Annotated in this window: 49 protein-coding genes and 13 pseudogenes (1 of these 62 only partly in view); 30 read left to right on the forward strand and 32 right to left on the reverse strand. The window is 70.5% G+C overall.

Annotation, left to right across the window (positions count from 1 at the left end; all coding sequences use genetic code 11):
- Positions 1 to 71: 71 nt before the first annotated feature.
- The gene (locus ACMTAK_RS03595) at positions 72 to 341 is read right to left on the reverse strand and encodes a hypothetical protein (protein WP_413804781.1); all 270 of its coding nucleotides are present in this window, start codon (positions 339 to 341) and stop codon (positions 72 to 74) included.
- Positions 342 to 504: 163 nt separating this feature from the next.
- Between ACMTAK_RS03595 and ACMTAK_RS03600 the strand changes: the two genes are divergently transcribed.
- On the forward strand, positions 505 to 1401 hold the full coding sequence (locus ACMTAK_RS03600) for an aminoglycoside phosphotransferase family protein (protein ID WP_413804782.1): 897 nt from the start codon (positions 505 to 507) through the stop codon (positions 1399 to 1401).
- A gap of 286 nt (positions 1402 to 1687) precedes the next feature.
- Positions 1688 to 5044: a molybdopterin-dependent oxidoreductase gene (locus tag ACMTAK_RS03605; RefSeq protein WP_413804783.1), complete on the forward strand. Its 3357-nt coding sequence runs from the start codon at positions 1688 to 1690 to the stop codon at positions 5042 to 5044.
- Between the two features lie 149 nt (positions 5045 to 5193).
- Here ACMTAK_RS03605 and ACMTAK_RS03610 read toward each other — a convergent pair.
- Positions 5194 to 7262 (reverse strand): annotated as a pseudogene (locus ACMTAK_RS03610) (MMPL family transporter).
- Between the two features lie 65 nt (positions 7263 to 7327).
- Between ACMTAK_RS03610 and ACMTAK_RS03615 the strand changes: the two are divergent.
- Positions 7328 to 8017 (forward strand): annotated as a pseudogene (locus tag ACMTAK_RS03615) (TetR/AcrR family transcriptional regulator); the annotation flags it as partial.
- Positions 8018 to 8641: 624 nt separating this feature from the next.
- Here ACMTAK_RS03615 and ACMTAK_RS03620 read toward each other — a convergent pair.
- Entirely contained in the window at positions 8642 to 9478 is an 837-nt protein-coding gene (locus ACMTAK_RS03620; RefSeq protein WP_413804784.1) for a helix-turn-helix transcriptional regulator, read from the reverse strand.
- 129 nt (positions 9479 to 9607) lie between these two features.
- Between ACMTAK_RS03620 and ACMTAK_RS03625 the strand changes: the two genes are divergently transcribed.
- The 6 genes and pseudogenes from ACMTAK_RS03625 (at position 9608) to ACMTAK_RS03650 (ending at position 14425) form a co-directional block, all read left to right on the forward strand.
- Positions 9608 to 10051 carry a nuclear transport factor 2 family protein gene (locus ACMTAK_RS03625; protein ID WP_413804785.1) on the forward strand — a complete coding sequence of 148 codons (444 nt, stop codon included), beginning with the start codon at positions 9608 to 9610 and terminating at the stop codon, positions 10049 to 10051.
- Positions 10048 to 10914, forward strand: coding sequence for an NAD(P)H-binding protein (locus tag ACMTAK_RS03630; RefSeq protein WP_413804786.1), 867 nt, complete (start codon positions 10048 to 10050; stop codon positions 10912 to 10914). Before ACMTAK_RS03625 ends, ACMTAK_RS03630 begins: the two co-directional genes overlap by 4 nt.
- A gap of 163 nt (positions 10915 to 11077) precedes the next feature.
- Positions 11078 to 12913 carry a hydroxysqualene dehydroxylase gene (locus ACMTAK_RS03635; protein ID WP_413804787.1) on the forward strand — a complete coding sequence of 612 codons (1836 nt, stop codon included), beginning with the start codon at positions 11078 to 11080 and terminating at the stop codon, positions 12911 to 12913.
- 227 nt (positions 12914 to 13140) lie between these two features.
- Positions 13141 to 13185 (forward strand): annotated as a pseudogene (locus tag ACMTAK_RS03640) (hypothetical protein); the annotation flags it as partial.
- Between the two features lie 52 nt (positions 13186 to 13237).
- A complete protein-coding gene (locus ACMTAK_RS03645) occupies positions 13238 to 13801 on the forward strand; it encodes a glutamine amidotransferase (RefSeq protein WP_413804788.1) in 564 nt (187 codons plus the stop codon).
- A 279-nt stretch (positions 13802 to 14080) separates the two neighbouring features.
- Entirely contained in the window at positions 14081 to 14425 is a 345-nt protein-coding gene (locus ACMTAK_RS03650) for a hypothetical protein (protein ID WP_413804789.1), read from the forward strand.
- 38 nt (positions 14426 to 14463) lie between these two features.
- On the opposite strand, the pseudogene ACMTAK_RS03655 reads toward ACMTAK_RS03650, so the two are convergent.
- The 4 genes and pseudogenes from ACMTAK_RS03655 to ACMTAK_RS03670 form a co-directional block, all read right to left on the reverse strand.
- Positions 14464 to 15130, reverse strand: a pseudogene (locus ACMTAK_RS03655) (nucleotidyl transferase AbiEii/AbiGii toxin family protein).
- Positions 15127 to 15486, reverse strand: a complete 360-nt coding sequence (locus ACMTAK_RS03660; protein WP_171072531.1) for a hypothetical protein — start codon at positions 15484 to 15486, stop codon at positions 15127 to 15129. The pseudogene ACMTAK_RS03655 and the gene ACMTAK_RS03660 overlap by 4 nt, the downstream one beginning before the upstream one ends.
- A 213-nt stretch (positions 15487 to 15699) precedes the next feature.
- Positions 15700 to 16188 carry a hypothetical protein gene (locus ACMTAK_RS03665; RefSeq protein ID WP_413804790.1) on the reverse strand — a complete coding sequence of 163 codons (489 nt, stop codon included), beginning with the start codon at positions 16186 to 16188 and terminating at the stop codon, positions 15700 to 15702.
- A gap of 76 nt (positions 16189 to 16264) precedes the next feature.
- Positions 16265 to 17255 (reverse strand): annotated as a pseudogene (locus tag ACMTAK_RS03670) (glycerate kinase); the annotation flags it as partial.
- Between ACMTAK_RS03670 and ACMTAK_RS03675 the strand changes: the two are divergent.
- Positions 17206 to 18267: a sodium:solute symporter family protein gene (locus ACMTAK_RS03675; protein ID WP_413804791.1), complete on the forward strand. Its 1062-nt coding sequence runs from the start codon at positions 17206 to 17208 to the stop codon at positions 18265 to 18267. The pseudogene ACMTAK_RS03670 and the gene ACMTAK_RS03675 sit on opposite strands and share 50 nt — an antisense overlap.
- A gap of 107 nt (positions 18268 to 18374) precedes the next feature.
- Positions 18375 to 18467, forward strand: a pseudogene (locus tag ACMTAK_RS03680) (IS5/IS1182 family transposase); the annotation flags it as partial.
- 51 nt (positions 18468 to 18518) lie between these two features.
- Here ACMTAK_RS03680 and ACMTAK_RS03685 read toward each other — a convergent pair.
- Positions 18519 to 19364 carry an oxidoreductase gene (locus ACMTAK_RS03685; protein ID WP_413804792.1) on the reverse strand — a complete coding sequence of 282 codons (846 nt, stop codon included), beginning with the start codon at positions 19362 to 19364 and terminating at the stop codon, positions 18519 to 18521.
- 127 nt (positions 19365 to 19491) lie between these two features.
- Between ACMTAK_RS03685 and ACMTAK_RS03690 the strand changes: the two genes are divergently transcribed.
- Together ACMTAK_RS03690 and ACMTAK_RS03695 are read left to right on the forward strand one after the other, a co-directional pair.
- Entirely contained in the window at positions 19492 to 20454 is a 963-nt protein-coding gene (locus tag ACMTAK_RS03690; RefSeq protein WP_413804793.1) for an AraC family transcriptional regulator, read from the forward strand.
- Between the two features lie 127 nt (positions 20455 to 20581).
- Positions 20582 to 20939 (forward strand): annotated as a pseudogene (locus ACMTAK_RS03695) (hypothetical protein); the annotation flags it as partial.
- A 148-nt stretch (positions 20940 to 21087) separates the two neighbouring features.
- On the opposite strand, the gene ACMTAK_RS03700 reads toward ACMTAK_RS03695, so the two are convergent.
- Both ACMTAK_RS03700 and ACMTAK_RS03705 read right to left on the reverse strand, forming a co-directional pair.
- A complete protein-coding gene (locus ACMTAK_RS03700) occupies positions 21088 to 21429 on the reverse strand; it encodes a hypothetical protein (RefSeq protein WP_413804794.1) in 342 nt (113 codons plus the stop codon).
- A complete protein-coding gene (locus ACMTAK_RS03705) occupies positions 21426 to 21920 on the reverse strand; it encodes a DUF6232 family protein (RefSeq protein ID WP_413804795.1) in 495 nt (164 codons plus the stop codon). Before ACMTAK_RS03705 ends, ACMTAK_RS03700 begins: the two co-directional genes overlap by 4 nt.
- Positions 21921 to 22407: 487 nt before the next feature.
- On the opposite strand from ACMTAK_RS03705, the gene ACMTAK_RS03710 reads away from it, so the two are divergent.
- A complete protein-coding gene (locus ACMTAK_RS03710) occupies positions 22408 to 22863 on the forward strand; it encodes a hypothetical protein (protein ID WP_413804796.1) in 456 nt (151 codons plus the stop codon).
- Positions 22864 to 22958: 95 nt separating this feature from the next.
- Here ACMTAK_RS03710 and ACMTAK_RS03715 read toward each other — a convergent pair whose 3' ends face one another.
- On the reverse strand, positions 22959 to 23573 hold the full coding sequence (locus ACMTAK_RS03715) for an NADPH-dependent FMN reductase (protein WP_413804797.1): 615 nt from the start codon (positions 23571 to 23573) through the stop codon (positions 22959 to 22961).
- 142 nt (positions 23574 to 23715) lie between these two features.
- On the opposite strand from ACMTAK_RS03715, the gene ACMTAK_RS03720 reads away from it, so the two are divergent.
- Positions 23716 to 24585, forward strand: a complete 870-nt coding sequence (locus ACMTAK_RS03720) for a helix-turn-helix domain-containing protein (protein ID WP_413804798.1) — start codon at positions 23716 to 23718, stop codon at positions 24583 to 24585.
- Between the two features lie 57 nt (positions 24586 to 24642).
- Here the strand turns inward: ACMTAK_RS03720 and ACMTAK_RS03725 are convergent, their stop codons facing one another.
- Entirely contained in the window at positions 24643 to 25578 is a 936-nt protein-coding gene (locus tag ACMTAK_RS03725) for a LysR family transcriptional regulator (protein ID WP_413804799.1), read from the reverse strand.
- 134 nt (positions 25579 to 25712) lie between these two features.
- Between ACMTAK_RS03725 and ACMTAK_RS03730 the strand changes: the two genes are divergently transcribed.
- Positions 25713 to 27026: an MFS transporter gene (locus tag ACMTAK_RS03730; protein ID WP_413804800.1), complete on the forward strand. Its 1314-nt coding sequence runs from the start codon at positions 25713 to 25715 to the stop codon at positions 27024 to 27026.
- A gap of 156 nt (positions 27027 to 27182) precedes the next feature.
- Here the strand turns inward: ACMTAK_RS03730 and ACMTAK_RS03735 are convergent, their stop codons facing one another.
- Both ACMTAK_RS03735 and ACMTAK_RS03740 read right to left on the reverse strand, forming a co-directional pair.
- Positions 27183 to 28790, reverse strand: coding sequence for an amidase (locus ACMTAK_RS03735; protein WP_413804801.1), 1608 nt, complete (start codon positions 28788 to 28790; stop codon positions 27183 to 27185).
- Positions 28791 to 28921: 131 nt separating this feature from the next.
- Positions 28922 to 29302: a DUF4345 domain-containing protein gene (locus tag ACMTAK_RS03740; RefSeq protein ID WP_413804802.1), complete on the reverse strand. Its 381-nt coding sequence runs from the start codon at positions 29300 to 29302 to the stop codon at positions 28922 to 28924.
- A 26-nt stretch (positions 29303 to 29328) separates the two neighbouring features.
- Here ACMTAK_RS03740 and ACMTAK_RS03745 point away from each other — a divergent pair.
- A pseudogene (locus ACMTAK_RS03745) lies at positions 29329 to 29439 on the forward strand (TetR/AcrR family transcriptional regulator); the annotation flags it as partial.
- 2 nt (positions 29440 to 29441) lie between these two features.
- Here ACMTAK_RS03745 and ACMTAK_RS03750 read toward each other — a convergent pair.
- From ACMTAK_RS03750 to ACMTAK_RS03805, 12 genes and pseudogenes are all read right to left on the reverse strand, one after another.
- A complete protein-coding gene (locus tag ACMTAK_RS03750) occupies positions 29442 to 30470 on the reverse strand; it encodes a glycosyltransferase family 9 protein (RefSeq protein ID WP_413804803.1) in 1029 nt (342 codons plus the stop codon).
- Positions 30467 to 31927: a PfkB family carbohydrate kinase gene (locus ACMTAK_RS03755; RefSeq protein ID WP_413804804.1), complete on the reverse strand. Its 1461-nt coding sequence runs from the start codon at positions 31925 to 31927 to the stop codon at positions 30467 to 30469. The genes ACMTAK_RS03750 and ACMTAK_RS03755 overlap by 4 nt, the downstream gene beginning before the upstream one ends.
- A gap of 3 nt (positions 31928 to 31930) precedes the next feature.
- On the reverse strand, positions 31931 to 32602 hold the full coding sequence (locus tag ACMTAK_RS03760) for a D-sedoheptulose-7-phosphate isomerase (protein WP_413804805.1): 672 nt from the start codon (positions 32600 to 32602) through the stop codon (positions 31931 to 31933).
- 102 nt (positions 32603 to 32704) lie between these two features.
- Complete coding sequence (locus ACMTAK_RS03765; protein ID WP_413812787.1) at positions 32705 to 33946, reverse strand: glycosyltransferase; 1242 nt, start codon at positions 33944 to 33946, stop codon at positions 32705 to 32707.
- Positions 33947 to 33961: 15 nt separating this feature from the next.
- Positions 33962 to 34322: pseudogene (locus ACMTAK_RS03770) on the reverse strand (NAD-dependent epimerase/dehydratase family protein); the annotation flags it as partial.
- Positions 34323 to 34742: 420 nt separating this feature from the next.
- Positions 34743 to 35183 (reverse strand): annotated as a pseudogene (locus ACMTAK_RS03775) (glycosyltransferase family 2 protein); the annotation flags it as partial.
- Positions 35180 to 36166: a polysaccharide pyruvyl transferase family protein gene (locus tag ACMTAK_RS03780; RefSeq protein WP_413804806.1), complete on the reverse strand. Its 987-nt coding sequence runs from the start codon at positions 36164 to 36166 to the stop codon at positions 35180 to 35182. The pseudogene ACMTAK_RS03775 and the gene ACMTAK_RS03780, both read right to left, overlap by 4 nt.
- A gap of 102 nt (positions 36167 to 36268) precedes the next feature.
- Positions 36269 to 36463 (reverse strand): DUF2795 domain-containing protein, encoded by a 195-nt coding sequence (locus ACMTAK_RS03785; RefSeq protein ID WP_211122428.1) that lies wholly within the window; start codon positions 36461 to 36463, stop codon positions 36269 to 36271.
- 240 nt (positions 36464 to 36703) lie between these two features.
- The gene (locus ACMTAK_RS03790; RefSeq protein ID WP_413804807.1) at positions 36704 to 36943 is read right to left on the reverse strand and encodes a hypothetical protein; all 240 of its coding nucleotides are present in this window, start codon (positions 36941 to 36943) and stop codon (positions 36704 to 36706) included.
- Positions 36944 to 38083, reverse strand: coding sequence for a sensor histidine kinase (locus tag ACMTAK_RS03795; RefSeq protein ID WP_413804808.1), 1140 nt, complete (start codon positions 38081 to 38083; stop codon positions 36944 to 36946).
- Positions 38076 to 38771 (reverse strand): response regulator transcription factor, encoded by a 696-nt coding sequence (locus tag ACMTAK_RS03800; RefSeq protein WP_413804809.1) that lies wholly within the window; start codon positions 38769 to 38771, stop codon positions 38076 to 38078. Before ACMTAK_RS03800 ends, ACMTAK_RS03795 begins: the two co-directional genes overlap by 8 nt.
- 69 nt (positions 38772 to 38840) lie before the next feature.
- A complete protein-coding gene (locus tag ACMTAK_RS03805) occupies positions 38841 to 39545 on the reverse strand; it encodes a VanZ family protein (RefSeq protein ID WP_413804810.1) in 705 nt (234 codons plus the stop codon).
- Positions 39546 to 40404: 859 nt separating this feature from the next.
- On the opposite strand from ACMTAK_RS03805, the gene ACMTAK_RS03810 reads away from it, so the two are divergent.
- Positions 40405 to 40938: an EF-hand domain-containing protein gene (locus tag ACMTAK_RS03810; protein ID WP_413804811.1), complete on the forward strand. Its 534-nt coding sequence runs from the start codon at positions 40405 to 40407 to the stop codon at positions 40936 to 40938.
- Between the two features lie 110 nt (positions 40939 to 41048).
- On the opposite strand, the gene rox is transcribed toward ACMTAK_RS03810, so the two are convergent.
- Positions 41049 to 42479, reverse strand: a complete 1431-nt coding sequence (gene rox / locus ACMTAK_RS03815) for a rifampin monooxygenase (RefSeq protein WP_413804812.1) — start codon at positions 42477 to 42479, stop codon at positions 41049 to 41051.
- Positions 42480 to 43060: 581 nt separating this feature from the next.
- On the opposite strand from rox, the pseudogene ACMTAK_RS03820 reads away from it, so the two are divergent.
- The 5 genes and pseudogenes from ACMTAK_RS03820 to ACMTAK_RS03840 all read left to right on the forward strand — a co-directional run.
- A pseudogene (locus ACMTAK_RS03820) lies at positions 43061 to 43414 on the forward strand (substrate-binding domain-containing protein); the annotation flags it as partial.
- Between the two features lie 37 nt (positions 43415 to 43451).
- Positions 43452 to 43742, forward strand: coding sequence for a LacI family DNA-binding transcriptional regulator (locus tag ACMTAK_RS03825; RefSeq protein ID WP_413804813.1), 291 nt, complete (start codon positions 43452 to 43454; stop codon positions 43740 to 43742).
- A 78-nt stretch (positions 43743 to 43820) separates the two neighbouring features.
- On the forward strand, positions 43821 to 44009 hold the full coding sequence (locus ACMTAK_RS03830) for a hypothetical protein (protein WP_413804814.1): 189 nt from the start codon (positions 43821 to 43823) through the stop codon (positions 44007 to 44009).
- Positions 44010 to 44050: 41 nt separating this feature from the next.
- Positions 44051 to 44695, forward strand: coding sequence for a SagB/ThcOx family dehydrogenase (locus ACMTAK_RS03835; RefSeq protein WP_413804815.1), 645 nt, complete (start codon positions 44051 to 44053; stop codon positions 44693 to 44695).
- Between the two features lie 114 nt (positions 44696 to 44809).
- Positions 44810 to 45850 (forward strand): vWA domain-containing protein, encoded by a 1041-nt coding sequence (locus ACMTAK_RS03840; protein ID WP_413804816.1) that lies wholly within the window; start codon positions 44810 to 44812, stop codon positions 45848 to 45850.
- Positions 45851 to 46169: 319 nt separating this feature from the next.
- On the opposite strand, the gene ACMTAK_RS03845 is transcribed toward ACMTAK_RS03840, so the two are convergent.
- From ACMTAK_RS03845 to ACMTAK_RS03855, 3 genes are all read right to left on the reverse strand, one after another.
- Positions 46170 to 47054, reverse strand: a complete 885-nt coding sequence (locus ACMTAK_RS03845; protein WP_413804817.1) for an oxidoreductase — start codon at positions 47052 to 47054, stop codon at positions 46170 to 46172.
- Positions 47055 to 47162: 108 nt separating this feature from the next.
- Complete coding sequence (locus ACMTAK_RS03850; protein WP_413804818.1) at positions 47163 to 47636, reverse strand: nuclear transport factor 2 family protein; 474 nt, start codon at positions 47634 to 47636, stop codon at positions 47163 to 47165.
- Positions 47637 to 47789: 153 nt separating this feature from the next.
- On the reverse strand, positions 47790 to 48767 hold the full coding sequence (locus tag ACMTAK_RS03855) for an EamA family transporter (protein ID WP_413804819.1): 978 nt from the start codon (positions 48765 to 48767) through the stop codon (positions 47790 to 47792).
- 84 nt (positions 48768 to 48851) lie between these two features.
- Here ACMTAK_RS03855 and ACMTAK_RS03860 point away from each other — a divergent pair, with 84 nt between their 5' ends.
- The 6 genes and pseudogenes from ACMTAK_RS03860 to ACMTAK_RS03885 form a co-directional block, all read left to right on the forward strand.
- A complete protein-coding gene (locus ACMTAK_RS03860; protein ID WP_413804820.1) occupies positions 48852 to 49751 on the forward strand; it encodes a LysR family transcriptional regulator in 900 nt (299 codons plus the stop codon).
- Between the two features lie 174 nt (positions 49752 to 49925).
- Entirely contained in the window at positions 49926 to 50702 is a 777-nt protein-coding gene (locus ACMTAK_RS03865) for a (5-formylfuran-3-yl)methyl phosphate synthase (RefSeq protein WP_413804821.1), read from the forward strand.
- Between the two features lie 8 nt (positions 50703 to 50710).
- A pseudogene (locus ACMTAK_RS03870) lies at positions 50711 to 51022 on the forward strand (aldehyde dehydrogenase family protein); the annotation flags it as partial.
- A gap of 47 nt (positions 51023 to 51069) precedes the next feature.
- Positions 51070 to 52197, forward strand: a complete 1128-nt coding sequence (locus tag ACMTAK_RS03875; protein WP_413804822.1) for an NAD(P)-dependent alcohol dehydrogenase — start codon at positions 51070 to 51072, stop codon at positions 52195 to 52197.
- On the forward strand, positions 52194 to 53102 hold the full coding sequence (locus tag ACMTAK_RS03880; protein ID WP_413804823.1) for a class I SAM-dependent methyltransferase: 909 nt from the start codon (positions 52194 to 52196) through the stop codon (positions 53100 to 53102). Before ACMTAK_RS03875 ends, ACMTAK_RS03880 begins: the two co-directional genes overlap by 4 nt.
- Positions 53103 to 53151: 49 nt before the next feature.
- Positions 53152 to 53397, forward strand: a pseudogene (locus ACMTAK_RS03885) (AI-2E family transporter); the annotation flags it as partial.
- A 157-nt stretch (positions 53398 to 53554) separates the two neighbouring features.
- Here ACMTAK_RS03885 and ACMTAK_RS03890 read toward each other — a convergent pair.
- Together ACMTAK_RS03890 and ACMTAK_RS03895 are read right to left on the reverse strand one after the other, a co-directional pair.
- Positions 53555 to 54097 carry an NADPH-dependent F420 reductase gene (locus ACMTAK_RS03890; RefSeq protein ID WP_413804824.1) on the reverse strand — a complete coding sequence of 181 codons (543 nt, stop codon included), beginning with the start codon at positions 54095 to 54097 and terminating at the stop codon, positions 53555 to 53557.
- 55 nt (positions 54098 to 54152) lie between these two features.
- On the reverse strand, positions 54153 to 55085 hold the full coding sequence (locus ACMTAK_RS03895) for an NAD-dependent epimerase/dehydratase family protein (RefSeq protein WP_413804825.1): 933 nt from the start codon (positions 55083 to 55085) through the stop codon (positions 54153 to 54155).
- Between the two features lie 138 nt (positions 55086 to 55223).
- On the opposite strand from ACMTAK_RS03895, the gene ACMTAK_RS03900 reads away from it, so the two are divergent.
- Positions 55224 to 55260: the start of a LysR family transcriptional regulator gene (locus tag ACMTAK_RS03900; protein ID WP_413804826.1), read on the forward strand. Its footprint extends 887 nt past the window's final position; only the first 37 of its 924 coding nucleotides appear in the window; the start codon lies at positions 55224 to 55226; the stop codon falls past the right edge of the window.

Below are 55260 nucleotides of genomic sequence, written 5' to 3' on the forward strand. Positions count from 1 at the left end.
AGCGTGGGGTGAGACCGACCGCTTGCCTGTCCCGCTCAGGCGGGACACGTTGTTGTGTCGGCGCGGAGGAGTCAGGCCCAGGGTCCGGGTCTTCCCGTCTCCGGTTGGGGCAGCGATGCGGGGTCTGTGAATACCGGCATGCCGAGATCGACCGGCTGCGGTCGGCCGTCGGTGGAGGTCCGGTTGAGGCTGGTGAGCTTGGCCATGGCGGCGTTGAGACTGACCTGGAGTCCTTCGACCTCGCCGAGCCAGCCGCTGGCACGGGCCTCGGTGATGCGGTCCCGGAGGTTGGGGATGATCTCGATGAGGCGAGGTCGCTGCTGCGGATCAAGCTGGAGCACAGGACAACGGATGCAGGCTTCTCTGAACTTTGGGGGCCGTTTCGTCTGAAAGCCTCTGATCTGCAGCTCTCTGAAACCGAATTAGTGATGGCAGAGGAATCACAGCGAGACGTTCCGGAGAGCAAGAGCCGCTCCGCCTGCCACCTCAGTACTGTGACTTCGCATGACCGACACCGAGATCGAGATCACCGCAGACCTGGTCCGTGACCTGCTGCAGGAACAACATCCAGACCTCGCAGGGCTGGCCATCCGCGAGGTGGCGGGCGGCTGGGGCAACCAGATGTGGCGCCTCGGGGATGAGTTGGTCGTGCGCATGCAGCGCATGGACGTCACCCCGGAGCTCCAGCTCAAGGAGCGGCGGTGGCTGCCCGTGCTGGCCCCGCGCCTGCCGCTCCCGGTGCCGGCCCCGGTGCGGTTCGGTGAACCGTCCGAGCGCTTCCCCAAGCACTGGACCGTGATGACGTGGGTTCCCGGCGAGCCGCTGGACCACGGCTCGATCAGTCGCAGCGCCCACGCGGCCGACACGCTGGCGGGCTTCCTCCGGGCGCTCCATGTGGAGGCGCCCGCCGAGGCGCCGATCGCTACGGACCGCGGTGCCCATCCCAGGAACTGCACGGACGGCTTCGAGAACTTCTTCCAGGCCGTCGCCCCCCACGGTATTGCCGACGACGTCCGGGCCGTCTGGGACGAGGCTGTAGCGGCCCCCGCGTGGGAGGGCCCGCCGGTGTGGGTGCACGGCGACCTCCATCCCGCGAACGTCGTCGTCTCGGACGGCACGCTCACGGGCGTCGTCGACTTCGGTGCCCTGTTCGCCGGCGATCCGGCGTGGGATCTCGCCGCCGCATGGGTCCTGCTACCTGCGGGCATGACCGCGCGGTTCTTCGACATGTACGCGCATGCAGACGAGGCGGCGATCCGGCGCGCCCGCGGGCTGGCCGCTATGAAGAGCCTCTTCCTAATGCTCATGGGGCAGAACGGAGATCGGGGCCTTCCCGGCGGCAAGCCGAACTGGGGACCTGTAGGCCAGGCGGCACTTGATCGTGTTCTGAAGGGCGTTTGATGCACGCTTCTTTGAACTTGTTCTCGATCTTAGCGCGGGAGCGACGGCTCCCTTCGGCCGCAGTCGCACCAGCGCTGTTCGGTCGGGTAGAAGCGGTACCGATACGCCGGCTACTTCACGTGAGTGATCATAAATCACAAACTAGCAGATCAACTTGTGACCACCTGACTGGTTGTCGGCAGTCGACGCCGAATCGCCCCGGCGGCGGCTCGGCTCTCCCTGCCCCGCTGCGCAGGAGTCCGATACCTCCCCCGCCTGAAGGCGGGGGTTTCCACGGAGGATCCCGATGACCGAGGCACGTGGCTACTGCACCCTCTGCAAGTCACGCTGCGGCGCGATCTACACCATCGAATCGGGGGCGATGGTCAGTGTGCGTCCGGACCCGGACCACCCCACGGGTACGGCGCTGTGCCCGAAGGGCCGGGCGGCGCCCGAGCTCGTGCACAGCCCGGCTCGGCTGACCCGGCCACTCCGCCGCACCACACCGCGAGCCGACCCCGATCCGGGGTGGAAGGAGATCAGCTGGGAGGAGGCGATGGCGGAAATCACCGACCGGCTGGCGGAGTTGCGGGACACCACCGGGCCGGAGTCCGTCGCCTTTTCGGTGACCTCACCCAGCGGTACCCCGATGAGCGACGCCATCGACTGGGTGGAGCGGTTCATCCACCTCTACGGCAGTCCGAACGTCTGCTACGCGACTGAGATTTGCAACTGGCACAAGGACTTCGCGCACGCCTTCACCTTCGGCAGCGCGCAGCCGGCCCCGGACTTCGCCGACACCGACCTGACGGTGCTGTGGGGGCACAACCCGGCCAAGACCTGGCTGGCCCGGTCGGCTGCCCTGGCCGAGGCACGAGCGCGGGGAGCCCGCCTGGCCGTCATCGACCCGCGCCGCTCGGCCGACGCGACGCAGGCGGACCACTGGCTGCGGGTACGGCCGGGCACCGACGGCGCCCTGGCGCTCGGACTGGCCGACCTCGTTCTCCGCCGCCACGGCGGCGACCAGGAGTTCCTGCGGGCATGGACCAACGGGCCGCTGTTGGTGCGTGAGGGCGACGGCCGCTTCCTGCGGGCGGACGAGCTGGGCCCCGGCGGCGTCGGCTACGTGGTGTGGGACGAGCACGGCCGTGGGCCCGAGCCGTACGACACCGCCTGGGCCGCCGTCGCTCCGCGGCGATTCGCTCTGCGCGGCACCTACCGGGTCCGCACTCGCTCCGGCACGATCACCTGCCGACCGGCGTTCCAGCACTACCTCGACGCCGTGGCGGCCTGGCCGCTCCAGCGCACGTCATCGGTGACAGGGGTGGACCCCGACACGCTCATCGCGTTCGCCGACGACCTGGCCACCGCACGCTCGGTCAGCTACGGAACCTGGACCGGAGTCGGCCAGCACGCCGACGCGACACAGACCGAACGCGCAATCGCCACCCTGTACGCGCTCACCGGCTGCTACGACGCACCCGGTGGGAACGTCGTTCTGCCGCAGCAATCACTCGCCAGGATGGCCCTGCCGCCGACACCCGAGCAGGCGGTGAAGGCACTGGGCCTCGACGAGCACCCCCTCGGCCCCCCTGCGTCCGGCTGGGTCACCGCGCGGGCCCTGTGCAGGTCGATCATCGACGGGAATCCGTACCGGGTGCGGGCCCTGGTCTCCTTCGGCGGGAACCTGCTGCTGTCCCAGCCCGATCCGGTGCGCATGGCCGAGGCCCTGCGGCGGCTCGAATTCGGCGTGCACATCGACCTGTTCGAGAACCCCACGGCGCAGTTCGCCGACATCCTCCTGCCCGCCAACACTCCCTGGGAGCGAGAAGGGCTGCGGGCCGGCTTCGAGGTCTCGCACCGTGCCCAGCAGCGCGTACAGCTACGCCCCCGCATGCTCGACCCGTTCGGCGAGTCCCGTTCCGACCTCGACATCGTCTTCGACCTCGCCAACCGCCTGGGTCTCGGAGACGAATTCTTCGGCGGTGACATCCAGGCGGCGTGGAACCATCAGCTCGAACCCCTCGGCCTCACCGTGGGCAAGCTCCGCGCGGCCCCCGGCGGCATGGACGTGCCGCTGCCGATGCGGTACCGGAAGTACGCCGAGACCGCACCCGACGGGCAGGTCACCGGATTCGCCACACCAACCGGGCGGGTGGAGCTGTACTCACAGCGGCTGCTCGACCATGGCTACTCCCCGCTGCCCGAATCCGCCGGACCACCCACTGACCCCGACTTGCCACTCACCTTGAGCTGCGCCAAGAACGGCTACTTCTGCCACAGCCAGCATCGCGGGCTGTCGTCACTGCGCAAGCGCTCGCCCGAACCCCTCGTCGACATCGGCGAGCGGGCCGCCGCGGACCGGGACATCACCGACGGTGACCTGGTGGAGATCACGACGCGCAAAGCCGCCGTGCGGATGCGTGCCCGGGTCGACCCCGGCCTGCACCCCGACACGGTGGTCGCCGAATACGGATGGTGGCAGAGCGCTCCCGACCTCGCACTCCCCGGGTCGGACCCGCTGGCCAACGGCGGACAGAACTACAACCTGCTCATCGACGACACCTCACACGACCCGATCAGCGGCTCGGTGCCGCTGCGCTCGACCCCCTGTGACATCCGCCGGATACCGACCGAAACATGGTCCGGGCCGCGCGAGTTCATCGTGGAGTCGGCCGACGACATGACCGAAGACATCCGGGAGCTGCTGCTCCGCCCGGCCGACGGCCGTCCGCTGCCGGAGTTCCGGCCCGGCCAGCACATCACCCTCGCCGAGGCCGGTGCCCCTGGCACCACCCGGGCTTACTCGCTGACCGGCGCGGCATGGAGCGACGAACTCGGAACGTATCGGCTTGCGGTCCGACGGATCGACGGCGGCGCGTTCTCCCCGATCTTGCACCGCGACTTCACGGCCGGAGCCCGGGTGTTGGTGACCGCGCCGTCCGGCCTGTTCGCGATCCCGGTCGACCACGACCAACCGGTGGTGCTGCTCGCGGCCGGTGTCGGCATCACCCCCTTCCTCGGCTACCTCGAGACACTGGCGTCCACCGGCGGCTCGGTCCCCGAGGTGGTCCTGCACTACGGCAACCGCAATCGCAGGACCCACCCATTCGCGGACCGGTTGCGGAAGCTCGACAAGGCCATCCCGCGGCTGACCGTGATCGACTACTACAGCCGCCCGGATGCCGAGGACGTGATCGGCGTGCACTACTCGGCCTCCGGCCGAGTCACCGCCGAGCACATCGACGAGGAGCTGATCCGCCGACGCGCCCGCTTCTACATCTGCGGTCCCCAGGCGATGATCGACGCCGTGACCGCCGGGCTGACGGCTCGCGGAGTCCCGAAGTTCGACATCTTCGCTGAGCGATTCCAGCCCGCTACGCGCAACGTCGATTTCCCGGCGGGCGCCGCCGCGACCGTACGTTTCGTCCGCTCGGACCGCGAACTGACCTGGACCCGGGCAGACGGCACGCTGCTCGAATTCGGCGAGAAGGCAGGCCTGACGATGCCAAGTGGATGCCGCCTCGGCCAGTGCGAGAGCTGCGCCGTCACCGTCCTGAACGGCAAGGTCGCCCACCTGGTGGCGCCGGCCGACGACCTGCCCGGCGATCAAGTCCTGACCTGCCAAGCGATGCCGGTCACGGACATCGTGCTCGACATCTAGGGTTACTCGGCCAAGACGGCAAACTTCGTGGGGCTGCTGGTTGGGGTGTCGGCGAACTCCGGCAGCACTGCCGCGGCGCTCCCCACGCGCGACCGTGCCCGCCTCCGGTGCCGGGGGGAGGCGGGCAGTCCGTGGGGGGTCTCGCGTGGTCAGACGTGCGTTGAGTTCTTCCCGTACGGCGACTCGGTCACGAGCTCCGGCGCAGCCGCGGGCTCGGGCGCGGGGCCACCTTCACTGAGGCCGAACCGCCCGTGGAGCTTTCGCAGGAAGCCGGGCGCGTACCATGCCGAGTGGCCGAGCAAGCGCATCGCGGCGGGAACGAGGATGGCGCGTACGGCGACGGCGTCGATGAGAATGGCCAGTCCGCTGCCCAGGCCGAACAGCTGCATGAAGCTGAGCTTGGCCGTCCCGAACGCGAAGAAGCTCACCGCGAGCAGGCAGGCCGCCGCGGTGACGATGCGTCCGGTGTGGCCGAGGCCGTTGGTCACCGCGGACTCGTTGTCCTCGCCGAGATCGTGGAGTTCTTTGATCCGGCTGGTGACGAACACCTCGTAGTCCATCGAGAGGCCGAAGGCGATGCAGAACATCAGCACGGTCATGGACACATCCATCGGCTGGGCCGTGAAGCCCAGCAGGGAGGAGAGGTGGCCGTACTGGAAGATCCAGGTCATGACGCAGAGGGTCGCTCCCAGGCTGATCAGGTTGAGGAGCAGCGCACGCAGCGGCTGCACGACGCTCCCGGTGAACAGGAAGAGCAGGAGGAAGGTGGTGACGGTGACCAGGGCCACGGCGATCGGCAGCCGACTGCCGACGGAGTCCTTGGAGTCGACCAGTACGGCGTCGACTCCGCCCACCTGGGGGTGTGATCCGGCGGGCGGGGCGACCGCCCGCACCGTCTGGACCAGGCTCTGGGCCTCGTCGGACTTCGGTGACAGGGTGCTCACCACGTTGATCTGCTGCGCATCGGGGCGGCCGAGGGCGGTGTTGCCGGGGGCGGTCGCCGTGGACCGTCCGGCGACGTAGGTTCCCGTGCTGGTCTCGACGCGGACGACGCCGTCGAGCCCGGACAGTTCGACCGCGTACGACTCCAGTGGGGCCTTTCTCACGGATTTGTCGATGACGACATGGAGGGCCGCGTCGTCGTTGCCGTTGAACTTCTCCCGCAGTACGGACGAGACCTGGCGGCTCTCGGCGTCATCGGGCAGCACGCGTTCGTCCGGTGTGCCGAAGGTGATGCCAAGGAGCGGGCTTGCCGCGAGCAGCAGGATCGCGAGTACGGGCAGCGCGGTGAGCGCGGGCCGCCGCATGACGGTGCCGGCCAGCCGTCCCCACATGGGTGCCCGGGTGTTGGAGCGTTCACGGTTCACCCTCGCCCACGGCAGCCGTCCGCTGTTGACCCGGTGCCCCAGGACGACGAACAGGGCCAGCATGACGAACAGGGTGCTGACGGCTGCGATGACGACGACACCGACCCCGGCATAGCCGAACGAGCGCAGGAAATACTGCGGGAACACCAGGAGTGCCGCGAAGACGGAGACATCGGTGACGCTGCCGAGGACGAAAAGCTCCGCGAACGTGCCCGCGATGGCGATGATTCCGATCGCCAGTGGCAGCAGGGCTGCGACCATGCTGCCGAAGACGAGCAGGAGCAGGAGCAGGGTGAGCGGCACGGCGATGGACTCGGCCAGGACGAGATCCTCGCCTGACTGCATGCCCATCTCGCTGGTCACTGCGGAGCCGCCGCCCACCTGGACCGTGAGTGCGTCCTCGTACGGTCCGGTGTAGGCGTCGATGACGCTCTTGGCGTTCTCATCCCGCTTGGTGTCGTCACCCTGCACATGGGCGAGCACCATGGCTTCGCGGCCGTCCTCGGAGCGAAGGTCGGGGCTGGCCGTGTCCCAGAACGAGATCACGTTCACAAGGTTCTGTTCCTTCTTGAGGTCGGCCACCAGGGCCCGGCCACTGCGCTGGGCGGCCGGGGCGTCGATGCGGCCTTCGGAGGCACGGGCCAGCAGGACCAGGTTCGTCTCCCCGCCGAACTTCTCGTCGATGACCTTCCCGGCCCGGGAGGACTGGGAGGCCGGGTCATCGTAGCCACCTCTCAGCAACTTGCCGAACGCGCCGGCGCCCAGGCACCCATGAGGGCCACAGCCACGACGGCGACGACGAGTACCAGCCGGGACCGGCGAATCGCCAGTTCGGCTATGCGTTCAAACACGCACGATCTCCTTTGGTGTCCATACGTGAAAGCGACGCGAATCGGCCGGAGTTGCCCCGCCCTCCCTGCGCCAGCGACGCCTGACCGCGGCCACACAAGAGATCCTGGACGCCGCCGAGCGCCACATCACCGAGCACGGACCCGCGGCCCTGTCCCTGCGAGCGGTCGCCCGCAGCCTCGGAATGACCGTGCAGGCGCTCTACCACTACTTTCCGAGCCGGGACGCCCTCGTCACGGCGCTCGTCACCAAGGCGTACGACGACTTGGCCGATGCCGTGCAGGCCGCTGTCGACACCGCGGCGGACCACCCGGTCCCGCCGCGTCTGGTGGTCGCGGCCGAGGGGTACCGCCGATGGGCCATCGCCCATCCCGAGCGCTTCCAGCTCCTGTACGGAACACCGCTGCGGGACTACGCGGCACCCGCCGAGGGCCCGACCACCCAGGCGACGCGCCGGATGAGCTCGATCTTCGAGCGCGAGATGTTCGATGGGTTCACCACGGAGCAACTTGCCGCAGCCGACACTCCCGCGCTCTCGTCCTCGCTCCGGACACATCTGGAACAGCTGCCACATTACGGTCTGGGGTACCTGCCGCCCCCCGCGACCGCTCTCCTGCTGAGCGCTTGGGGACACCTGCACGGCCTCGTCGTTCTGGAGGTGTTCGGGCACACCTCTTTCGTCGGTGACCACCAGGCCGAGATCTTCCGCATGGCGATGCGGAACCTGCTCGCGGGCATCCACCGCCGGATCCCCGCACCCGTGGCCCCGCCGCATGCCGCTGACCAAACCGGCCATGCCGGAGCCACGTCGTCGAACCGGGCCGTGACACGGTCCACCAGCGGACGCCGCCGCCCGCGCCGCCTTCGCCCGCAGCTCGCCGAGGCGACTGCGCTCTGTCCTAGCGACCGCGCGGTGACCTTCAGCGGCGAGCTGACCACCACCGTGCCGGCGGGCGCACCGATCCTCAGCGACCCCGGCGATCTGCCAACCCCCGCTGTCTCGGCTGACGATCAGCCTCCACCTGCCTGAGCGAGTCGACACCTGCACCTGCCACGGGACCTTCCATGCGCTCGGCTGGACCCTCCCCGGCGACGCGACCGCCTCGCGTCCGTACCCACGGACGCGGCCCCCTCGCCGGCGCAAGCCCTGATCACGGCGGTGGAAGTGCTGCCGACACACCGACGAAGGCCATCGCCGTCATCGGTGACTCCCGCGTCGACGGATTCGGCTCCACTCCCGGTGCGGACCGGCGCTGGACCGACCTGCTCGCCGAGCGCCTGGCCGCCCGCGGGCCCTCGCCGAATCCATCTTGTGCTCCGCTTATGGCTCATGTCTGCCCTCGCCCTCCCCGATTTCCGCGGCTACAGGTTGGGGAAGGGCTCACTGCGGGGTCCTGGCCCGGGCGAGCGCGATGGCGGTGGGGCTGCCGGGTTCCGCCGTGTACATCACCAACTGCACGTTGCTGCCGGGCAGCAGCAGGGTGTGGCGCTCCACCTCCAGTTCGCCCAGGTCCGGGTGGTGCAGATGCTTGCGCAGCGTCGGTACGGGGCGTACGTCGTGGTCGCGCCAGCCGGCGGCGAAGTCCGGGCTGTGCGCGGCGAACTCGTTGACCAATTCGCCGAGGACCCGGTCGGCCGGATAGCGGGCGCTGGCCGTGCGCAGTTGGGCGGCGGACTGCCGAGTGAACTCGCCCTCCGCGCCGGCCGGTGCCGAACAGAGGGAGTCGCCCAGCCGGAGGGACAGCCGCACGGTGTTGCGCTCTTCGGGGGGCAGCAGCCCGAAGTCGATGATCAACTCGGCTGCCGCTCTGTTCCAGGCCACGATGTCCTGCCGCTCGTCCACGAGGTAGGCGGGTATCGGACCGAGCCGGTTCAGTAGCCGGTGGGCGTCGGCGGGCACCGGCCTGCGATCGGCGTTGGTGCCGGGCGGGATCTGGCCGGCCAGCCGCGCCAGGTGTTCGCGTTCGGCGTCGGTGAGCCGCAGTGCCGTCCCCAGCGCGGCCAGCACCTGCGGGGACGGGCGCGGTGCGCGGGCCTGCTCCAGCCGCTCGTAGTAGTTGACCGACACCCCGGCCAGTGCGGCCACCTCTTCGCGGCGCAGTCCGGGAGTGCGCCGGGCACGGCGGCCCGGCGGGTGGATGGCCGTGGCCGGCACCTGGTCAGGGGGCAGTGCCTCCCGCCGGCGGCGCAGGAAGTCGGCCAGTTCGCTTCTGCTCACCCCATTCATGGTGGCAGGAGGTGCCCGGCTTAGCCACGGACTGGCGGTCCCGGGCTCAGCCGTCAGTTCCCCGGCGGCAGGTCCGCGTCCAGCCTGGACTTCACACGCCGTTGGATATTGGAGGACACCATGCCGCGCGCCCCTGAGGAAACGATGCGCCGACTGCTGGATCTGATGCTGGCCAAGGACATGGACGCCGTCGCCGACTTGTGGGCGGAAGACGGCACCGCCGAGTTCCCGTTCGCCGCCGGGGCCTCGCCGCGGCGGCTGGTCGGGCGGGAAGCGGTCCGTGGCTACCTGGCCGGCTTCCCCGAGGTGTATGACGTGCGAGAGATCCCCGCGATCACCGTGCACCATACGGAACGGCCGGACACCGTTGTGGTGGAGTACCACGCGACTGGGCGCTCGGTGCGCACCGGAGAGCCCTATCGGATGAACTACATCGTGGTGATCACCGTCCAGGACGGTCTGATCACCCGCTTCCGGGACTACTGGAACCCGCTGGCCAATGCCACAGCGGCCGGGACGCTGCCCGAACTGCTCGATTCGCTGCGTTCGGAGACGGTCCGATGACCGGCGTGCTGGTGACCGGCGGCACCGGGAAGACCGGGAGCGCACTGGTGGAACTGCTGCGCGGCAGCGGTGTGCCGGTCAGGGTGGCCAGCCGCCACCCGTCTGCCGGTGATCCCGACGCGGTCCGGTTCGACTGGGCGGACCCGGCCACCCACCCGGCCGCGTTGCGCGGGGTGGACCGGGTCTTCCTGGTGCCTCCGGTGAACACTGTGGACCCGATGCCGCTGGTCGGCCCGTTCCTGGCCGAGGCGCAACGCCTCGGCGTGCGCCGGGTAGTACTCCTCGGCTCCGCCATCGTATTGCCGAACGCTCCCAGTGCGCTGGAGCTGGCCGCGCGGGTGCGGGCCCGGCCAGGGTGGGTGGTGCTGCGCGCGTCCGGGTTCATGCAGAACTTCCTGAGCCCGCACCCGGTGGGCGAGCGGATCCGGCGGTACGGCGAGATCCGCACCGCGGCCGGTGACGGCCGAGTGGGCTGGATCGACGCACGGGACATCGCCGCGGCCGCCTCCGCCCTGCTGGCCGACCCCGGCGTCGAGCCGAGCGACCAGCGTGACCACCTGCTCACCGGGCCGAAGGCCATGAGCCTCCAGGAGGTGGCGGCGATCATCACCAGCCACACCGGACGGCCGGTCCGAGTGGTGGCGATCGGGACCGGCGAGCAGGCGGCCAACTACCGCGCCGCGGGCGCGTCTGCCGAGTTCGCCGCCGCCATCGCCGCCGTGGAAGACGGCATCAGGGCTGGTCGGGAGGACCAGGTCAGTACCGCGGTGCTGGACCTGACCGGCCGTCCGCCCCGCACCTTCGCCGAATTCGTCCAGGAGCACGCAACCCAGTGGGCGGGCACGGGGATGCCCGAGCGCTGACCGCTGGTGGTCGGCGGCACGACGAAGGCCGCCCGGCCGCGATGCCGGCCCCGCGTCTCGGCATCACGCTCGGCTCGCTGTCTCCTTGCGTTTGTGAGGATGCTGTGGGTGACAGGAAATAGGGCTTCCGGCTTCCGGAACCCCTCCTTACTCTCCGGTGTTCATGACAACGGACAACGCGCAGCAGTCCCCACGGCACAACGGACACAGCCGCAGACGCTTCCTGACGGCGACCGGGAGAGCCGTCGCCGGAGTCGTCGGCGGGGGAACGGTCGGCGCCTTGGGGACTGCCGGCAGCGCCGCCGCGGCCTCCTCCGGCAAGCGCGTCGCCGTCCTCGGCGGCGGAGTCTCCGGCCTCAGCGCCGCCCATGAACTCACCGAACGCGGCTACGAGGTCACGGTCTACGAGTACTACGACGCCCTCGGTGGCAAGGCCCGCTCAATGGACGTCCCCGGGACCGGAACGGGCGGCCGCAAGCCGCTTCCCGCCGAGCACGGCTTCCGCTTCTTCCCCGGCTTCTACCGGAATCTGCCCGACACCATGCGCCGTATCCCCTTCCCCGGCAACGCGAGCGGCGTTCACGGCAACCTCCGCAGCGGTACGGAGGCGTTGTTCGCGCACAGCTCCGGCCGACCGGACCTGCACTTCCCACTCCGCCGGGCCACCACCCCGCCCGCCCCCGGTGACCTCACCCCGTCCTGGATCCGCGACCAGCTCCTGTCGGTGCTGGACCTCGCCACTCACCTGCCCGCCGACGAGGCCGCCTACTTCGCCGACCGCCTCCTGGTCCACCTCACCAGTTGCGACGCCCGCCGCGAGGACCAGTGGGAGAAGGTCGCATGGTGGGACTTCATCCGGGCCGGCGAGATGAGCCGCGAGTACCAGGTGCTCCTCGGCATCGGCCAGACCCGCAACCTCGTCGCCACCCGCGCCGAGATCGCCTCCACCCGCACCGTCGGCCGTGTCATCATCGAGGCCCTCCTCCTGTGGGGCCTGCTCGGCCGCGGCATGGACGGTGACGCGGACATCGACCGGGTACTGAACGCCCCGACCAGCGAGGCGTGGATCGATCCCTGGGAGAGGTATCTGCGCTCCCTGGGCGTCGAGTTCGTGCTCGGCACCGAGGTCCGGGAGGTGGTGTACGACGGCGGCCGGGTGACCGGCGTACGGGTGGCGGCGCGCGACGGCAGCCGGCAGCGCACCATCACCGCCGACCACTACATCTCCGCCCTCCCGGTCGAGCACGCGCGCGTGACCTGGGGCCCGGCCCTGCGCGCCGCCGACCCGCAGCTCGGGCGGTGCGACGCGCTGAAGACGGACTGGATGACCGGCGTGATGTTCTACCTGCGCACGCCCACCCCCGTCGTGCACGGCCACATCAACTGCCTCGACTCCCCGTGGGCGGTCACCGGGATCGGCCAGGCGCAGTTCTGGGATGTGCGGGACTTTTCGCGCGACTACGGAGACGGGCAGGCCCACGAGTGCCTGTCCGCGATCATCTCCGAGTGGGACAAGCCCGGCATCCTGTACGGCAAGACGGCCCGTGAGTGCACCAAGGACGAGATCGTCGCCGAACTGTGGGCCCAGCTGAAGGACGGGCTGAACGACTCCGGCAAGACGACGCTCCGGGACGAGGACCGTCTCGGGTGGTTCATGGACCCGGCGGTGACGGGCCTCGGCGGCCCCGATCCGCAGAACCGCGAACAGCTCCTCATCCACCCCACCGGCACCCTCTACCACCGCCCGTCGGCGAGGACGGCGGTGCCGAACTTCTTCCTCGCGGGCGACTACGTCCGTACGGATGTGGACCTGGCGACCATGGAGGGCGCCAACGAGTCCGCGCGACGCGCCGTCAACGCACTCCTGGACGCGGAGAATTCGGGCGCCGAACGGTGTCACATCTGGGAGTTGTTCCGGCCGCCGGAGATGGAGCCCCTGAAGCGGGTCGACGAGGTGCGCTATCGCCTGGGGCTGCCCAACACCTTCGACCTCGGATAGCACCCGGCACCCGGCACCGAGTTGAGCCAGAAGGGCGGCCGCCCCGAGCGGCGGCCCACCTCGGCCTGCGGATCGCGACCAGGCAGCCCCCTCGGCCCGCTCCTGTTGCCCGACGCCAGGCTCGGTGCCGGCGACGCGGCGACGCGGCCCAGTTCCTCACCCCAGACGGCCTCTGGCAGCAGTCCACACACATCAAGGGCGTCGACTCGTTCACCACCAGTACCTATGTGACCGGAGTCGAGCCGTTGCGCCGGGCGCTGGAGAGCCGCGGGCACGAGGTCACCCACCTGCCCGCGCATCTGGTACCCGGGCAGTTCCCGGGCGATGCCCGAGGCGCCCGCCGGCTACGACGTCGTCATCCTCTCCGACATCGGGGCGAACTCCTTCCAGCTCTCCCCCGAGGTATTCGAGCGGGGCACACCGGGGGCCGACCGGATCGACGCACTGCGCGGATGGGTCGGCGACGGCGGCGGGCTGCTGATGGTCGGCGGCTATCTCTCCTTCACCGGTTTCGAGGGCAAGGCCGCCTACCGCAACGCCGCGCTGCACGAGGTGCTGCCGGTCGAGCTGCTGCCCGAGGACGACCGCGTCGAACTCCCCGCCGGTGGCCGCCCGTCGGCCGTCGGTACCGGCCATCCCGCCCTCGGCGGGGTGATCGGCGAATGGCCGCCGCTGCTCGGCTACAACCGCGTCCGGACACGTCCGGGCGCCGACGTCCTGGCCACCCTGGGCGGCGACCCCCTGGTGGCGGTGGCCGAATACGGCGCGGGACGCTCGGCGGTCTTCACCTCCGACTGCTCCCCGCACTGGGCGCCCGCGGCGTTCTGCGAGGAGTGGGACGGCTGCGCCCGGGTCTTCGGCGGCCTCGTCGAATGGCTCTCCCGTTGAGCCGGTCCGAGCGGCTTCTGAAGGCCGCCTCACCGGTCATGGAACAGGCGCTGCGCATGCGCTTCGTCACCGAGGTCACGGGCGGCACGATCAGCGACGCCGACTACGCCGACTACCTGGAGATCGAGGCCGCGTCCGTGGAGACGGGCCACCCGGCTGCACGGACTGGCCGTATGGGGCGCCCCCGACCGGACGGCGCTGGAGCGCAACGCACATGCGGTCCACGCGCTGACCACCACCCAGGCGGACTACTTCCGCGACGCCCGCGCCGCCTGGCCCGTGCCCGCCCGGCCGGACGCCGCCCGGCGCGCCGAGGTGCTGTCGCGGTACGCACTCGACGTGGCGCGGGAAGGCGGCTACCCGGCGGTGATGACCATGTTATTCGCCGCGGAGACCCTCTACCTCACCTGGTGCTCCCGGGCACACGAGCGCGGCGCCGTCCCCGACGGCGCGATCAGCGCCTGGGTGGCGCTCCACGCCGACCAGGCGTTCCGGGACGGGGTACGGGCTCTCGCGGCGGAGGTCGACGCCCTGCCGGACGACATCCCCCAGGAGCGGCTGACCCGCTGGTTCACCGGCATGCTGGAGGCGGAAATCGCCTTCCATGACGCGGTGTTCGGGTGACCGGGCCCTGGCGGGCCCGAGTCCCCGGTCAAGGCCGATCAGTCGTCCGTGGTCTCCTCGTGCAGCCGCCGGGTGAGGTCGTCGGCCCAGTCCCGAGCCCAGTCCCGCAAGGTGGCCGTGTCCGTCTCGGTGAGGCCGTAAGCGATGACTCCTCGTCCTCGTACCACTCCGCACCCGCCAGACGAGCCTGGAGATCCTCGAGACAGAACTCGTCGCGGGCGTGGCGGCGGCCGAGCCGCTCCAGGTCCGCGGTGGTGTGGAGGCGGGAAGCGGCGTGGACGTCGATGAGGTCACGCACGGCGCCACGGTCGGCCAGCGCGCGCACCTTCGTGCCGATGACGTCGTCCAGGGCGAGGACGGGGCCGCACTCGTTTCTCTGTGGGTGGGCGCCAGAACGCCTCCTTGAGGATGTCGACCTCGCACTGCTCACCGCTGGCGGGATCCGTGACCACGAGGAGGCCGGAGAGCGGGTCCACGCCCACCTCTCTGACCTGCCAGCCGCGCTCGGTCAGCCCGGCGACGAGGGAGCGGGTGATCTCCGCCATGGGTGCGGGGTTCTCCGTGGCCACGTCGAGATCCCGGCTGAGCCGGTCGGCCAGGCCGTGCGCCTGGACGGCGTACCCGCCGGTGATGACCAAGGGGGTAGGGGGTGCCGATGGCCAGGACGTCGGAGAGGAGCCTGCGGTGGAGATCGCTGAGATTCACGCCGCGGCTCCCGGGCGGGCCGAAGCCAGTTCGGGGAAGGCCTCCTCCCACACATCACGGATGGCCCGGCTGATCAGCGTGCGCAGGACGGGCCACTGGTCGATGAGAAGATCCCGGTTCAGCAGGGCGATCAGGTCATCGTGCTGCCCTTCGGCTAGCACCGTGCGGTACATGCTCATCCTCGACCGTGGTCGGTCCAGATCGAACCGCGTCAGTCCCGACCACGCCACATGCAGCGGCAGCTGGACGGATCCGTGGGCCGGCCCGGCCAGCCGGCCGAGCGCGTCGGGAAGCCTTCGCGCGTAGCGTTGCCGCAGCACCTGGGCGGCGGGAGGTGACGGCTCGGCGGCAGGCATGGCGGACATGCAACCAGTATGGATGACGCGGGCCGTCCCGGGCCTCACACCCGGCGCGGACGCCGATCGGTTCTGCTTCCGCCCGGGAGGGGCTTGTCCCCCTCCGAGACTTTCGAGCTCGCCGCAGGTCAGCTTGAACGGTGGGGTGCGGCCGTTCCACTCCTTCGCGGGCGGCGTGCGCGGTGCGCAACACCGTCGAGAGGGCGATCGACTCTAGGGAATCGCCAATCCCCCCTCATCGAGCAGCACCGGCTTGAGGGCGGGACCGTCCTCGTAGAAGCGGGTGTGGCAGCTGAAGCAGACCGGTCCTCCTGCGTGCCCAACCGCTCGCCTTCGCAACCATTGCAGCAACTGTTCCAGCAGGGTGAAATCGTCGCTGTGGAGGATCTGCCGCGAGGACAGGGCCCAGCCGCTGTCAGTTGGTCCATCGCGACGCGCCAGCTCCGAGAAGACAACTCCGCCAATCCTCGGATCGGCAGGTCCACGCTCTGCCAGCAGCGGGTACCGGTCGATTTCCCACTCGCCTTCAGGCAGGGGCTCGCCCTCCTCGTCGATAGTCACCATCGGCCAGCAATCCACCACGATGGTGAACCGCTCCGGGCGCGAGCCATGCCCAAGGTGCCAGCGAAGCTCGGCCATCTCGACTTCTGTCAGGTCAGCTGGAAGTTCGGCCGTAAGGAGAACCTCGTGGATATCTGCCACGCTGCGGCATGCTACTCAGATCGCACAGACACCTCCGTGCCGGGCCCGGATAAGCCTCGAGGTGGCCGCGTCGGCTTCACACGGGCAGGAAGTCCCTCGCTATGCGCGCCGCCACCCGCTCCAGCAGGGGCCCCGCCTGTGCGAGGCAGCGGGGGACGTCGGGCTCCAGTTCGGTCAGGGCGTAGGCCCGTGCATGCCGATGGCCTTCAAGGGGGCCGGGTCCAGGGACAACCGGCCGCAGACGGCGATCACGGGCAGGCCGCGGGCGCGGGCCCGGGAGGCGACACCCGCCGGTGCCTTGCCGTGGAGGGTCTGGTGGTCCAGGGAGCCCTCACCGGTGATCACCAAATCCGCTCCGGCCAGGGCCTCGCCGAATCCGAGCAGGTCCAGCATCACCTCCACTCCGGGGCGAAACCGCGCCCGCAGTGCGGTGAGGGCGCCGAAGCCCAGGCCCCCAGCGGCCCCGGGTTCCTCGGCCGTGCCGAGCGCTCCGCACGTTCGCGCGTAGTGGCGCAGGGCGCTCTCGAGGATGTCCACCTCCTTCGGGGAGGCGCCCTTTGGGGGCCCGTAGACCGCGGCCGCGCCCTTCGGTCCGAGCAGCGGGTTGTCGACGTCGCTCGCCAGCACGAGGTCCACCTCCGCGAGCCGGGGGTCAAGACCGGACAGGTCGGCCTTCGCGAGCCGGGCCAGCGCCGCCCCGCCGGGGCCGATCGGGGCGCCGGAGGCGTCCAGGAACCGCGCGCCGAGCGCCGCCAGCATCCCCGTGCCGCCGTCCGTCGTCGCGCTGCCGCCGACGCCCAGGGCGATCGAACGGGCCCTGGTGTCCAGCGCGGCGCGCAGCACTTCGCCGGTGCCGTACGACGTGGCGGTGAGCGGCACGAAGCCGCCCGCCGGGAGGTGTCGCAGCCCGGACGCCTCGGCCATTTCGACGACCGCGGCGCCGTTCCGCAGGGGGCGGCGGTCACCGGCTCGCCCACGGGTCCGGTCACACATACCTCGCGCCGGCCGAACCCGGCCATGACCGCGGCGTCCACCGTCCCGTCACCGCCATCGGCGACCGGTACGGTGGCGCTGACCCTCTATGGGACGATCTCGGGCATCCACGGCTCGGCCTGGACCTCGGTGCTCAAGGACGTCGCCATCCTCGCGGTCGTCCTCATCCTCGGCATCTACCTGCCGATGCACTACTACGGCGGCGTCGGGGAGATGTTCCACGCGGTGGACAAGGCCCACCCTCAGCTCCTCACCCTCCCCTCCAGCGGCATGAGCACCTCGTGGTTCGCCTCCACCGTGCCGCTCTCGGCGGTGGGCTTCTACATGTGGCCGCACACCTTCAGCGCCTCCTACAGCGCCCAGAACGAACGCGTCTTCCGCCGCAACGCCATCTTCATGCCGCTCTACCAGCTCATCCTGCTCTTCGTCTTCTTCGCCGGCTTCACCGCCATCCTGGTCGTGCCCGGCCTCAAGGGCGCCGACGCGGATCTGTCCCTGCTGCGCATCACCACCGCCACCTTCCCCTCCTGGTTCCTCGGCATCGTCGGTGGCGCCGGGCTGCTCACCACGCTGGTCCCCGGCTCCCTGCTGCTCATGACCTCCGCGACCTGCCTGGCGAAGAACGTCTACCGCCTGGCCCGTCCCCACACCAGCGAGAAGCACATCGGCCGCCTCGCACAGCTGCTCGTCCCCGCCCTCGCCCTGGTCTCCCTCTACTTCACCTTCAACGGCGGCAGTTCGATCGTCTCGCTGCTGCTCATGGGCTACGCACTGGTCACCCAGCTCTTCCCCGCACTGCTGGCGAGCCTCGCGCCACGGCAGTTCATCACCAAGGAGGGAGCGGCGGCGGGCATCGTCGTCGGAGTCACCACGGTCGCCGTCGCCACGCTCTCCGGAGTCACGGTGGGCAGTCTTCTGCCGGGACTCCCCCAGGCGGTGAAGGACCTCAACGTCGGCGTCGTCGCCCTCGTCCTCAACACCGTGGTCATGGTGGCCACTTCCGCCATCACCCGCACCGTGAGCCCCGACCCCGTAACCACCGCCGCCCTGCGCCCCGAACCCGAAGCCACGGCCGGCACCGGCTGACCCGCTCCCCCCGATCACGCGCCAGGCTGCTCTTGGTCACCGACTTCGCCGGTTACCAGGAGCAGCCTGTGTGGAGTGGGCGAGCTTGCCGGTCCCCTCCGCTCCCTGGGCTCAGGATCAGTCCCGCAACTGACGGCTACGCCATTCCACTCGGTCGTGTCCTGGCCGGCGCCAACCATCACGGCTCCCCTCTGCTCGCCTCGGCCTCCTATCCCCGCGGCCTCCAAGACTCAGGACGCTAGGAGCGTGTCTCAGTAACAGGCAGTGTCCTGATAAGTAGTCGAGACCGCGAGCTCGCGCCACGCGTTCAGCTCTTCGGTGATTTGCTGGAGCTTGGCCTCGACGGCTGCGACGCTGTCTGCGCCCAATTGCAGCCGAGCGGGCGGGCTGTCGGCCGTAGCGATCACCACGATCGCTGCCGCGCCCTTAACCGGGTCGTTCACCTGGGTGTGGTTGCGATGGACTGCCTGGCTCCTGACGTGTCCGGCGGTGGCGGCGTAGTCTTCGATGACCCGGCGGGTGGTGTGCAGGGAGTTGCCGTCGAGGAAGTCTGTGCGGAAGCTGCCCGGCTCGATGATGACGACCTGAATGCCGAGCGGTGCTGCCTCGGCGCGCAGCGCCTCGGACAGTCCCTCGACGGCGAACTTGGTGGCTCCGTAGATTCCCCAGCCGGGCGCCTGGGCGAATCCGCCGACTGAGCTGATGTTGAGGATGCGGCCGGCCTTCTGGGCCCGCATGACCGGCAGCACGGAGCGGGTGACTGCGAGCAGCCCGAAGACGTTGGCCTGGAACACGGCCTGGACTTCCTCGGAGCTGGCTTCCTCGACGCCGCCGAGGAGCCCGCGTCCGGCGTTGTTGACCAGGATGTCGATGCGGCCGAACTGTTCAACCGCTGCTTGCACGGCGGCGGCCGGTTGGTCCGGGTCGGTGACGTCGAGCGGGACGGCGAGGAGGCGATCGTCGTAACCTCGCAGGGCCTGGGCCACCTGCTGCGGCTGCCGGGCGGTTGCCACGACCGCGTCGCCGCGGTCGAGGGCCTGCCTGGCGATCTCCCGGCCGAGGCCGCGGGACGCACCGGTAATGAGCCACACGTTCATGACCGTTCCCTTTCTCCTCATTCGACCGGCCGCTGCCGACTGGCCACTGCGAACTCCGCCGTCTTCTGACTGCCTTCCAGCATGCCGCGACGCCTCCGTACTTTGGATGCTTGATAGTCCGAATAAAATGCGCGAGAGTATGAAGGTGATCTCTGATCCGCTGTCTGACGCGCTCACCCTCGTCCGCGCCCGCTGCCGGATCGCGGGCGGCTTCCGCGCCGGCGGGCAGTGGTCGGTACGATTCCGGCCGGGAGCCGCGCTCAAGATCGATGCCGTGGTGGAAGGGCGCTGCTGGCTCCTCGCCGACGACCGGCAGCCGGAACTGCTCGAGGCAGGAGACGCGGTCGTACTTGGCCGGGCCGGTGCCTTCGTATTGTGCAGCGACCCCGCCATCCCGCCTGCCGAAGCGCACGGAGCCCTCGTGTCGTCCGGCGGAGCGCTGAAGCAGGTCGGCTCCGGCGGTGAGGTCGTCGTCATCGGCGGCCACGTCGAGGCGGACAGCGGCGGCGAGGAACTGCTGCTGTCCGTACTGCCCCGCGTCACCCGCATCATGGGCCGCGCCCCGGAGGCAGCCGAACTGCGGGGCCTGCTGCACCGGCTACTCGAGGAGAGCACCGCGGGCCGGCCAGGGGCCGCGTTCGCCGCCGCGCAGTACGCGCAACTGCTGCTTGTCCAGGTGTTGCGGCTGGCCCTGGAACAGCAGGCCGCGCCCCAACCCGGCTGGCTGAATCTGCTCGGCGACCCGGCGCTGCGCCCGGCTCTTACCCTCATGCACAGCAAACCCGGGCAGCCTTGGAGCCTGGAAGAACTCGCCCGCGCCGCCGCGATGTCCCGCTCCACCTTCGCGGCAAGGTTCCGCGCCGCCGCCGGCCAGCCCCCACTCACCTACCTGACCCGCTGGCGGATGCGCCTGGCCGAACGGGCGCTACATGACGGGGACGCGACGATCGCAACACTCGCCGCCCAGCTCGGCTACGCCTCGGAAAGCTCGTTCAGCCACGCGTTCCAGCGCATCACAGGCACCACGCCCGGCCGCTACCGCCGCACCGTCGGCGCCGACCGTGACGGCCCACACGTGGCGCCGCCCTGAAACCGGGAGCGCAGGGAAATGAAAATGTGGCGGACGGGCGTTCACGCAACCAGCCCGAAGCGCCGCGCGTTCGACCCGCAGCAGGTCCTGCTGCTGCCGTCGCTGGACGACTGGCTGTCCGAGGAGCACCTGGCCCAACGAAAGATTCGGCCCCGATGGCAAGGCGGCCGATCTGCCCGCCGAACTGGACCGCCACGAGAAGCGCCTGGCCAAGCTGAAGGCCGCCCGCGCCCAGATCGAGGCCGAGGCCGCCGACAAGGCCCGCCGCCACGCCGAGGACAAGGAACGCCGCCGCCAGGAACGCGCCGTCAGCAGCGACGAGCAAGGCGTCGTCGACGAGCAGGTCCCGCCCGCACCCCGCGGACGCATCCCCAAGGACGCCACACTCAAGGAGCGCATGGCCCGCAAGCCGCGGACCAAGGCCGGCAAAGACCTACACCCGCCGAAAAGCCATCGTCGAGCCCGTATTCGGTCAGATCATGACCTGGCCCCGGCCCGGTCCCCAAGCCCCGCCAGGCCGACCTCCTGACCCGACAGGACCCCCGACTGCCGCCCCGCACGCGCCAGCACAGCGACCGCGACCGACCCCATCGATGACGGACCACCATGCCTGCCCATTACCGGGACACGCTCCTAGCCCAGCAGCGTGAGCAGCCGCCCTACCGCCTCCGCGGCGGGCTGGCCCACCGCGCCGACAGCGGCCGCAATCTGCGCGACAGATGCCAGGACGATGCCGCGCTCACGCAGGGCGCCCCGGTCAGGAGTGAGCTCAGGCAGTGCATCCTCGACGGCCCGGGCCTGATCCGCGGTGAGGTGTGGGCGCAGCTCCTGGAGGAAGCGGGTGAGATCCTCGACAGCGACGCGGAGCTCTACGTCCTGGGCGGCACCGCCGACGGTACCGTAGTTGATGCCAATGTTGTCGCGGCCGCCGTTCATGTTGACCACGGGTCCGTAGTAATTCGACGCATCACTCACAGCTTGAACCCCGTGTTTCCTCGACCGCCGTTCATGTTGACGACAGGACCGTAGTTATTCGTGCTGTTGTTGAACTGCCGCACGATGGCGGTGAACTCGGCTTCCGGGTTGTCGATCGCGTATACGATCCGTCCGGCGATCTGCCGCAGCTCGTCCATGCTCGGCAGGGTCACGATCACCCTGGAGCCGCTGGTCATCTCGACGACCAGCACCGGCTTCGCCGACGCGAACAAGCCCATGAGGACGGCGACCAGGCCGATCACGACGATGACGGACATGAGGTTGCCGTTCTCCTCGATGCGCGCCTCGTCCCCGCTCGCGTAGTTGATCGCGGCATAGACCAGGAAGCCGCCGATCAGCCACTTCAGGAAGCGGGTGGCGGCCTCGCCCCAGTCGGGCTTGAGTCTGAAGGCATCGACCCAGGTGATGTTGCGCAGCGGGATGGCCGCCGACCCCACCCACAGCATTCGGCGACTGACCCGGAGGACCAAGGGGTCTCCCCTGCGGGGAGTTGGTGGTAGCGGGGGAGGTTGAGGCGGCGACCCGGGCGGTGACGCGCCGACGTTTCCTGTGTGATCCATGGGCTCCCCCGTGCAGTCATCACTCCCACCCGCACATCGCGGGAGCACCATTAAGCGCCTGCTGGTGGCTGTTCGGCAGATAAAAAGCAGCCAATTCACCATATGATGGCCGGTAGTTGACCTCATGACGGATGGTCCGGGTGGTATACAGGCCGCTCGGGCAGCAGGGCCGCGAATTGGTCCCAGAGCGGTTCGAGCCAGCGCAGGCCAAAGATTCGCTTCACCACCGGGCTGCCGACGCCGGTCGTGCGCTCGGCGAACCCCCGGTCGTTCCAGCGCCCGGCCACTCCGGCGGCGACGGCCCCGGCCGCCCCGGCGAGCCCGAACGCTCCGGGCCGCGAACACCAGCAGGGCGAGCGCGCCCCGGATCCGTAGCAGCGGACGGCGGACGAACAGGGTGACGGTCGAGGCCACCAGTCGTCCGTACGACGCCTCGCGCACCTCCGCGGACTGCCAGCCCGGCGGCCAGCAGCGCCAGTGCCAGCAGCCCGAGCTGACCGGTGACCAGCCGCCGGCGGTCGACCAGGTAGCCGAGCGGTACCAACGTCAACAGGACAGCCGCATAGCCGAGTTGAGTCACGGCGACGATCACACCGAGCAGCCCCGAGCCGAGCGCGAACCGCTCACCGAGGGTCACCAGCAGGGGCTGGGCGAAGGCGAGGAGCAGTGCTTCACCCCCGGCGAGGACCACTCCCGCCTGCTGGACCGCCGGACCGGCCGCCCGTTGCGCCCCTTGCGGATTCAGGCGGCGGACGGACGGCCGGTGGAGCCGGAGGACACGGTCGTGGAGAGGGTGCGGGAGATGGAAACGGTTGAGAAGGAGACCTCGGCGGAGACGGGCAGGGACCACTGAACGATGCCGGTTCGCGACCTGGCCGGCACGGTTCACGAACGAAGGCGTGATCGATGACATGGTCAAGCTGCTGGACTGAGGTCCCGGGCGGCCGCTCAGGCGGTCTCGGCCCGGGTGCGACGTGCCGCGTGGAGGAGTTCGCCCCACCACAGCAGCTCGTCGAGCATCGCCTTCGCGGCGCCGTTCGGGCCCTCCGGGTCCCGCAGCTCGCCCTCCGGGCCGAAGAGCTCGTAGTAGCGGGGGAACGTCACGACGTTGCGCACCGTGTGGGCCTGGAGTTCGGCGAAGACCTGGCGGAGTTGCTCGATGGCGAGCAGGCCGCCGCTGGCTCCGCTGTAGCCGACGAAGCCGATCGGCTTGGCCTCCCACTCCGTGTAGTGCCAGTCGATCGCGGCCTTCAGGGAGGCGGGGAAGCTGCGGTTGTAGTCGGGCGTCACCACGACCACCGCGTCGGCCCGCTCAAGCCGCCGGGTGAGGTCCGCCATCCCGGCGGGGCGGGCCATACGGGGTTCGAGGGCGGGCGGCACCGCCGGGAGGGCGAGTGGCAGGGCGGTGTCGGCGAGATCGACGAGGTTCACCGTGAAGCGGCCGTACTCCTCGGCCCGTTCCGCGAACCACTTCGCGACCACCGGGCCGAAGCGGCCCTCCCGGACGCTGCCGATGATCACCGCGAGGTTGAGCAGTCCGGCGGGGCGGGGCTCCATGGGCATGGTTTTTCAGCACCTTTCCTTGTGCTGGGATCCGTTGGATCGCCTTCGAATCTGCCGGGTCCACCGGGTGCCAGGAAGGCCGGGCCGAGACTGGTAGTGGCACGGCCACGATCCGCACCTGCGCGGCTGTTACGTTCACCATGTGAGCGACAACGAGCTGGGGCTCTTCCTCCGCAGCCGCCGCGAGGCCGTGGCCCCCGCCGACGTGGGCCTGCCCACCGGGCCGCGCCGCCGGACGCCGGGGCTGCGCCGGGCCGAGCTGGCCACGCTCGCCGGGGTCAGCGTGGAGTATGTGACCCGGCTGGAGCAGGGGCGCGACCGCAGGCCGTCCGCGCCCGTGCTCTCCGCGCTCGCCGACGCGCTGCGGCTGACCACGAGCGAGCGGGTCCGTCTGCACCGGCTCTCCAAGGGCGCCGAGGGCGGGTTCACCTGCCGGGGCGGGGCGGTGCCCGGCCGTACGGTGCGGCCCACTGTGCGGGCGCTGCTGGACCGTCTCGAGCCAGCCCCGGCCGTTCTGCGCAACGGGCTGGGCGAGCTCCTGGCCTGGACGGAGGCGTACGAACGGCTCACCCGGCCGCTGGGGCTCCTCGATGCCCACGGCGCGGACGGCGGCCCGCCCAGCCTCGTCCGCTACGTCTTCACCGACGCGCGGGCACGCACCGCCTACCCCGACTGGGACCGGGTCGCCGATGACCAGGTGGCCGCGCTCAAGCAGGGGCCGTTCCGCGCGGACCCCCATATCGCGGCGGTCGCCGACGAGCTGACCGTGACCGCCGGTCCGGACTTCGCCGAGCGGGTGACGACCCTGCCCGGACTGCCGCGGGCGAACGGCGTCCTGCGTCTCGTCCATCCCGAGGAGGGAGAACTCCGCCTGGCGTACGAGACGCTGGGGCTGCCCGCCGACGACGATCAGCGACTGGTGGTGCACATCCCCGCCGACGACGCCTCCGCCGCCGCGCTGAACCGGCTGACGGGCCGCCGGTCCGGGGCGCTGCGCGCGGTGTCCGGCTGAGACCGCTGGGGACTGCCGTCGGCCCGGAGGCCACGGCGGTCGAAGCCGTGGCGGCGTTCAGCGCGGAATCACCCAGCCCGGCGCCCAGGTCCCGGCGGCGTCGTGGCCGGCCGCCGCGGTGGCGAGGTGTGCGCGGAGGGTGGCCAGCGCCGGGTGGGGGTTGTCGCGGTGCCAGAGGAGTGAGTGCGGGTAGACGGGTGTCGGGTCGGTCACCGGGATGCGGCGCAGGCCGTGGCCGACGGGCCAGATGAGGCGGGTTTGCTCACTCATGAAGGTGGCCAGGGCCGGGGTGTCGGCGACGGTGTCCAGGAGCGCGTCGGAGCCGAAGTTGGGGCCGGTCGCCTCGATGGTGAGGCCGAACTCGGCGACGAGGTCGTCGTAGTAGGCGGCCCATTCGGTACCGGGGACGATGCCGGGCATCCAGATCCGGTGCCCGGTGAGCTGTGCGACGGTCACCGACCGTGCGCCCGCCAGCGCGTGAGCGGGGCCGGTGAGGAGCTGGAGCGGCTCGTCGAGCACCCGAACGGACTCGATGTCCTCGGGAAGGGGCCGACCGGGCATGGCGACGGCTCGGAAGGAGGCGTCGATCGTACCGGACCGGATGGCGGCGACGGCCGTCTCGATGTCGAACAGCATCACCACGTCGAGGTCGATCTCGGGATACGCACGGTGGAAGCCGCGCATCAGGCTCGACTGCGCGCTGCGCGAGGCGATCACGTCGACGCGCAGCGGACGGCGGCCGGTGCGCACGGACGAGACCGCGCGCTCGGCGACGCGCAGCAGCTCGCGCGCATGGGGCAGGAACGCCTGCCCGTCGATGGTGAGCTCGGCGCCGCGCGGAGTGCGGGTGAAGAGCCGCACGCCGAGGTCGCGCTCCAGCGCGGCGATGCGCTTGGAGACGGCCTGCTGGGTGACCGCGAGCTCGGCGGCGGCCTCCTGGAACTGCCCCGCGTCGGCGGCGACGACGAAGGTCCGGACGGTGTCGAGGTCCATGCCGGAACCCTAGAGCCACAACCGTTGGTTGTGGCAGACGGCCCCGCGGTTGTTTGATCCCTGGGTCTGGCGCTCGCTTTGATGCTTCCGATCGCGGATCGGTTGTGCGGATGAGTAGCGAGGGGGCGTCGGGTATGTCGGGGTTGAGGAGCGGGCAACGACTGGGACATCTGCTCGGGCATCGGCTGGGGCGCCGGTTCGGGTGGCTCTGGGGGGCGTACGGGACCAGCGCGCTCGGCACCTGGCTCGCCTTCGGCGCGTTCCCGCTGATCGCCATCCAGGTGCTGCACGCGGGACCTGCCGAGGTCGCCGCGCTCTCCTCCGTCGGGGCCGCGGTGGGCGCGGCCGTGGCGGTGCCGCTCGGCCCGTGGGTGGAGTTCCGCCGCAAGCGGCCGGTGCTGATCACGATGGACCTGGTGCGGTGCGCGGCACTGCTGACGATCCCCGTCGCGTTCGCGCTCGGCGCGCTCACCTTCCTCCAGCTCCTGCTGGTCTCGGTCGTCGTCGCGGCGGCCGACATCACCTTCCGCGCCGCCTCCGGCGCGTATCTGAAGACGCTGCTGCCGGCCGATGACCTGCTCGTCGCCAACGCCCGGTTCGAGTCCACGGCCTGGACGACCACCATCATCGGACCGCCGCTGGGCGGGGCGGCGATCGGGCTCCTCGGTCCGGTGGCGACGGTGGTGGCCGACGCGGTCAGCTACCTGCTCTCGGCCCTGGGCATCCGGGCGATGGGCGGGCACGAGCCGCGCCCGGAGCGCCGGGAGGCCGCGCGCATGCGGACCAGGGATCTGCTCGACGGTTGGCGGTACATCCTCGCCGACGTGTCGCTGCGTCCGCTGTTCTTCAACACCGCCTTGTTCAACGGCCTGGTGATGGCCGCCCAGCCGCTGCTCGCCGTCCTGATGCTGGGCCGACTCGGATTCGCGCCGTGGCAGTACGGCCTCGCCTTCGCCGCGCCCTCGATCGGCGGGCTGCTCGGTTCATGGCTCGCCCGGCCGCTCGTCACCCGGTTCGGGCAGCACCAGGTCCTGGTCGCGGTCGGGGCGCTGCGCGCGATCTGGCCCGTCGGCCTGGCCTTCCTGGGACCGGGGACCGGCGGGCTGCTGCTGGTGATGGGCGTCGAGCTCGGGCTCATCTTCTGCTGCGGGGTCTTCAACCCCGTCTACGCCACCTACCGCCTTGAGCGCACCGCACCCGATCGGGTCGCCCGAACGCTGTCCGCCTGGGCGGTGACGACCAAGGCCTCGACCGCGCTCCTGACGGCCGTCTGGGGCGTGCTGGGCGGCCTGCTCGGCCCGCGTACGGCCATCGCCCTGGCCGGTGTGCTCCTGCTGGCGACCCCACTGCTGCTCCCCCGCCGCGCGGCAGCGCCTCTCTCGGAGCCGGAGCCGACCACACGTCCGAGGCCGGAACCGTACTCGAGCCAGTCGAGCGGCAGCGCATGAGGGGTCGGCGGAAGGCCCAGATCGCCGACACCTATCAGGGCCAGGAGCTACGGCCGATGCGCGACCAGCCGGCCTTGTCCGTGGTCCGGAGACCGGATCCGGCATGGTGGACAGCGTCGAGGTGGCGTTCGAGGTGCACCGGGTCAGAAGTCCACGTCAGCCCACGTCGGCGGGGCGGTATGTCGGCGCTCTGCGGACCCGGCCGGTCTGCTCGTAGGCGTAGGCCAGACGGAGCAGGGTCGGCTCGCTCCACGCCGTACCCATGAACGTCAGTCCGACCGGCAGGCCGGAAGCGAAACCTGCCGGGACGCTGATCGCGGGGTATCCGGCGAGTGCGGCGGGCGTGGACGCGCCGCCGCCGTAGCTGTCCCCGCGGATCAGGTCGATCTTGGCCGGCGGTCCGGTGGTCGGCATCACCAACGCGTCGAGGCGGTGGCGCCGCAGCACCGCGTCGATGCCTTCGGCACGCGACAGCCGGTGGTTGGTGGCCAGCGCCTCGCGGTACTCGCTCTCGGTGAAGTCCAGCCGGTGCACGGCCTCCAGACCGTCCTGCCGCACATAGCGGAGCTCGCGGTCGGCGTGTGCGCGATTGAACGCGATCAGCTCCGCCAGGCCGCGCGGGTGGTCGCCGGGGGCTCCGGCCAGATAGGCGTTCAGCGCCCGCTTGATCTCGTACACCTGAACGATCTTCGAGCTGGGGAGGTCCTCGAGCCGCTCGGCCGTCGGGATGTCGGCCGGGTCGACCACGGTCGCGCCGGCGGCGCGCAGCGTGGCGATCGCCCGCTCCGCGATCTCGTCGGCGTGGTCGCTGTAGCCGAAGTACACGGTTCGCGGTACGCCGATCCGCGCACCCCGCAGTCCGTCGGCATCCAGGAAACGGGTGTAGTCACGGTGGAAGTGGCCACGGCTGGCCTCGGTCGCCGGATCGCGGTCGTCGATGCCGACGAGGACGCCCAGCAGGATCGCGGCGTCGCGGACCGTGCGCGCGATCGGGCCGACACTGTCCTGGCTGGGTACCCCGGGGATCACTCCGCCGCGCCCGACCAGTCCGACGGTCGGCTTCACCCCGACGACGCAGTTCGCCGAGGCCGGGTCGATGATCGAACCGTTGGTCTCGGTACCGATCCCGGCGACACACAGGTTGGCCGCGGTGGCGACCGCGGTACCGGAGCTGGACTCGTTCGGAGACCGATCCAGCTTGTAGGGGTTCCGGGTCTGCCCACCGCGGGCGCTCCAGCCGGCGTGGTGGGTGAGCGACATCCCACCGGCCCACTCGCTCAGGTTGGTCTTGCCGAGGATGACGGCACCGGCCGCGCGCAACCTGGCCGCGACCGTGGCGTCCCTTGCCGGTCGCAGGCCCTCCAGGGCGAGTGATCCGGCCGTTGTGTGCATGCGGTCCGCGGTTTCCACCAGATCCTTCAGCAGTACGGGCATGCCGTGGAGGGGTCCACGGGGATGTTGCCCGGCGTCCAGACGCCGGGCCTCTCGCAGCGCGTCGGGATTGACCTCGATCACCGCGTACAGGAGCGGGTCGATGCGTTCGATCCGGTCCAGGTAGTAGCGGGTCAGCCGTTCCGCGTCGAGCCGCCCTTCGTCCATCCGCCCGCGAAGCTCGGTCATGCCGAGTTCGTCCAGGCCTCCGGTGGCGGGGCGGGCTTGGGCGGGGGCCGCGCCAAGCCAGGGCGTGGCTGCCGCGGCGGTGCCGAGCGTGAGCATGCTCCGGCGCGTGGTGTTGGTCCGGTCGATTCGGTACGGGGTGCTCATAGGTCGGCACGCTAGAGGTGCCATCGATGTACCGCGCTCCGACTGTCCCCCGGCTCTTCACTGGTGATATCCCCCCGCCGCACCGGGGGAACGCCGGAGGCCGGGATCGGTCTGGGCGGGCTCAGGCGCTTTCACCGGCCGACGGGCGCGGCCTCCACGTCGCCGCGCGGGGTCCGCTCCTCCGCGTCGGCCGGCCAGAAGAAGACCGGCGGCAGGCCGAGCTCGATCACCGCCAGTGCGATCTGGAACCACTGCGGCCAGCCGTGCGCGGCGAGTGAGAGCAGCCGGCCCATGCCGCCCAGCAGGAAGACGCCGGCCGACCACCGCACCGCCCGAGCCGGGATCGGACTCTGCCGCGCGGCCCACAGCCAGGCCGGCCCGTAGCCGACGAAGCCGGCCCCCATGAACCGGGCCCAGCTGTCGACCGTCGTGCCGACGGAATCGGCGCCGGGGATCGCGGCGTTGCCAAGTGCCACGTGGTACAGCCCGATCGTCGCGCAGGCCCAGCCCATCAGCTGCGTGAGTACGCGCAGAGTTGAACCGGGTCCTGGCGGGCGACCCGGTGATCCAGACGATCATGACGAACGAGCTGGACGCGCTCCGCGCGCGGCTGCTGGCCGTACTCCCGCTCGCGGACGAGAGCGCCCGTGCTCATCCGGCGGCTCCGGAGGGAGTGGCCGGGTACGGGCGCGGGGCAGCCGGGCGGGGGAGCCTGCCGACCGCCGCCAGGACATCGGCCACGCTGATGTCGAGCAGTCGCTCGTCGGGGACGGTGCCGTGCGCGTCCCCCGGCCGGGGGTCGGCGTCGCTGCCGTACCAGAGCGCTTGGTGCAGCTCGCAGCGCGGTGGTCCCCACAGCCGGGGGGCCACCGGCCCGAAGAGGACGACGGACGGGGTACCCAGGGCGGTCGCCAGATGTGCCAGGCCGGTGTCGCCCACGAGCACGGCCCGGGCCCGGGCGACGAGTGCGACGAGTTCGGCGAACGGTACGTCGGCGTGGCCGCCGAGCACGGCCGACGGGGGCAGCCCGGCGGCCCGGGCGACCCGATGGGCCAAGGGGGCCTCATCGGCGCCCGCGGTGACGACAACCCGGTGGCCGGTCGCGGTGAGCGCCCGTCCCACCGCGGCGAAGCGCTCGGCGGGCCACCGGCGCGCGACGGCATCGGCGCCGGGATGCAGGACCACCGCATCGGGCGCGGGCGAGTCGCGGCCCCGGGGAGCGGTGATGCGCTGGTCGCCCGGGTCGGCGGGGATGCCGTACCAGAGGAGCAGCCGGCACCAGCGGCTCCACTCGTGTTCGTCGTCGCGCCACAGCGGCCCGGGGATCTGAGGGGTGCCGGGGTGGGCGTAGGCCAGGGTGTGGCCCGGACGCAGGGCGGTCAGCAGACGGTGGCTGGGCGGCCCGTTGCCGTGGAGATCCACGGCCACCTCCGGTGGCGGTCCGGTCCAGTCGATCCGGGTGGGGACGGCCCGGGCGGGAGCCGATGCGGGCAGCACCCGGTCGACGGCTCCGGTCGCCGCCGCGGCCTCGGCCAGGCGGCCGGGTGCGGCCAGCACCAGTTCGTAACCGGGGTGGGAACGCCGGAGTGCGCGGAGGGCCGGGACGGCCGTGAGCAGGTCGCCGAGGCCGAGGGCGCGCAGGACCAGCAGGCGGGGGCGGTGGCCCGCGGGGCGCGTCATCGGTGGATCCGCGAGGGTGCCGGGGCCGGAGCCGGGTGGACGGTGGACCCGGGGGCCGGCCGGCGGGCGAGTTCGGTGGTGGACCGGCCGTCGAGGTACGGCAGGACGGGGGCCTGCCCGCCCCGTTCGTGCGACACGGTGGCCTCGGGCAGGGTATCGGCACTGTAGTCGCCGCCCTTGACCCGGACGTCCGGGCGCGGCCTGCGCAGCAGCGGCTCCGGGGGGTCCTCGTCGAAGACGGCGACGGCGTCGGCACAGCCCGGTCCGGACAGCACCCGGACCCGGTCCGCGACCGGATTGACCGGGCTGCCGGGGCCCTTCGAACCCCCCACGGAAGCATCGGAGTTGACGCACACGATCGGGCAGTCGCCGGTACGCCGGGCGTTCTGGAGCAGTCCGACGTGGCCGGCGCGCAGCAGGTCGAAGCAGCCGCCGGCGGCGACGGTACCGCCCCGGACACGGACCGCTTCGGCCAGGCTGTGGGCGTCGCACGGGCGCCCGGGGGCCTCGTCGCCGCTGAGGGCGTCCACCGGCCGGAGGGCACCGGTGCCGCCCGGCGCCACGAAGGCGGCGGCTTCTGTGACGGCCAGTTGGACCGCCTGCTCCGGCAGCCCTTCACCCGCCGGCACGCTCGTCACGGTGGCGGCGAAGCAGTCTCCGGCGCCGCAGGGGTCGCCCTGGGCCCGGTGAGCGGCTGGGACGTACATGTGGTCGCCGCTGTTCGGGCGGGTGAGGAGCGCACCGCGCTCCCCCAGTGTGACGGCGACGGCCGCGGCGCCCCAGAGTTCACCGAGGCGGCTGCCCCGGGCTCCGTGGACGCGCAGGGATCCCTGATCGCTTTCGGGGCCGCCGTCGGAGCCGAGGTGCAGCCGGGCCTCGGCGGCGTCGGGGGCGGCGGGCCGTACGCCGGGCATGGGCCGCTCTCCACGCGGGTGCGGGTCCCAGGCCAGGGGCGCGGTGTGCGCCGCGTCGACGAGGTGGGGGCGCGCCGCACCCGCGGTGCCGCGGCCGTAGTCGGCGACGAGGACGGCTCCGGAGTCGGCGACCAGGACGGCTCCGGCGTTCCGAAGAGCGGCGATCGCGGCTCTTCCAGGAGGCCCCGGCGTTCCGCCCCCTCGGTCGACGCGGACCAGGGGGCGGCCTCCGGCGCGGATCCTGGTTTTGGCCGGGAGGGTGCCATCCAGGGGCAATTCGGCCAGGGCGACCCGGGAGCACGGGGCCTCGCGGACCGCACGGCTCGCGGCGTCGTCCCCCGGCGCGGTGACGAGGACGACCTGGCGCCCGCCGCGGGCGGCGAGCAGGGCGGCGGGTCCGGCGCCGCCGGGGCGGCCGCGTTCCACGGCGACGTCGGCGACGGGGGCCGGGGCGTCGGGTGCCAGGCGAGTGGCTTCGCCGTCGACGTCCCCGTTCAGCAGGGTGTCACCGACCACGACCAGGGGTCGTTGCGCGGGACTCATGGCTCACCTCCGGTCGATCGCGCGGCCGAGGCGGGGGGTGGGGGTTTCGGTGCGCGGGAGGTCGTAACGCCGTGTGGTCACGGGGTCGGTGGTCTCCGTGGCGAGGGTCTCGTGGTCGAAGGTCTCGCACAGCAGATGGAGAGTCACCAGGTGGGCCTCCTGGACGGTCGCCGTGGTGCCAGAGGCGATGCACAGAGTGTCGTGGGCGCGGAGGGCCAGCGGGTTGGGCCGAGGGCCGGTCATGGCCCAGACCCGCAGCCCGGCGGCGCGCCCGGTGTCGGCGGCGGCCAGCAGGTTCGGGCTGCGTCCGGAGGTGGACATCAGGACCAGCACATCGCCGGGTCTGCCGTGTGCGGCGACTTGTCGGGCGTACAGCTCCTCGAAGCCGTAGTCGTTGCCGATGGCGGTGAGGCTGGAGGTGTCGGCGTGCAGGGCGATGGCCGAGTAGGCGGGGCGTTCGCGGCGGTAGCGGCCGACGAGTTCGGCGGTCAGGTGCTGGGCCTGGGCGGCACTGCCCCCGTTGCCCGCGGCGATGAGTCGGCCGCCGACGGGGAGGATGGCGGCCAGGTGCCGGCCCCATGCGGTGATCTGTTCCAGGCCGTTGTCGCGCAGGTGCGCCACGGCGTCCTGGAGCGACTGGCAGTGTGCCTGGGCGGCGCGCAGCGTGTCGGTCATGGCTGTCCGGGCCTGTCCTTCGCCTGTGGGCGGGGTATCGGCCCGCACCTCCTTCCCGTGAGCGGGGCGGCCACCCGCCGGTGGCCGCCATGGGGGGCGGTGTCAAGCCGCCCTGGGTGGTCCGGCCGCGGCCAGCAGATCGCGGTAGGCGGTTTCTGTGGCCGCGGCGACCCTGTCCCAGCTGTAGCGGGTCAGGACGCGCCGCCGACCCGCCCGTCCGCAGGTGGCGGCCGTCTCGGGGGAGGCGAGGAGCCCGGCGACCGCCTCGGCCAGAGCGGCGGGGGCCTGGGGCGGTACCAGCCGGCCGGTGGCGGGGTCGACGACCGTGTCGCGCTGACCGCCCACGGCCGTGGCCACCACGGGTGTTCCGCAGCTCATGGCTTCCAGGGGCACGATGCCGAAGGGCTCGTAGTCGGCGGGGCACAGGACGAGGTCGGCGGCGCGCAGCAGGGCGGGCACCTGTTCGGTCGGCAGGCCACCGGTGAATCCGACGCGGTCGGCGACGCCCGCCCGGCGGCTCAGGGCCCTCAGACGGCGTACCTCCGGGTCGTGGTCCAGCTGGGCGGGCGGCGGACCGCCGACGATGAGAAGGGCGGCGTCCGGCAGCAGCGGGAGGGCGGCGACGGAGACGGCGGCCCCCTTCCGGGGCACCAGCCGGCCGATCTGCACCAGCAGCGCCCGGTTCCCGGGCCGGGGCGTGGTGGGCCCGTCGGGGGTGAAGAGCCGGGTGTCGACGCCGCAGGGCACGACCGTGATCCGGTCTGTGCTCAGGCTCATGGCGGCCAGTTCGGCGACTTCGTCCCGGCAGGTGGCGATGACGCGGTCACAGCCCTCGCCGACCTTCGTCTCCCACGCGATACGGTCCGGTGAGCTGGTGTCCGCGTCCTTCTGATGGCGCCGCTTGACGGTCCCGAGCGCGTGGTACGTGTGCGCCAGCCGCAGTCCGAGGGCCCGGGCGGCCTGGAGGGAAGCCACTCCGGACATCCAGTAGTGGGAGTGGACGATATCGGGCGGGGCGGTCCGCCACTCCTGTTCCAGGTAGTTTCCGAAGTCGGGCATGTACGGCAGCAGATCGTCCTTGGGCAGCGGCCGCGCCGGGCCCGCGGGCACGTGCCGCACCTCGACGCCCGCGCGCATCGGCACGCCTGCGGGCAGGTCGGGCGCGTCGCGGCGGGTGTAGACCCGGACGCGGTGGCCGCGGCCGGCGAGGGCCCCGGCGAGGCGGGCGACGTGCACGTTCTGGCCGCCCGCGTCCACCCCGCCGAGTGCCGCGAGCGGGCTCGCGTGCTCCGAGACGAGCGCGATGTCCAGCGGCGCGCGGGCGCGGTCGAACCACGGTGTCATCGGGTCACCTCCTCCCAGCGCGTTACGGGTGCCGAGGCTGCCGGTCTCCAGGTCAGGGGCAGTCGCAGGTAGTCGGCGGGCGAGGCCGGGGACGCGAAGTGAAGGACGAGGTGGACCGGCCGGTCCCGTCGAAGGGCTCGGTGACGTCCCCGCGGCGCAGGGAGAAGCCTGGCCGCCCCATCAAGTGGGCGACGTTCTCCGGGGTGCCGGTGCAGAAGTCGTCCACGCAGGTGACGGCGGTGCCCTGAGCGAGCAACGCTGAGCACAGGTGCGAGCCGACGAACCCCGCCCCGCCGGTGACGACGGCGTGCGCCCAGGCGCGGTCAGGTGCTGCGGAGTTACTGAGCGCCATGACCATTCCCCTCCCTTCGCGCATGGGAACCCACGGATACCCGTACGAAGAGGACGCAATCAACAATTAGGCGGCCTACAGACCATTCGGTCTATCGATGTCCCGCCGGCACCGCTCACGGGACGGCGGCGGGCTCCTCGACGTTCGGGGCCGACCGCGGGGAGGGGGTACGGACGGACTCCGGCACGCAGGCGGTTACGGGCTTCACTCCCGTACGGGGCGCCGTGCGACGAGCGTGACACAGCGTGCCCGCACCGATCACCGCCCCTCGGGCGGCGGATCGGTTTGCAGCACCGTGGTCCCGGCCGTGTCAGAGACCGACTCGACGACGGCCATCGGTGCCGTGACCGCCAGCAGCATCACCAGGGTGGGTGTGAGCCCGGCGACGACCCGCAGAAGCGCTCCGGCCGCGGCGAACGCGCCGACCGATCAGCCGTACGGAGGGCTGCCGCATGCGCCCGGCCAGGACGGCGCCCACGATGCCGTCGGCGGCCGGCGCAGCTCCGCCACGATGGGGTCCTCGGTGCCCACGGGCTCCACGAGGATGCGGCCGTGACGGTGGCGAGGAGCGGATGGCGGTCGACTGGTCCACGGCGGTCTCCAGGGCGCCGGGCGCGCACCACGAGTCGTCGTCGCAGAAGGCGATGTACGGAGTGCGTACCTCCCTGACGGCCACGTTGCGGCCGAGGGCACCGAGATTGCGGCGAAGGCGCAGAAGCCGCACGCCCGACGTGCCATCGCGTCGGCGGTCCCGTCGGTGGAACCGTTGTCGGACACGATCACGGGCGGCCGTTCGGGCTGCTCCGCCAGCCGGTCGAGCGTATGCAACAGCTCGGCGCGCCGATTGCGGGTAATGATGACCACGGTGATGCGGGCGCCGGTCATGGCCCGCTGCTCGCGTCGCTCGTATGCCCTCGCCCGCCCCCAGGCCCCGCAGCTGTCGTCAGCGCCCGCACCAGCTCCGCCGTCCCGTCGTCCCGGGTGTCGTGGAAACGCGCGCCCAGGAACTCCTCCCGGCGCCGCTCGGCGAGGTCACGGCCGGCGCCCAGGCACCAGGACCACCACCGGTCGAGATCGGCGCGGGCGCATTGGGCGGCGCCCAGAGTCGCAGGCCAGGAGAGGGCCCTGGCCTGCGCCGATACCTTCGCCCCACCGGCCACGGGATCGACGGCCAGCGCCGGAACACCCGCCCGCAGAGCCACCACGAGCCCGTGCAGACGGTCGGTGACCATCAGGTCCAGCCGTCTCACCACCGACTCGAACTGCCCCGCCGTCGTACACAGCCGCCAGTCGTGCGCGTCGAGCCGAGTGGTCAGCTCCACGCATGCGCAGTCCTTCGCCGCCAGCCACCGGGTCAACGTGGTCGCCACCTCGGCGTGGCGGCGCGCGTCCGCGTACTCCCCCTGCCCGTGTGTGAGGACCACTCCGACGACCGGGACGCCGGGGCCCGTGGTAGCACCGGCGGCCAGGTCCCGTGCCGGACGGACACTGCCGGGGGCGTCACGGGGCAGGACGTGGTGGAAGCCGGTGACAGCCGGGGCGGAGGCATCGATCACGGACGTGCCGACGGCGATACGGACACAGGAGGGAAAGCTGCGGTGCAATTCCTCGACCTGGCGGCCGTGTGCGGGGCCGCAGAGGAATACCAGGTGGGTATAGGGGTTTCCGACCGCCTCGGACAGGTGCAGGGCGTCGGGCCGGTAGCCGGCGCTCCAGACCACGTCGTACGGAATCCCGCGGCGGTCCAGACAGGCTCGGACCCGGCGCAGCGCGAGCGCGTCACCCGCGGTGACCTCACCGTCCACGAAGCTGAACCAGCCGGTGAGCAGCACTCTCCCGGGCTCCGCCGCCGCGTGCTCGGTGGCCATTCGGTCTCCCGCCTCTTCGTACCCGGCCGGGCTGGTGGTGGGCGGCGTTCAGCGCGTGCGCACTCCCCCGCCGCCCACCGTTGCCCGTCCTCGCCGACCGGGCTACTTGCCCTTGAAGACTGCCTTCTGCACCTCGTCCGGGCCCTCGAACCGGCCCTTCTTGAGATGCGCCAGCTGATCGACCAGTTGCCGGTCCGCACCGTTGTCCTTGGCCCGCTCGACCAAGGAGTCACGGTCGGCCGGATAGCTCGCGTCCTTCAGAGCCTTCTGGAGGTCTGTGGGGTTGGGCTTGGCCATGGCGCATCCCTCCCTTCGCACTTTTTGGGTTTCACTGCCTTCACCGGCGCGGCACTCGATCCGCCGTGCCTACGCCGCCGGGTTACCCGCCGCCATGGGAGTCAATCAGCCATACCCACCGAAATGCGGTAGATACTGCTGCCCCGGTCCGCCGCTCTGCGCCACTCGCCGCCCGCGTACCCGAAGCGGCGCTCATGGGCACGATGATTCGGGCATGGATTCCTGAGAAATCCAACGTGCTCACCGCAGGCCCGCTCGCCCCAACCACTCCACGGTCACCTCGATGCCGCACAGCGCCGAGTGGACCAGGAGAAGCACACCTCGGGGGCGCAGCAGCGGGGGCGCGTCCTGCCAGATCTGGTCGACCAGCGCCCGGCCCCCACTCCTGCGCCACCCCGACGGCCACACCGAGATCCTCCACTCATCCGCCACGCCCCGCACACCGGCCCCCGCAGCGATGACATCGCCCTCCTGCTCCACCTACAACCGGATGGCGGATGACATACCCTCCGTTTGCGGCGTGCCGGGGAGTCGAATCGTGACAAGGAGCCCGCCGACGGGGCGGGGTGTGAGGTCGAGGGTGCCGTCGTGTGCTCGGACGATGCTGTGCACGATCGCCAGCCCGAGGCCGACGCCGGCATGCTCGTCGGTGCGTATGCGTTCTGTTACGCGTTGGAAGGGTTCGGTGAGGGTCGGTACCAGTTCCGATGGGAGCGGACGGCCCGTGTTCTCGACCCGCAGCACGCTCGCGTCGTGCCGCCGTTCGGTGTGGACCGTTACGGTGCCGCCTGCGGGGAGGTTGTGAACGATGGCGTTCTGGACGAGGTTCGTGACCATCCGCAGTATGAGCTCCCCGGAGCCGACGGTCTGTGTTGTCTCGCCGGTGACGTCGAGCGTGATCTGCCGCTTTTCGGCGAGGGGAAGCAGCGTTTCGGCGGCTTCTTCGGCCATGAGGGAGAGGTCGACGGGCTCGCGGGTGAAGCTCCCGCGGTCGGCGCGGCTGAGCAGCAGGAGGGCCTCGGTGAGGTTGATCGCCCGGGTGTTGACCGTGTGAAGGCGTTCTATGAGTTCGCCCTGGTCCCGCGTGGGGTCGTTGCGGGCGGCGTCGAGGAGTGTCTGGGAGATTGCCAGCGGGGTGCGCAGTTCGTGGGAGGCGTTCGCGGCGAACCTCTGCTGCTCGGCGACGTGGGACTCGAGTCGTTCGAGCATGGTGTCGAACACGTCGGCGAGTTCGCGGAGTTCGTCCTGGTGGCCCTTCATGCGGATCCGGTGGGACAGCGACCCGTTCGCGGCCGTCCGGGCCGCGTATGCGATCCGTGTGAGTGGTGCGAGCATCCGGCCGGCGAGGATCCATCCGCCCAGGAGGCCGAACACGAGGAGGAAGGCCAGTGCCGTGGCCGCGGCGGGGGCGAAGCCGCGCAGGAGGTCGGAGCGGTTGGGCCCGAAGATGACGATCGCGCCGCCGAACGTCTTCTTGATGGCTCTGGGGTCGTTGGTCGGTAGCCAGCGCAGCACGAATACCCAGACCACGGACAGCAGGAGAGCGCCGGCGAGGAGGAGGAATCCGGCGTAGCTGACGGTGAGTTTCAGTCGGGCGCTGAGCCCTGGGCGTCTATTCATGAGTGCCGCCGGGGTGGGAGGTGTCCATGCCGGTGTCGATGCGGTAGCCGACGCCGGGCACCGTGGCGATGAGCCATGGTTCGCCGAGTCGTTTGCGCAGAGCGGAGACGGTGATGCGGACGGCGTTGGTGAAGGGATCGGCGTTGTTGTCCCAGGCCCGCTCCAGTAGTTCTTCGGAGCTGACGACACCGCCTTCGGCGGCCACGAGGACTTCGAGCACGGCGAACTGTTTGCGGGTGAGCGCGACGTAGCGTCCGTCGCGGAAGACCTCTCGGCGGAAGGGATCGAGGCGCAGGCCGGCGATCTCGCGGACCGGGGGCCGGGCATACGCGCGTCTGCGGTCGAGCGCCCTCAGCCGCAGGACGAGCTCCCGCAGCTCGAAGGGTTTGGTGAGGTAGTCGTCGGCGCCGACCTCGAAGCCGGAAGCCTTGTCGTCGATCCGGTCGGCGGCGGTGAGCATGAGGATCGGGATGCCGCTGCCGGAGGCGACGATGCGCCGGGCGATCTCGTCGCCGGAGGGGCCGGGGATGTCGCGGTCGAGGACCGCGAGGTCGTAGGAGTGGATGCTGAGCAGTTCCAGGGCGGAGTCGCCGTCGCCGGCGATGTCGGCGGCGATCGCCTCCAGCCGCAGACCGTCACGGACGGCTGCGGCCAGGTAGGGCTCGTCCTCCACGATCAGCACGCGCATGTCTGAAGCCTAAGCAGCACGACATATCGCCGCCGTATGCAAAGACGTGTGCACACCGGAACACGCGACTCAGCCTGCCGGTGCCGACGCGGGGCGAGGCTGGTCGGACGGCGCTTCCGCCGTAGTGCGCCACCAGCGGCGCGACGCCAGCGAGGCCAGTACGGCGCCGGCGGCGTTGACCAGTACGTCGTCCACCGAGGACACCCGGTCCAGCCGCAGGACGTACTGCGCGGTTTCGACCAGGACCGAGCAGCCCGCCCCGAGTGCCAGGATCCGCGGCACGGACGCCGGCGCCGCGAAGCGCATCGGAGCGAAGAAGCCCAGCGCCGCGAAGACCAGCAGGTTGCCGACGATCCCGAACGGCCCCATCGTGACCAGGTCCCGCAGCGGCACCAGGCTCACCCGCGGCGGGACGGTACCGGCCCCGGCACCCGGCATCAGGGTCAGCCACAGGAACGGCACCGTCCCGTGGACCATGCCCACCTCGGCCAGCGACATCCGCCACGCCGACGCGACGCCGGCGGCACGCCGCCGACGGGCCAGAGCCCACACCACCAGCGCGGCCAACGGCAGCGCGACCAACGCCATGAGCACCACACCGTTGAACGTGTCCAAGCAGCCGTGCCACCGTCCGGCCGTACACCTCGGAGCGGACATCATGAGCGGCCGCCGCACGACGAACACGGCGCCCGCCATACCCAGGACCGCCATACCGAGGAACACGATTCCGCGCGTGCGGCGGGGCGGTGCGGACAGGGATGCGTTCTGGTTCATGCCCCCATTGGAGACGGACGTGCCGTTGCGGTGGCGTATGCGATTTTCGATACGCCCGCGATACCTGGAATCCCCGGCGTCGAGGAACCGGCGCAAGCAGGCAGTGAGTCGGTCCCGCCGCTGGTGATCGCGCCAGCCCGGCTACCGCAGGTGCTGGACGACTCGCACGCCGGGTGAGGCGGCAGCGATGGCCACGCACGGCTGAAACCCCATGCCGTCAGTGGCGGTTGCTGGCTTCCGCAGGGCGACGGAAGACGTGAAGAACCTTGAGGACCTCATCTGAGTCAGCCAGCTGCTGCTCATCGGCAACCTCAACCAACTGCTGCTCGCCTGGCCCACACACGGGGCCCTGTCGCCGAGGCCGCCTTCCGCCGCTGGCGCGACCGGCCACCGGCCGGGCCGGCGCCGGGCACCGAACCGCCCCAGGGTCGGTGTGCGGGCTGCGGCAGCGACCTGTGGGCGGCCCTGGGCCTGGACACCGGCGGCCCCCGGGTCGGCGAGGCCCTGGCACACGAGGGCTGGGCGGGGCGGCTACGGCTGGTCGTCTGCTTCGCCTGCGACGTCGACGGCTACCCGACGTTCCTGAAGGTCACCCCAGATGGCGACTGCCGCCCCACCGATCCCCCGGCGCGGGGCGGCCGGCGCCGACGTTGCATTCGATCCGGGCACACAGGTTCCAAGGCGATTCCGTCCTTCGGGTGGATAAAGAGGAACACCCACCGTATGAGAAAGCCGTCGGCCAAATAGTGGGCAAGGCAGCCGGACACGAACTTCCGGCCGCGCCCGAACATGGCGGTTTTTCCTGTCTTCCGCCCAACGCCCTGAACAGCCCACGGATCGAAGAAGGGTGACAACATTCATGCGCACGGAGGCCACCAAGCGGGTCGCACACGTCTTCTCCCTCTTCGACACCAACGGCAACGGCGTCCTCGAAGCCGAGGATTTCGACCTCATGGCGAACAACGTCATCGAGGCCGCGCCCGACGCGGACGAGACGGCGAAGGACGCGATGCGCGCCGCGTTCCGCCGGTACTGGACGACCCTGGCCGCGGAACTGGACGCCAACGGCGACGGCAAGATCAGTTACGAAGAGTACGTAGCCTGCGTGCTCTCGCCCGAGCGCTTCGACTCGACGATCGGTGTGTTCGCCGAGGCGCTCGCCGCGCTCGGCGACCCGGACGGCGATGGACTCATCGAACGTCCCGCGTTCGTCGCGTTGATGCGGGCGATCGGCTTCAAGCGCGCCAACATCGACGCACTCTTCGACGCCTTCGGACCCTCAGGCCTGGACCGGATCCAGGTGGCCGTCTGGGTCGCCGGGATCAAGGACTACTACGCCCCGGACAAGGCGGGCATCCCGGGTGACCTCCTGGTCTCGGGCACGGTGGTCTGACCGCGGGAACCGACAATGAACGGCCGAAACGGGCGGTTGGGGCGCCGGGTGGGCTCGTCGCACCGCGGCTGACGCCTCCCCCAGCCTCCCGTTCGGCCGCTCGGGCGAAATCAGCTGGCGGGCTTCCCGAACCAGCGGGAGAGGTGGTCGTCCAGGCCCCGCTGATCGTCACCGATCCAGGCGACGTGGCCGTCGGGACGTAGCAGGACGCAGGGAACATCCAGTGCCGCGGTGGGGTCCGCGAGGTAATCGACCCGGTCCGACCAGCCGCCGACGGTCAGGCGTTCGGTGCGGTCCAGCAGCAGGCCGCGGCCGCGATGCAGCAGACCGTAGAGGTGGCCGCGTTTCACCTCGATGTCGGGCAGGCGGCGGCCGAGCAGGTCGGGGCCTTCGCCGAAGTCGTAGCGGATACCGATCGCGGTGATCTTCTCGATCAGATAGCGGTTCACCTCGTCGAAGTCCATCAGTTCGGTGAGCAGCCTGCGCACGGCCTGCGGGCCCGGTTCGGTGGAGTGCAGTTCCATCTGGGCGCGGGTGTTGTCCAGCACGTCCTCGGCGACCGGATGGCGTTCGGCCTGGTAGGTGTCCAGCAGTGTCTCCGGTGCCCAGCCGCGGATTTGTGCGGCCAGTTTCCAGCCGAGGTTGAAGGCGTCCTGAACGCCCAGGTTGAGGCCCTGTCCGCCGGTGGGCGGATGGATGTGTGCCGCATCGCCGGCCAGCAGCACCCGCCCGACCCGATAGCGTTCGGCCAGCCGGGTGGCATCCCCGAAGCGGGACAACCAGCGCGGGGAGTGCACGCCGAAATCGGTTCCGGCGATGGTACGCAGCTCTTGTTTGAAATCCTCGAGGGTGGGTGGTTCCGCGCGATCGCTGACATGCGCGGCGGGGACGACGACGCTATATGCCCCTTCGCCAAAGGGCCTGAGCCAGAATCGCCTATTGGTCTCGCCGATCTCGGTCACCTTGGCGGCGATCTCCTCCTGCGGCACGCCCACTTCCATCTCGCCCATCAGCGTCTCGGTCCGCGAGGGCTCACCGGGGAAGCCGACGCCGAGCAGTTTGCGCACCGTACTGCGCCCGCCGTCACAGCCGACGAGATACCGCGCACGCAGCTGTTCGCCATCGGCGAGCTCGACGGTCACACCCTCGTCGTCCTGCTCGAAATCGACCACCGCACCACCGCGCCGGACCTGCGCGCCCCGTTGGGTCGCATGCTGTTCGAGCAGGTCGACGATGACCGGCTGCGGGATGCCCAGCAGATAGGCGTGCGCGGAATCCAGACCTTTGGGCGCGGGTTTGTTGATGGCTGCGAAGAATCCGCCGGCCGGACGCCGTCTTCCCTGTTCGAGAATGCGATCCAGCAGTCCACGCATTGCCATCAGCTCGATACTGCGAATGTGCAGACCGACGATGCGGACGAACGACACGGGCTCGGTTTCCTTCTCCAGAACGAGTACCCGCACATCGTGCAGGCGCAGTTCGGCGGCCAGCATCGCGCCGGTCGGCCCGCACCCGGCAATGATCACGTCAAACACAGGCATAGGTGTTGCCTTTCGGGAGTGCCTTGTTGTCGAGGCGCTCCCGGCGACACCTACGTCAATCGCCCGACCGTGACGGAAGGGGGAGCACCCACATCGATACAGCGTTCATGGGTCTCACCTCCCCGGGCGGTGTCACGGTCCACTGCAAGCTACAAGCCCGAGCATCGTCCGGTCCAATCCTTTTCCCAGCAGAGAAGTGAGAGTCGGACACCAGCGCTGAGGCCATTCGCCGACTCCGTGCTGCGCGAGGCCCAGGGACACGGGATGTCCGTGCGCATCACGCAGACCCACGGCGATGTGCGGCGCGAGCGCGGCGTCTGTGACGACCCGTACCTGCGGCACGTGGACGGAATCCTGCTCGTTCCTGTCGCGCTCGGCCAGGAGGACATGCGGGCGCTGCCGGTGACGAAGCCGCTGGTCGTGGCCACGGCGTCGTTCACCGCGGGCCGCGTCGACTCCTTCGACACCGAGCGGTTCGAGGCGGCGCGCACGGTGGTGGCCCATCTCGTCGCAGGTCTGCGCGACGCCGGGCTGCCGGTGAGCCGCCGACGGGTGGTGAGCACGGAGACCGTCACGTTCGCGGCGGGCGCCGACGCCGTGCGGACGCCCATCGAGCGGGCGCCGAGACGGGCGCCGTTTTCGCGCCCGGCGACGCGCTCGCCCTGGGCGCGCTCCTCGGTCCGCGGGACGCGGGGCGCACCGTGCCGGGGGACGTCGTCGTGGTCGGGTTCGGCAACGTCGCGCAGGCCGCGTACTGCACGCCCACCCTCACCACCGTCGACCCGGGGCGGGAGGAGATGGCATACCGCGCCGTCTCGCTCCTGGCGGAACGCGCACAGGCGCGGCCGACCGGCGCGGTGCTCCCCGAACCGGGACACCACACGGTCGGGTTCCGCCTTGTCGAACGGGAGTCGAGCGCCGTTGCCAGTGAATGAGCCGGAGTCGTCCGGGGACCGGCCGACGGTGGTGCGCATGCGCGACGTGGCCGCCACCGTCGGTGTGTCCGTCAAGACCGTGTCCAACGTCGTCAATGCCACCGGGCAGGTGAACGAGGCGACCGTCCGAGCCGTGCGCGCCACCGTCGAGGAGCTCGGCTACCGTCCCAACCCCCTGGCCCGCGGCCTCAATTCGAGGGCGACGGACACGGTGACGCTCGCCCTGCCGGGCCTCGGGTACCGCGCGGGACCTGAGGGATCCTCCAGACCGGCGGCGGCAGCATCGGCGCGCCGCACGGCGGACCCGGAGTCTGGGAGCCGTTCCTGACCGTCGACGGCGCCGGCCGCCTGGCCACGTACTTCTCCGACGAGCGGCGCGAGCCCGAGTACGCCCAGATCATCGCCCATGCGCCATACCGTCGATCCGAAGACGGGCGAGCACAGGTTCCAGCCGGCCACGAGTCGGGACGGTAAGCACTACATCTGGGGCGGGGTCTGGTATCTGCCGGCCGGCTCCGACCCGTCCATCGGCCTCGTCTCCCTGGCCGGCAAGGGAGTGACCGCACGCTTCGACTACGTGTGCTTCTACTCCTGACGCCGTTCCCGCCGCCCTTCCGGACGTGCTTGTCTGGACTGATGTCACAGCGGGAAGTGCCTCTGAAGCCTGTTCGGCCCACGCCTCCGATTGGAGGTCTGGGATCGTTGCTGATACGGCGACGCAGCACACGCGGCTTCGGGTCCCGGCCCCTGAGCATCGCCCAGGTCGCACTCATGGTGTGGGCGGCGCAGGGGCGGACAACTGGTGAGCACCGCTCATGCCCGTCGGCGCACGCGTTGTATCCACTGACACTTACCGTGGTCGCGGGCGACGTCGACGGCCTCGCCGCCGGGACTTACCAGTACGACGCCGAGCGCGATGCGCTCACTCTGATCGCTGCCGGCGACCACCGCGACCGGGTCGCCGGCACTACCCTCGCCGACCACGCCTGGCTGCGTCGAGCGAGTGCGCTGCTGCTGCTCAGTGGTGATCTGGAGGCGGCTGCGCGACATTTCGCCGATCAGCCGCCGCTGGGGCAGCGGGGTGCGCGGTATGTGTGGCTGGAGGCCGGGCATGCCAGCCAGAACATCTACCTCCAGGCCACTGAGGCGGGTCTGGGCGCTGTGCTCGTTGCCGGGTTCGACGACGACCGGCTCCTTGGGCTCACCCCCGCGGTCGTCCCGTCCGGTCAGCACCCACTGGGGCTGCTCGGCGTCGGCCATCCAGCCGATGGGCGGAGTTGAATCTCCACCTGCCGATGTCATCCCCGCCACCTCCCCACCCATCCGAGTCCAAGATCGATTGTCAGTGGTGGGTGAGAAGGTAGGAGCATCGAGAAGGAAAAAAGGGGAGCGTCCATGTCCGGAAACCAGAACTACATCAATCACGTTGCTCTTGTGCTGGATGCAAGTTCGTCCATGTCACACCTGAGCCACAAGGTCGTCGAAGTCGCCGACCAGCAGATTGCGTATCTGGCCCGCCGATCGAAGGAATTGGACCAGGAAACCCGCGTCACGGTGTACGTCTTCGCCGACAAGGTGGAGTGCGTCATCTACGACAAGGACGTGCTGCGGATGCCGTCCCTGAAGCAGCTTTACCGGGTCGGTGGAATGACGGCTCTGCTGGCGGCCACACTGAAGTCGCAGCGGGAGCTGGCGCAGACGGCTCAACTGTACGGGGACCACAGCTTCCTGACGTTCGTGCTGACGGACGGCCAGGAGAACGCAAGTCATCGCTGCCTGGATGCCCCTACCAAGAATCCGCGTGAACTCGTGCAGGCCGTGGCCAAGTTGATGGCGACGCAGGAGGACAACTGGACACTGGCCGTCCTTGTGCCGGACCAGATGGGCAAGCGCGAGGCCATGCAGTGCGGTTTCCCGAAGGACAACATCGCCATCTGGGACGCCACGAGCACACAGGGCCTGGAGGAGGCAGGGCAGGTCATCCAGCAGGCCACCGAGAACTTCATGGTGGGCCGAGCACAAGGCATCCGGGGATCGCGGGCGGTGTTCTCCACGGGTGTTGAGGCGGTCAACAAGGACACCATCAAGGCAGCCGGCCTCACCCCGGTGGACCCGTCGGAATACCAGCTGATTCCAGTGGCTCGCGAAGCGCCGATCCGGGAATGGGTCATCGAATGCGGGCACACCTTCCGTACCGGCTGTGCGTTCTATCAGCTGAGCAAGTCGGAGAAAATCCAGGCGCGGAAGCAGATTGCGGTGCTGGAGAAGAAGACGGACCGGGTCTACACGGGGCCGGAGGCCCGATCCCTGCTCGGCCTGCCGGACACGGAAGTCCGCGTCAATCCGGACCGCAACGACGACTTCACGATATTCGTGCAGAGCACCAGCGTGAACCGGAAGCTGGTCCCGCACACGCGGCTGCTGCTCATGATCTGAGGCAGCGCGAGCCGGGACCCGAGCCCAGCCCGTCGAGGTGAGCGAGGTGCCGCGACCCCGTTGTCCGGGGCGCGGCACCTCCAGCGTGTGTCCATCAGCTATCTCGTGCTCCGACCGCACAGGTTCCCCGGGTGGGTGTGACGGCCGGGTGCCCGCAGCGGTGGATGTCAGGCAGGTCAACACGGTCGCGCCACCGAGATGGACCCGTTGTCCCGCGCGATGCCGGCGGGGTTCGCTGAACTCGTGCGGGCGGCCGGTCTGGGGCAGTGGAGAAGTACATCAACACCCAGTGGGAACGCCCCTGGACGAAGAACAGGAGTCAGCCGGGTCCATCGCTGGCGGCCGCGAGGAGTGGCACCACCAGATCGCTGATCGGCGTCGGGATGCCGTGGACCCGTCCGCGGCGCGGCACAACACCGTTGCGGATATTCCATTCGAGCGGCCGGTCGGCTTCGCGGTCGGCGAGGATGGAGGTGCCCATATCGGCCGGGTAAGCCTGGAGGCTGTCAACGATCTCTCGCGGCACCTCGTCGCTCAGTACCGCGCCCTCGGCTCGGGCAACCTCGAGGCACTCCCGTAGATAGGCCAGGGACAGCTCGGCGATATCGGCCCTGGCAAATACACCGGCGCGGCGGCCCGTGAGGACCATCAATCCGGCGACCGCGTTCTGCAGCAGCTTGCGCCACGCCACAGACGTGAAGTCCGTGGCCAGGTCGGCCGAACACCGAGTGCCGCGCAGAGCCTCGAGCACCACATGAGACGCCGGCATGTCCGGCAGGGTGAGACGCGCTTCGCCGCGCAACCACACCGAACCGTCGGGCTGCGCTTGGGCGGGGAACCACACGACCGAGGGGATGGCCCGGGCGCCGGAGAGGTGAGGCGCGACAATCGATCCCTGCTCGACGCCGTTCTGCAGAACACAGACAACGGTGTCCGTACCGCACAATGCCGTCAACCATGGTGCCGCCGCCTCGACCTGCGTCGACTTGACTGCGAGGAAGACAAGGTCGACCGCTCCGTCAGCGTGTGCCGGGTCGATCTGCACGGGCCCCGGCACGACGACGCGGCCTTCGCCTACGTGCAGCTCGAGGCGATCACGCGCTGTGCGGCCACATATCCTCGGCGTACGGCCGACCTCATGCAGTGCCGCCGCCACGGTCGTGCCGATCGCCCCCGGCCCCACAACTGCGACGGTTGGATCCATCGACATCATCATCTCCTTGAGTACGCGCGCCGAAACCGACCGCCGAACACGCCGCGCGCTTCCCCATCTGATCGACGGCGTACGCCTTCGCGTCCCGTCCCGGGGCGACTACCGCTGTGCGGCGGCCTGGCGCGCGTGGCGGCTCACATCGCCGATCAGGTTGATGCGGACGCGTCGCTCTGCGAAGCGCCACCGCCCATCGCGGCGCTCGAAGCGGTCATGGTACCGACCGGCGGCGATGGGTTGCAGCGGCAGGTCGGGCAGTGCCTGGAACACGGTGACGTACGAACGCGAGACCGCAGTGCTCGCCTGTTCATCGACCTCGATGGCAACGTTGGTGGTGACGTGATGGGTTCGCGGCGTGCCGTCGGCGTAGACGATCAACGTGTCCTTGAACATCTTCTCGATCGCGTCGCGCCCGCTGACTGGCTCGCCAGTGCCCGTGAAGGTGGCTTCGGCGAGCAGCGTGCCGAGTCCCGCGAAATCGCCGTCGTCCACGAGTTCGGCGTAACGTGCGATCAAGTTCTCGATGGCTCGGTAGCTCGACGTCGGATCGGCGGGCATGCCGATGGATGTGGACATGGTCTCCTCCAAGCGAAGCGGGAGATCTTCGGCGTGCCGCCCCTGGCGACAGCAAGGCTGCGAATCGGCCGGTTGCGACACGTCAGCTTGGCACGTTCTGACACCTGCATGAACGCTGCCACCGATCGGCCGGATCGCCGCCGACCGGCCGTACTACTCGGGCAAGCACACAGCAGCCCGGTCCTGATCATGTCGTACGGGCTCCGGGCCAGGCTCATACCGGCGAACTGGTGCCTGTTTGGAGGATGCCGCGGGACGGACACCGGCGCGGGTGGCGCCGACGCTGGCCACGACCACGAGAACCAGGCCAACTGTCGCAACCGTCCCGGGGCGCTGGCCGAGGACGAGCAGACCGACCATGAGGGCGATGGCGGGCTCGAGGCTCATCAGGGTGCCGAACGCGGACGTGGTCAGATGACGCAGGGCGAGAAACTCGAGAGCGAAGGGGATGACGGGGCTGAGCACCGCCAGAGCCAGCATGGTCCACAGCGGTGACCACGTGACGCGTTCGGCGAGGCCCGGGGCGGCGATACCCAGCCCCACCACCGCGGCGACCGGCATGGAGACAGCCAGCCCCTTCAGGCCGGTGACGCGATCGCCGACCCGCTGGGTCAGCAGAATGTACGCGGCCCAGCATCCCGCGGCGAGCAGCGCGCTCCCCACCCCCACAGGGTCGGCGCCGCCGTGCCAGGGCTCGGTCAGCAGCACGACGCCCGTCGCCGCCGCGGCCGCCCAGATCAGGCGCCCCTGCCTCGGCCCGAAGAGGGAGACGGTGAGCGGTCCCAAGAATTCCAGCGCGCTTGCGGTCCCCAGCGGGAGACGGGCGATCGCCTGCATGAAGAAGACCATCATTCCGGCGGTCACGAGACCGAGCACCACACAGGCAAGAAGATCCCGGGAGCTGAAATCACGAGGCCGGGGGCGAATGGCGACCAGCAGAATCAGCCCCGCCCAGCCCAGGCGCAGCCCCGCGGTTCCCAGCGCGCCGAGCTGTCCGAACAGTGGAACCGTCAGAGCCGATCCGAGCTGCACGGTACACATCGCGGTGGCGGCCATGAGGAAACCGGCCCCGGCGCCGGCATGGCGCGAGCGACGGGAAGGAAGAGCCTCATTCGGTTCGGGAGCGTTCATGGGCTCCAGTAGAGATCCTCGACACCGTTCACGTCCACGTGTCGATCCCGAATGATCCGTTCGGGATTCATGGACAATGGCGGGATGGAAACACGCCGCCTGCAGATGCTGGCCGAGTTGGCCCGGAGAGGCTCGATGCGCGCGGTGGCCGAGGCCACCGGCACGACCACCTCTACGGTTTCTCAGCAGGTCGCCGCTTTGGCCCAGGACATGGGCACGGCGCTGATCGAGCCGCACGGGCGCAGGGTCAGGCTCACGCCGGCGGGTCGTCGGCTGGCGGAACACGCCGTGACGATCCTTGCGGCAGTCGAGGCCGCACGGCGGGACCTGAGTCCCGACGCCCCGCCGACCGGCACGGTGCGCGTGGCAGGCTTCGCCACAGCCATCCGAGCCCAACTTCTGCCCATCATCAGCAACTTGTCGGCAAGCCACCCTGAGCTCAGCATCCTGGTCCGTGAGCACGAACCCGCCGAAGCCCTCCATCTGCTGGCGAACGACGAGGCCGACCTCGCGCTCACCTACGACTACAACCTGGCACCGGCCGAGCCGGACCCCTCGGTCGTGATCACCCCACTGTGGACCGCTCCCTGGGGTCTGGGCATTCCCGACCACGCCGCCCGTCCCTCAGCGCCGGGCGCCCCGGAGGTCTTCCGCCGGTTCCGCACGGCGGATTGGATCGGCAACTCGCGCAACACCGGCGACGAGACCGTCATCCGGACACTCGCCTCCATGGCCGGTTTCACCCCCCACCTCACTCACCAGGCGGACAACCTCGACCTTGTCCAGGGCATGATCGCGGCAGGGATGGGCGTAGGGCTGCTGCCGATGGGCACCTCCACGCTGCCCGGTGTCCATCTGGTGCCGCTCACCGCGCCGGACGTCGTCCTGCGCGCCTTCGCCGTCGCCCGCCGGGGTCGCGACGGCTGGCCTCCGCTGGCCCTGCTGACCGACCTGATCATTCGGCAATCAGCGCAGAGCGCATAGTCTCGAACGCCGCACCGGCTACCGGCGTGCACGGTGCGCCGGGGGCGCGGAACGTCATGGCAGTGACCCTCCCGGACCCCGCGCGCCCTGCCGATGAGCCACAGGACGCGGCAATGATGAGCGGACCGCGCGTGATCCACACGACTCCGCATACCTGCCCCCTGGGCAGGTGGCATGCGGTGGAAGGAAGCCACGTTGTTGCTTCTCATCTCCCCGGACAGCGTCGAGGAGGCCCTCGACTGCGCGAAGGCGGCGGAACACCTCGACATCGTCGATGTCAAGAAGCCCGACGAGGGCTCGCTCGGCGCGAACTTCCCCTGGGTCATCCGGCAGATCCGCGACGCGGTCCCGGCGGACAAGCCGGTCTCCGCCACCGTGGGAGACGTCCCCTACAAGCCCGGCACAGTGGCCCAGGCGGCACTGGGCGCAACGGTCTCCGGAGCCACCTACATCAAGGTCGGCCTCTACGGATGTACGACGCCCGAACAGGCCATGGATGTCATGCGCGGGGTCGTCCGGGCGGTGAAGGACTATCAGCCGGACGCGTTCGTCGTCGCCTCCGGCTACGCCGACGCCCACCGGATCGGCTGCGTCAATCCGCTCGCGCTGCCCGACATCGCCCGCCGCTCCGGCTGTGACGCGGCCATGCTCGACACCGCGATCAAGGACGGGACACGGCTGTTCGACCACGTTCCGCCCGACCTCTGCGCGGAGTTCGTCCGGCAGGCCCACGAGGCCGGTCTGCGCGCCGCCCTCGCGGGCAGCGTCAAAGCCGACGACCTCGGCGCGCTCACCCGTATCGGTACCGACATCGTGGGGGTGCGCGGCGCGGTCTGCGAGGGAGGCGACCGCGACGCCGGAAGGATCCAGCCGCGGCTGGTGGCCGCCTTCCGGGCGGAGATGGACCGGCACGCCCGGGAACACGCGCCGTCCGTCGCCACCGCGGGCTGACCGCCGGTATGCCGACCAGCCCGTCCCCTCGCACGACGGGGGCCCGCGGCGGGTGGATCGCCATCCTCGATCCGGCCACCGGCGAGGGCTTCGACGAGGCCCCCGATCAGCGGCCGGATGCGCTGGACGCCATCGTCGGCCGAGCCCACACCGCCTGGCGCGGCGGGCGCGCCGACCCTGCCGCCTACGGCCGGCCGGTGCGCGGCGAGATCCACTGGCGACCGCTCGGGCCCGTCGCCGCGATCGTCCCGTGGAACCTTCCCCTCCAGCTCGCCTCGGCGACGTCCGCACCCGCGCTCGCCGCGGGCAACACGATGGTGGCAACCTCAGCCCGTTCGTCGTGCACCGTCCGGTTGAGGTGTGAGGGATGAGGTTCACCGCGGCGGTACTGCGCTCCTACGAGAGCCGGTTCAGCCTCGAGGAGGTGATGCTGCACGCGGGGCCGGGCGACGGCGAGATCCTGGTGAGGATCGCGGGCTGTGGGATGTGCCGGACCGATCTCGCGGTCCGGCACTCGGCAGGCCGCTCACCACTGCCCGCGGTGCTCGGCCACGAAGGAGCCGGGATCGTGGTGGAGACGGGCGGCCCGGGCACCGGCCTGAGCTCCGGCGACCACGTCGTGCTGAGTTTCGACTCCTGTGGACACTGCCGGAACTGCATGGGCGCGGCCCCCGCCTACTGCGACTCCTTCCCCACGCTCAACCTCTTCGGAGGGCGCGAGGAGCACACGGCGCGGTTCACCGACGCGGACGGGGGCGCGTTGGCGCCCCGGTGGTTCGGTCAGTCCTCCTTCGCCGAATACGCCCTGGTCCCGGCCCGCAACGCCGTCCGGGTCGATCCCACACTGCCCATCGAACTTCTCGGACCGCTCGGCTGCGGCTTCCTCACCGGCGCCGGAGCGGTCTTCCACTCCTTCGGTGTCGGGCCCGGCGACACCATCGCGGTCTACGGCGCCGGGGCGGTCGGCCTGGCCGCGGTGATGGCGGCCACCGCCGCCGGAGCGATGACCGTGGCCGTCGACCGGCACCCCGAGCGGCTGGCCCTCGCCGAGCGGCTCCACGCGATCCCGCTGCACGCCGCATCGGCCGACCTGTCCGACCTGCCTGCCCTGGCCGATCGCATCCAGCAACTGACGGACGGCGGCGCACACTACGCACTGGACACCACAGGCTCCCCCCAGCTGATCAACAACGCGCTTCGGGCCCTGCGCCCGACCGGCCACCTCGGCCTGGTCGCACGCCTCAACATCCCATTGCCACTCGAACCGGGCACCTTGGACCGGGGCCGGAGGATCTCCCACATCTGCGAAGGGGACGCGGTGCCGGGACTGCTGATCCCTCGGCTGACCAGGCTCTGGCAGGCCGGGCGGTTCCCCTTCGACCAGCTGATCCGCACCTACCCCCTCACCGACATCAACCAAGCCGAACGCGACTGCGACGCGGGCCGCGTGGTCAAACCCGTCCTGATTCCCGCGGGGCCAAGGAAGGACACATGACCGACACAGCGCATCACAACACCGGTGTGGAAGGCGTGGAAGGGGGTGTCGGCCTGACCGCTCTCATGGTCGCCGCGGCCCGGGCGATCGAGACCCACCGCCACGACAGCCTGGCACAGGACATCTACGCAGAGCACTTCGTCCACGCCGCACCGGCCGCCGCGGACTGGCCGGTGCGCATACACCAGGTCGCGGACGGAGACGCGAACCCGCTGTGGGGACGCTTCGCCCGCTACTTCGGTCTGCGAACGAGGGTCCTCGACGACTTCCTCCTCCAGTCGGTGCGCGCGGCGGGGGCCCGCCAAGTGGTCCTGCTCGGGGCGGGGTTGGATTCGCGAGCGTTCCGACTCGATTGGCCTCCCGGCTGTGTGATCTTCGAGATCGACAGGGAAGGCGTGCTGGAGTTCAAGCACAAGGTCCTCGGCGGACTGCCGACCACCCCGAAAGCAGCCCGCGTACCGATCCCGGTAGACCTGCGCGCCGACTGGGCCGCAGCGCTGACCGACGCGGGCTTCGACACAGCCGCACCAAGCGCCTGGCTGGCCGAAGGGCTGCTGTTCTACCTGCCCAACACCTCCGAGACGAACCTCATCCACACGGTGGACCGGCTGAGCGCAGAAGGAAGCACGCTGGCGTTCGAGGTCAAACTCGACAAAGACCTGCTCGAATACCGCGACAGCCCCCTTTACACCGCGACGAAACACCAGATCGGCATCGACCTGCTCAACCTCTTCAGCCGGGAACCACGCCCCGACTCCGCAGCCGACCTCGCGGGCAAGGGTTGGACCACAACCGTCCAGACTCCCTTCGACTACACCCGCCAACACGGACGCGGCCCTCGTCCCGAACAGAACGACGCACTGGCAGGCAACCGATGGGTATTCGCCCATAAACCACGCCCCTGACGCCACCGTCCAGGAGCAGCGATAGCACCGACGGTGTCACCGAGGGCATCCACGCCGGCTCGCCACCGACATCCCCACCGTGGCCGCACGCGGCTGGGACACCCTCGGTGCCTTCGGTGCGCTCCCAGGCGCTGATCGGTCTGCTCGACGCCATCCTCGTCGGACTCGGACTGTGGGCCTTGGGAGTACCACTGGTACTGCCGCTGGCGGTACTGGCCTCATATCCGCGTTCGTCCCCATCGTGGGAGCCTGGTTCGCGGGTGCGGCCGCGGTGTTCATCGCGCTGGTGTCCTCGCCGGGGGTCACGCCGTGACCCCTCAACCGCTGCGGCATGCTGCCGCCCCCGCGGGGTGCCCGGCGGAAGCACCTCACACCGGGAGTGCTTCGCCATTACCGGCAATCCGCACGTAGCAGCCGCATCAGCGCCGCTTGGGATGGATCAATCGATCCGATCAGAGTTCGCCGGGGACGGCAAACCGGTAGAAGACGCCGCCGACCGGCTGGATGCCCATGAGCAGCCAGACCGCGTTCTCGAAGTCGCGGGCTCGTGAGAGATCCCCGACGCGCACCGGGTCGTAGCCGGCGTCATGGATGAGCCGCTCGGTGATCTCGCGGGCGCCCTCGTCCGCGACATACCAGTTGCTCGGCCGCACCCGCTGCTCGCGCACCGCGCCGAACAGGCCCGCGAAGTTCATGTTGAAACTCTTGGCCACCGGACCGCGGGTGAAGGACTTCACCTCATCCGCGTACGACGGAAAGTCGCCATGCCGCGCGGGCATGATGTTGGTCGCGTCGATCGCAGCTTTCCCCTCGATCCCGGACACCTTGCGCAGGGCTTCGGAGATCTTGTCGCCGGGAACCGCCACCAGGACGACGTCCGCTTCCGAGGCATCCCCGCCGTCACGGCCGAGTTCGTCAACATCGTGGCCCGCGGCCCGCCACAGACCGGCCAGCCCTCCGCCGATCATTCCTCTTCCGATCGTGACAATCTTCATTTTCCACTCTCCTTTGGGTTGAACCTTTATGTGTGCCGGTTGCCGGTGTGGTGTTTCACGCGCCGCCGGCGGCCACCGAGTTCCTGACGGCCTCCAGACCGGCGCCATGGGAGACGACGGGCTTGTAACCGAGTTCGGCCCCGGCTTTGTCCGTCCGCAGGAGGCACGGCTGTCCGAGGAACCACCGAGCGGGTACGGGGACCTCGCGGGCGGCGGTCTCGGCGTCCAGCTCGGGGATCGGCGTATCGACGCCGTGGATCCCGAACAACGTCTCCATGAACTCGCGCAGGATGACCGGGTGCTGGTCGGTGACGAAGTACGCCTGCCCCGGCCGGCCGTGTCGCCATCCGAGCACCAGACCCTCGACGGCGTTGTCGACAAAGGTGACGTCGGTCGTGTGCCGGGCCCCCTCGATCCAGGCGAACTGTCCGGCCTTCGCCGCCGCCACCAGGCCCTCGATGAGGATGCTGCCGGGGCCCCAGACGAACCGCGGGCGGATCGAGACCGTGGCGAAGCCGGGGGCATTCGCATCGAGGACGATCTGCTCGGCAACCGCCTTCACCGCGCAGTAGGCGGCCTCGGAGTCCGGCCGCAGCGACGCGCTCTCGTCGACGTCCACCAGGGGGTCGCCGGCCAGGAGGGCCGCTTCGCTCCCGCAGTGGACGAACCGGGGAACCAGCGCGTGACGAGCCGCGTCGACCGCTGCCCGGGTGCCGCGCACCGACACCAGCTCATGACGCTCACGGTCAGCGGTGATGTCCGTCTCGGCAGCCAGGTGGAACACCACGTCGCTGCCCGTCACCTGGTTGCGCCACGTGGCCGGTTCGGTCAACTCGCCCCGCACGTGCTCCGCGCCCAACGCCGACACCTTCGCGGCCGACCCCTCGCTTCTGACCAGAACACGGACCGCGTGCCCCTCGCCGAGGAGCCGGCGTACCAGCACCTGACCGATGAACCCCGAACCGCCCGTGACGAACGCCCGTGCCATGAAAACCTCCTTCACCGTGTGCTCGCCTTCTCGCCCGCCGTGGGGACGAGAAGCTGTCACGGGGGTTCAGCGACCAGCGGCCTCCAGGTCTTCCCTCGACAACAATCATGTTCTGAAGGTCTGCGATAAAATTTACGAATGGCTTCTCTTCGCGCGTTGGAATGCCTCGTCGCGG

Origin of the sequence: Streptomyces lacaronensis (assembly GCF_047337785.1) — a bacterium.
GTDB lineage: Bacteria > Actinomycetota > Actinomycetes > Streptomycetales > Streptomycetaceae > Streptomyces > Streptomyces lycopersici.

What these genes read in the sequence shown, in the direction of transcription:
- ACMTAK_RS03600 (WP_413804782.1), top strand. Translation starts at nt 505, where the DNA reads ATGACCGACACCGAGATCGAGATCACCGCAGACCTGGTCCGTGACCTG.
- ACMTAK_RS03605 (WP_413804783.1), top strand. Translation starts at nt 1,688, where the DNA reads ATGACCGAGGCACGTGGCTACTGCACCCTCTGCAAGTCACGCTGCGGC.
- ACMTAK_RS03625 (WP_413804785.1), top strand. Translation starts at nt 9,608, where the DNA reads ATGCCGCGCGCCCCTGAGGAAACGATGCGCCGACTGCTGGATCTGATG.
- ACMTAK_RS03630 (WP_413804786.1), top strand. Translation starts at nt 10,048, where the DNA reads ATGACCGGCGTGCTGGTGACCGGCGGCACCGGGAAGACCGGGAGCGCA.
- ACMTAK_RS03635 (WP_413804787.1), top strand. Translation starts at nt 11,078, where the DNA reads ATGACAACGGACAACGCGCAGCAGTCCCCACGGCACAACGGACACAGC.
- ACMTAK_RS03645 (WP_413804788.1), top strand. Translation starts at nt 13,238, where the DNA reads ATGCCCGAGGCGCCCGCCGGCTACGACGTCGTCATCCTCTCCGACATC.
- ACMTAK_RS03660 (WP_171072531.1), bottom strand. Translation starts at nt 15,486, where the DNA reads ATGCCTGCCGCCGAGCCGTCACCTCCCGCCGCCCAGGTGCTGCGGCAA.
- ACMTAK_RS03675 (WP_413804791.1), top strand. Translation starts at nt 17,206, where the DNA reads ATGACCGCGGCGTCCACCGTCCCGTCACCGCCATCGGCGACCGGTACG.
- ACMTAK_RS03685 (WP_413804792.1), bottom strand. Translation starts at nt 19,364, where the DNA reads ATGAACGTGTGGCTCATTACCGGTGCGTCCCGCGGCCTCGGCCGGGAG.
- ACMTAK_RS03690 (WP_413804793.1), top strand. Translation starts at nt 19,492, where the DNA reads ATGCGCGAGAGTATGAAGGTGATCTCTGATCCGCTGTCTGACGCGCTC.
- ACMTAK_RS03715 (WP_413804797.1), bottom strand. Translation starts at nt 23,573, where the DNA reads ATGCCCATGGAGCCCCGCCCCGCCGGACTGCTCAACCTCGCGGTGATC.
- ACMTAK_RS03725 (WP_413804799.1), bottom strand. Translation starts at nt 25,578, where the DNA reads ATGGACCTCGACACCGTCCGGACCTTCGTCGTCGCCGCCGACGCGGGG.
- ACMTAK_RS03730 (WP_413804800.1), top strand. Translation starts at nt 25,713, where the DNA reads ATGTCGGGGTTGAGGAGCGGGCAACGACTGGGACATCTGCTCGGGCAT.
- ACMTAK_RS03735 (WP_413804801.1), bottom strand. Translation starts at nt 28,790, where the DNA reads ATGAGCACCCCGTACCGAATCGACCGGACCAACACCACGCGCCGGAGC.
- ACMTAK_RS03740 (WP_413804802.1), bottom strand. Translation starts at nt 29,302, where the DNA reads ATGGGCTGGGCCTGCGCGACGATCGGGCTGTACCACGTGGCACTTGGC.
- ACMTAK_RS03750 (WP_413804803.1), bottom strand. Translation starts at nt 30,470, where the DNA reads ATGACGCGCCCCGCGGGCCACCGCCCCCGCCTGCTGGTCCTGCGCGCC.
- ACMTAK_RS03755 (WP_413804804.1), bottom strand. Translation starts at nt 31,927, where the DNA reads ATGAGTCCCGCGCAACGACCCCTGGTCGTGGTCGGTGACACCCTGCTG.
- ACMTAK_RS03760 (WP_413804805.1), bottom strand. Translation starts at nt 32,602, where the DNA reads ATGACCGACACGCTGCGCGCCGCCCAGGCACACTGCCAGTCGCTCCAG.
- ACMTAK_RS03765 (WP_413812787.1), bottom strand. Translation starts at nt 33,946, where the DNA reads ATGACACCGTGGTTCGACCGCGCCCGCGCGCCGCTGGACATCGCGCTC.
- ACMTAK_RS03780 (WP_413804806.1), bottom strand. Translation starts at nt 36,166, where the DNA reads ATGGCCACCGAGCACGCGGCGGCGGAGCCCGGGAGAGTGCTGCTCACC.
- ACMTAK_RS03785 (WP_211122428.1), bottom strand. Translation starts at nt 36,463, where the DNA reads ATGGCCAAGCCCAACCCCACAGACCTCCAGAAGGCTCTGAAGGACGCG.
- ACMTAK_RS03795 (WP_413804808.1), bottom strand. Translation starts at nt 38,083, where the DNA reads ATGAATAGACGCCCAGGGCTCAGCGCCCGACTGAAACTCACCGTCAGC.
- ACMTAK_RS03800 (WP_413804809.1), bottom strand. Translation starts at nt 38,771, where the DNA reads ATGCGCGTGCTGATCGTGGAGGACGAGCCCTACCTGGCCGCAGCCGTC.
- ACMTAK_RS03805 (WP_413804810.1), bottom strand. Translation starts at nt 39,545, where the DNA reads ATGAACCAGAACGCATCCCTGTCCGCACCGCCCCGCCGCACGCGCGGA.
- ACMTAK_RS03810 (WP_413804811.1), top strand. Translation starts at nt 40,405, where the DNA reads ATGCGCACGGAGGCCACCAAGCGGGTCGCACACGTCTTCTCCCTCTTC.
- rox (WP_413804812.1), bottom strand. Translation starts at nt 42,479, where the DNA reads ATGCCTGTGTTTGACGTGATCATTGCCGGGTGCGGGCCGACCGGCGCG.
- ACMTAK_RS03825 (WP_413804813.1), top strand. Translation starts at nt 43,452, where the DNA reads ATGCGCGACGTGGCCGCCACCGTCGGTGTGTCCGTCAAGACCGTGTCC.
- ACMTAK_RS03830 (WP_413804814.1), top strand. Translation starts at nt 43,821, where the DNA reads ATGCGCCATACCGTCGATCCGAAGACGGGCGAGCACAGGTTCCAGCCG.
- ACMTAK_RS03835 (WP_413804815.1), top strand. Translation starts at nt 44,051, where the DNA reads ATGTCACAGCGGGAAGTGCCTCTGAAGCCTGTTCGGCCCACGCCTCCG.
- ACMTAK_RS03840 (WP_413804816.1), top strand. Translation starts at nt 44,810, where the DNA reads ATGTCCGGAAACCAGAACTACATCAATCACGTTGCTCTTGTGCTGGAT.
- ACMTAK_RS03845 (WP_413804817.1), bottom strand. Translation starts at nt 47,054, where the DNA reads ATGGATCCAACCGTCGCAGTTGTGGGGCCGGGGGCGATCGGCACGACC.
- ACMTAK_RS03850 (WP_413804818.1), bottom strand. Translation starts at nt 47,636, where the DNA reads ATGTCCACATCCATCGGCATGCCCGCCGATCCGACGTCGAGCTACCGA.
- ACMTAK_RS03855 (WP_413804819.1), bottom strand. Translation starts at nt 48,767, where the DNA reads ATGAACGCTCCCGAACCGAATGAGGCTCTTCCTTCCCGTCGCTCGCGC.
- ACMTAK_RS03860 (WP_413804820.1), top strand. Translation starts at nt 48,852, where the DNA reads ATGGAAACACGCCGCCTGCAGATGCTGGCCGAGTTGGCCCGGAGAGGC.
- ACMTAK_RS03865 (WP_413804821.1), top strand. Translation starts at nt 49,926, where the DNA reads ATGCGGTGGAAGGAAGCCACGTTGTTGCTTCTCATCTCCCCGGACAGC.
- ACMTAK_RS03875 (WP_413804822.1), top strand. Translation starts at nt 51,070, where the DNA reads ATGAGGTTCACCGCGGCGGTACTGCGCTCCTACGAGAGCCGGTTCAGC.
- ACMTAK_RS03880 (WP_413804823.1), top strand. Translation starts at nt 52,194, where the DNA reads ATGACCGACACAGCGCATCACAACACCGGTGTGGAAGGCGTGGAAGGG.
- ACMTAK_RS03890 (WP_413804824.1), bottom strand. Translation starts at nt 54,097, where the DNA reads ATGAAGATTGTCACGATCGGAAGAGGAATGATCGGCGGAGGGCTGGCC.
- ACMTAK_RS03895 (WP_413804825.1), bottom strand. Translation starts at nt 55,085, where the DNA reads ATGGCACGGGCGTTCGTCACGGGCGGTTCGGGGTTCATCGGTCAGGTG.